41 protein-coding genes are annotated in these 47,591 nt (G+C 56.7%); 13 read left to right on the forward strand and 28 right to left on the reverse strand.

The annotated features are described in order from the left end of the window. Positions 1 to 30 precede the first annotated feature (30 nt). The 6 genes from livJ to ftsY form a co-directional block, all read right to left on the reverse strand. The gene (gene livJ / locus AB8818_RS21625; protein WP_072201786.1) at positions 31 to 1,131 is read right to left on the reverse strand and encodes a branched chain amino acid ABC transporter substrate-binding protein LivJ; all 1,101 of its coding nucleotides are present in this window, start codon (positions 1,129 to 1,131) and stop codon (positions 31 to 33) included. Between the two features lie 197 nt (positions 1,132 to 1,328). After that, positions 1,329 to 2,594 carry a 4-aminobutyrate--2-oxoglutarate transaminase gene (locus AB8818_RS21630; RefSeq protein WP_116343989.1) on the reverse strand — a complete coding sequence of 422 codons (1,266 nt, stop codon included), beginning with the start codon at positions 2,592 to 2,594 and terminating at the stop codon, positions 1,329 to 1,331. Between the two features lie 135 nt (positions 2,595 to 2,729). Continuing rightward, positions 2,730 to 3,587, reverse strand: coding sequence for an RNA polymerase sigma factor RpoH (rpoH, locus tag AB8818_RS21635; RefSeq protein WP_028015143.1), 858 nt, complete (start codon positions 3,585 to 3,587; stop codon positions 2,730 to 2,732). Positions 3,588 to 3,838: 251 nt separating this feature from the next. After that, positions 3,839 to 4,894, reverse strand: coding sequence for a permease-like cell division protein FtsX (ftsX, locus tag AB8818_RS21640; RefSeq protein ID WP_028015142.1), 1,056 nt, complete (start codon positions 4,892 to 4,894; stop codon positions 3,839 to 3,841). Continuing rightward, positions 4,881 to 5,552 (reverse strand): cell division ATP-binding protein FtsE, encoded by a 672-nt coding sequence (ftsE, locus tag AB8818_RS21645; protein ID WP_003861525.1) that lies wholly within the window; start codon positions 5,550 to 5,552, stop codon positions 4,881 to 4,883. Before ftsE ends, ftsX begins: the two co-directional genes overlap by 14 nt. A 2-nt stretch (positions 5,553 to 5,554) precedes the next feature. Further along, complete coding sequence (gene ftsY, locus AB8818_RS21650; RefSeq protein WP_163330892.1) at positions 5,555 to 7,015, reverse strand: signal recognition particle-docking protein FtsY; 1,461 nt, start codon at positions 7,013 to 7,015, stop codon at positions 5,555 to 5,557. A gap of 127 nt (positions 7,016 to 7,142) precedes the next feature. Here ftsY and rsmD point away from each other — a divergent pair, with 127 nt between their 5' ends. Together rsmD and AB8818_RS21660 are read left to right on the forward strand one after the other, a co-directional pair. Further along, entirely contained in the window at positions 7,143 to 7,745 is a 603-nt protein-coding gene (rsmD, locus tag AB8818_RS21655) for a 16S rRNA (guanine(966)-N(2))-methyltransferase (RefSeq protein WP_192984291.1), read from the forward strand. After that, complete coding sequence (locus AB8818_RS21660; protein WP_014882110.1) at positions 7,729 to 8,010, forward strand: DUF1145 family protein; 282 nt, start codon at positions 7,729 to 7,731, stop codon at positions 8,008 to 8,010. Before rsmD ends, AB8818_RS21660 begins: the two co-directional genes overlap by 17 nt. A gap of 95 nt (positions 8,011 to 8,105) precedes the next feature. On the opposite strand, the gene AB8818_RS21665 is transcribed toward AB8818_RS21660, so the two are convergent. Then, a complete protein-coding gene (locus tag AB8818_RS21665; RefSeq protein ID WP_192984288.1) occupies positions 8,106 to 8,465 on the reverse strand; it encodes a DUF2500 domain-containing protein in 360 nt (119 codons plus the stop codon). A gap of 129 nt (positions 8,466 to 8,594) precedes the next feature. On the opposite strand from AB8818_RS21665, the gene AB8818_RS21670 reads away from it, so the two are divergent. Continuing rightward, positions 8,595 to 9,221, forward strand: a complete 627-nt coding sequence (locus tag AB8818_RS21670) for a lysoplasmalogenase (protein WP_116343986.1) — start codon at positions 8,595 to 8,597, stop codon at positions 9,219 to 9,221. Between the two features lie 76 nt (positions 9,222 to 9,297). Then, complete coding sequence (gene zntA, locus AB8818_RS21675) at positions 9,298 to 11,469, forward strand: Zn(II)/Cd(II)/Pb(II) translocating P-type ATPase ZntA (protein ID WP_192984286.1); 2,172 nt, start codon at positions 9,298 to 9,300, stop codon at positions 11,467 to 11,469. A 58-nt stretch (positions 11,470 to 11,527) separates the two neighbouring features. Here zntA and AB8818_RS21680 read toward each other — a convergent pair whose 3' ends face one another. From AB8818_RS21680 to malK, 8 genes are all read right to left on the reverse strand, one after another. After that, positions 11,528 to 12,814: a TRAP transporter large permease gene (locus AB8818_RS21680; RefSeq protein WP_371200012.1), complete on the reverse strand. Its 1,287-nt coding sequence runs from the start codon at positions 12,812 to 12,814 to the stop codon at positions 11,528 to 11,530. 10 nt (positions 12,815 to 12,824) lie between these two features. Continuing rightward, entirely contained in the window at positions 12,825 to 13,334 is a 510-nt protein-coding gene (locus AB8818_RS21685) for a TRAP transporter small permease (RefSeq protein ID WP_061099578.1), read from the reverse strand. Between the two features lie 12 nt (positions 13,335 to 13,346). Next, on the reverse strand, positions 13,347 to 14,318 hold the full coding sequence (locus AB8818_RS21690; RefSeq protein WP_192984284.1) for a TRAP transporter substrate-binding protein: 972 nt from the start codon (positions 14,316 to 14,318) through the stop codon (positions 13,347 to 13,349). Between the two features lie 200 nt (positions 14,319 to 14,518). After that, on the reverse strand, positions 14,519 to 15,388 hold the full coding sequence (gene ubiA / locus AB8818_RS21695; protein WP_080329933.1) for a 4-hydroxybenzoate octaprenyltransferase: 870 nt from the start codon (positions 15,386 to 15,388) through the stop codon (positions 14,519 to 14,521). Between the two features lie 13 nt (positions 15,389 to 15,401). After that, a complete protein-coding gene (gene ubiC, locus AB8818_RS21700) occupies positions 15,402 to 15,899 on the reverse strand; it encodes a chorismate lyase (RefSeq protein ID WP_014882105.1) in 498 nt (165 codons plus the stop codon). 180 nt (positions 15,900 to 16,079) lie between these two features. After that, the gene (gene malM, locus AB8818_RS21705; RefSeq protein WP_192984282.1) at positions 16,080 to 17,033 is read right to left on the reverse strand and encodes a maltose operon protein MalM; all 954 of its coding nucleotides are present in this window, start codon (positions 17,031 to 17,033) and stop codon (positions 16,080 to 16,082) included. A 113-nt stretch (positions 17,034 to 17,146) separates the two neighbouring features. After that, positions 17,147 to 18,484, reverse strand: coding sequence for a maltoporin (locus AB8818_RS21710; RefSeq protein WP_116343980.1), 1,338 nt, complete (start codon positions 18,482 to 18,484; stop codon positions 17,147 to 17,149). 71 nt (positions 18,485 to 18,555) lie between these two features. Beyond that, entirely contained in the window at positions 18,556 to 19,665 is a 1,110-nt protein-coding gene (malK, locus tag AB8818_RS21715; protein WP_028015130.1) for a maltose/maltodextrin ABC transporter ATP-binding protein MalK, read from the reverse strand. 370 nt (positions 19,666 to 20,035) lie between these two features. Here malK and malE point away from each other — a divergent pair, with 370 nt between their 5' ends. The 3 genes from malE to malG all read left to right on the forward strand — a co-directional run bounded on the left by malE (position 20,036) and on the right by malG (position 23,801). Then, on the forward strand, positions 20,036 to 21,226 hold the full coding sequence (gene malE, locus AB8818_RS21720) for a maltose/maltodextrin ABC transporter substrate-binding protein MalE (RefSeq protein ID WP_061099581.1): 1,191 nt from the start codon (positions 20,036 to 20,038) through the stop codon (positions 21,224 to 21,226). 125 nt (positions 21,227 to 21,351) lie between these two features. Next, a complete protein-coding gene (gene malF, locus AB8818_RS21725) occupies positions 21,352 to 22,896 on the forward strand; it encodes a maltose ABC transporter permease MalF (RefSeq protein ID WP_163330887.1) in 1,545 nt (514 codons plus the stop codon). Positions 22,897 to 22,910: 14 nt separating this feature from the next. Then, positions 22,911 to 23,801 carry a maltose ABC transporter permease MalG gene (gene malG, locus AB8818_RS21730; protein ID WP_006810496.1) on the forward strand — a complete coding sequence of 297 codons (891 nt, stop codon included), beginning with the start codon at positions 22,911 to 22,913 and terminating at the stop codon, positions 23,799 to 23,801. Positions 23,802 to 23,897: 96 nt separating this feature from the next. Here malG and psiE read toward each other — a convergent pair whose 3' ends face one another. From psiE to pgi, 6 genes are all read right to left on the reverse strand, one after another. Next, entirely contained in the window at positions 23,898 to 24,308 is a 411-nt protein-coding gene (psiE, locus tag AB8818_RS21735; RefSeq protein ID WP_000202963.1) for a phosphate-starvation-inducible protein PsiE, read from the reverse strand. Between the two features lie 162 nt (positions 24,309 to 24,470). Continuing rightward, entirely contained in the window at positions 24,471 to 26,567 is a 2,097-nt protein-coding gene (locus AB8818_RS21740; RefSeq protein WP_028015126.1) for a YjbH domain-containing protein, read from the reverse strand. Continuing rightward, positions 26,564 to 27,304 carry a capsule biosynthesis GfcC D2 domain-containing protein gene (locus AB8818_RS21745; protein ID WP_192984280.1) on the reverse strand — a complete coding sequence of 247 codons (741 nt, stop codon included), beginning with the start codon at positions 27,302 to 27,304 and terminating at the stop codon, positions 26,564 to 26,566. The genes AB8818_RS21740 and AB8818_RS21745 overlap by 4 nt, the downstream gene beginning before the upstream one ends. Continuing rightward, positions 27,301 to 27,939, reverse strand: a complete 639-nt coding sequence (locus AB8818_RS21750; protein WP_116343976.1) for a YjbF family lipoprotein — start codon at positions 27,937 to 27,939, stop codon at positions 27,301 to 27,303. Before AB8818_RS21750 ends, AB8818_RS21745 begins: the two co-directional genes overlap by 4 nt. 63 nt (positions 27,940 to 28,002) lie before the next feature. Then, the gene (yjbE, locus tag AB8818_RS21755; RefSeq protein WP_013095034.1) at positions 28,003 to 28,245 is read right to left on the reverse strand and encodes an exopolysaccharide production protein YjbE; all 243 of its coding nucleotides are present in this window, start codon (positions 28,243 to 28,245) and stop codon (positions 28,003 to 28,005) included. 366 nt (positions 28,246 to 28,611) lie between these two features. Further along, positions 28,612 to 30,261: a glucose-6-phosphate isomerase gene (gene pgi, locus AB8818_RS21760; RefSeq protein ID WP_163330886.1), complete on the reverse strand. Its 1,650-nt coding sequence runs from the start codon at positions 30,259 to 30,261 to the stop codon at positions 28,612 to 28,614. 374 nt (positions 30,262 to 30,635) lie between these two features. On the opposite strand from pgi, the gene lysC reads away from it, so the two are divergent. The 3 genes from lysC to AB8818_RS21775 all read left to right on the forward strand — a co-directional run bounded on the left by lysC (position 30,636) and on the right by AB8818_RS21775 (position 33,346). Then, positions 30,636 to 31,985 carry a lysine-sensitive aspartokinase 3 gene (gene lysC / locus AB8818_RS21765; protein WP_041911575.1) on the forward strand — a complete coding sequence of 450 codons (1,350 nt, stop codon included), beginning with the start codon at positions 30,636 to 30,638 and terminating at the stop codon, positions 31,983 to 31,985. A 93-nt stretch (positions 31,986 to 32,078) separates the two neighbouring features. Further along, positions 32,079 to 33,023 (forward strand): ketopantoate/pantoate/pantothenate transporter PanS, encoded by a 945-nt coding sequence (panS, locus tag AB8818_RS21770; RefSeq protein ID WP_116343974.1) that lies wholly within the window; start codon positions 32,079 to 32,081, stop codon positions 33,021 to 33,023. A gap of 50 nt (positions 33,024 to 33,073) precedes the next feature. Then, positions 33,074 to 33,346 carry a DUF3811 domain-containing protein gene (locus tag AB8818_RS21775; protein ID WP_003860346.1) on the forward strand — a complete coding sequence of 91 codons (273 nt, stop codon included), beginning with the start codon at positions 33,074 to 33,076 and terminating at the stop codon, positions 33,344 to 33,346. Here the strand turns inward: AB8818_RS21775 and rluF are convergent, their stop codons facing one another. Further along, positions 33,347 to 34,219, reverse strand: a complete 873-nt coding sequence (gene rluF, locus AB8818_RS21780; RefSeq protein WP_047366837.1) for a 23S rRNA pseudouridine(2604) synthase RluF — start codon at positions 34,217 to 34,219, stop codon at positions 33,347 to 33,349. It abuts the gene before it with no gap. 198 nt (positions 34,220 to 34,417) lie between these two features. Here rluF and AB8818_RS21785 point away from each other — a divergent pair, with 198 nt between their 5' ends. Continuing rightward, the gene (locus AB8818_RS21785; protein WP_163330885.1) at positions 34,418 to 34,720 is read left to right on the forward strand and encodes a type II toxin-antitoxin system RelE/ParE family toxin; all 303 of its coding nucleotides are present in this window, start codon (positions 34,418 to 34,420) and stop codon (positions 34,718 to 34,720) included. Between the two features lie 6 nt (positions 34,721 to 34,726). Then, complete coding sequence (locus tag AB8818_RS21790; protein WP_163330884.1) at positions 34,727 to 35,014, forward strand: addiction module antidote protein; 288 nt, start codon at positions 34,727 to 34,729, stop codon at positions 35,012 to 35,014. Here the strand turns inward: AB8818_RS21790 and AB8818_RS21795 are convergent. Together AB8818_RS21795 and metH are read right to left on the reverse strand one after the other, a co-directional pair. Then, positions 35,011 to 36,642 (reverse strand): Na/Pi cotransporter family protein, encoded by a 1,632-nt coding sequence (locus AB8818_RS21795; protein ID WP_116343973.1) that lies wholly within the window; start codon positions 36,640 to 36,642, stop codon positions 35,011 to 35,013. The two genes, AB8818_RS21790 and AB8818_RS21795, sit on opposite strands and share 4 nt — an antisense overlap. 113 nt (positions 36,643 to 36,755) lie before the next feature. Beyond that, a complete protein-coding gene (gene metH, locus AB8818_RS21800; protein WP_192984278.1) occupies positions 36,756 to 40,439 on the reverse strand; it encodes a methionine synthase in 3,684 nt (1,227 codons plus the stop codon). Positions 40,440 to 40,632: 193 nt separating this feature from the next. On the opposite strand from metH, the gene iclR reads away from it, so the two are divergent. Next, entirely contained in the window at positions 40,633 to 41,460 is an 828-nt protein-coding gene (gene iclR, locus AB8818_RS21805) for a glyoxylate bypass operon transcriptional repressor IclR (protein WP_125915538.1), read from the forward strand. Positions 41,461 to 41,482: 22 nt separating this feature from the next. Here iclR and aceK read toward each other — a convergent pair whose 3' ends face one another. The 4 genes from aceK to metA all read right to left on the reverse strand — a co-directional run bounded on the left by aceK (position 41,483) and on the right by metA (position 47,420). After that, on the reverse strand, positions 41,483 to 43,234 hold the full coding sequence (gene aceK / locus AB8818_RS21810; RefSeq protein ID WP_192984276.1) for a bifunctional isocitrate dehydrogenase kinase/phosphatase: 1,752 nt from the start codon (positions 43,232 to 43,234) through the stop codon (positions 41,483 to 41,485). Positions 43,235 to 43,282: 48 nt separating this feature from the next. Further along, positions 43,283 to 44,587 carry an isocitrate lyase gene (aceA, locus tag AB8818_RS21815; RefSeq protein WP_192984274.1) on the reverse strand — a complete coding sequence of 435 codons (1,305 nt, stop codon included), beginning with the start codon at positions 44,585 to 44,587 and terminating at the stop codon, positions 43,283 to 43,285. A 31-nt stretch (positions 44,588 to 44,618) separates the two neighbouring features. Next, entirely contained in the window at positions 44,619 to 46,220 is a 1,602-nt protein-coding gene (gene aceB / locus AB8818_RS21820) for a malate synthase A (RefSeq protein ID WP_192984271.1), read from the reverse strand. Positions 46,221 to 46,490: 270 nt separating this feature from the next. Then, positions 46,491 to 47,420, reverse strand: a complete 930-nt coding sequence (gene metA / locus AB8818_RS21825) for a homoserine O-succinyltransferase (RefSeq protein WP_151413575.1) — start codon at positions 47,418 to 47,420, stop codon at positions 46,491 to 46,493. Between the last annotated feature and the right edge of the window lie 171 nt (positions 47,421 to 47,591).

The following is a 47,591-nucleotide window of genomic DNA, read 5'->3' on the forward strand; positions in this document are numbered from 1 at the left end:
CCGGGGTGAGGGCATCAACCCGCACCAGTCTTATTTGGCGTCTGTCGCCGTGCCGTTCGCATGCCAGTCAAACACGCCGAACTCGAAGCCCTTCAGATCGCCCTTCGCATCCCAGGACAGCGGCCCCATGACGGTTTCGACCGTGTTCGCTTTCAGCCAGGTAGCAATCTCAGCCGGATCGGCTGACTGGTTCAGACCCGCCTGCAGGGACTGCAGCGCAGCGTAGGTAGTCCAGACGAACGCGCCGCTTGGATCCTGTTTCTTCGCCTTGATGGCATCCACGATAGGTTTGTTCGCTGGCACCTGGTCGTAGTTCTTCGGCTTGGTTACCAGCAGGCCTTCGGCTGATTCACCCGCGATGTTAGACAAAGACACGTTCGCCACGCCTTCCGGCCCCATGAACTGGGTTTTCAGACCCGCCGCACGCGCCTGACGCAGGATCTGGCCCATTTCAGGGTGGTAGCCGCCGTAGTAAACGAAATCAATATTCTCTTTCTTCAGACGCGCCACCAACGTGGAGAAGTCTTTCTCACCGGCGGTGATCCCGTCAAAGAAGACCACGTTGGCATTGCCTTTTTTCAGACCGTCCTGCACCGCACGGGCCAGACCTTCACCATACTGCTGTTTGTCGTGAACAATCGCGATACGCTGCGGCTTCACTTTTTCCAGAATGTACTTAGCCGCCGTTGGGCCCTGATCGGAGTCCAGACCCGTGGTGCGCAGGGTCAGCTTATAGCCTCGCGCGGTCAGCTCTGGTGCAGTTGCAGCCGGAGTGATCATCAGAATACCTTCGTCTTCGTAGATGTCAGACGCTGGCTGAGTAGAGGAGGAGCAGAGGTGACCGATAACGTATTTGATCCCGTCGTTCACCACTTTGTTCGCCACCGCGACCGCTTGCTTCGGGTCACAGGCATCGTCGTATTTTACGATCTGCAGTTTTTCTCCCTTGATGCCGCCCTTAGCATTAATGTCTGCAACCGCCTGTTCAGCGCCCGTAAACTCCTGGTCGCCGTACTGTGCTACCGGACCGGACATTGCGCCCACAACAGCCACTTTTATATCTGCCTGTGCCATGGTGCTGAATGCCAACGCGATACATCCTGCCAGTAACGCTTTACCCTTCATGTTCATCCTGAGATTCCCCATTATTATGGTTATTACGATTGTTGTGATGTTGTTGTGCAGCGCTTTATTTCAGTTATTGGTGTGCTGTTCGCGCTTTTTCAGCATACTCTGCTAAAACATACCCCATTTTTATGATTTTGGAATAGCTAATTTGAAATGAATATATGATAAGCCCGACAGGATTTACCGCCGGGCTTGTGGCTTTAACGTGTCAGCGACGCGGAGATAATATCCAGCGCTTTACGGAACTGCGCTTCTGGGATGGTAAGCGGATAGAGGAAGCGGATAACGTTGCCGTACACGCCGCAGCTCAGCAGAAGCAGCCCTTCGTTCAACGCGCGTTCCTGCACCTGGCGGGTGAATTCCGGCGAAGGCTGCCCGGATTGCGGATCGTTAAACTCTACCGCCACCATCGAGCCCTGTGCGCGAATGTCAGCGATATATGGGCAGTGTTCCTTGGCTTTATTGAGCACTTCCACCAGGTGATGACCGAGATGCGCCGAGCGCGTGCAGAGATCTTCCTCATCAATCACGTCCAGCACCGCGTGCGCTGCGGCAATCGCCAGCGGATTACCCGCGTAGGTGCCGCCCAGCCCGCCCGGCGCAGGCGCGTCCATCACGTCGGCACGGCCCGATACCGCTGAAAGCGGCATCCCGCCCGCCAGGCTTTTTGCCATGGTGATCAGGTCCGGCTTCACGCAGTGGTGTTCCATCGAGAAAAGCTTGCCGGTGCGGGCGAAGCCGCTTTGTACCTCGTCAGCAATCAGCAAAATGCCGTGGGTATCGCACAGGGCGCGAAGGGCCTGCATAAAATCAGCGGGCGCGATGTTGAAACCGCCCTCCCCCTGAACCGGTTCGAGAATAATGGCCGCGACCTGGTCAGGAGCGATATCCGCTTTGAAGATGCGTTCCAGGCTTTTCAACGCTTCCGCCGTGCTGACGCCGTGCAGCTCGTTCGGATACTGCGCGTGATACACCGAGCCGGGGAACGGGCCGAAGCCGAGCTTGTACGGCGCGACTTTACCGGTCAGCGCCATGGTCATAAAAGTGCGGCCGTGGAACGCGCCGCCGAAGGTGATAAGGCCAGGGCGCCTGGTGTACGCGCGGGCAATTTTGACCGCGTTTTCGACTGCCTCAGCCCCCGTCGAGAAGAACGCGGTTTTGGCCGGACCGTCAATCGGCACGCGCTGGTTGATGCGCTCGGCAAGCGCCACGTAGCCTTCGTACGGCACAATCTGGTAGGCCGTGTGGGTAAACGCGTGGAGTTGTTTTTCTATAGCGGAGATGACTTTGGGATGGCGATGGCCGGTATTCAGCACCGCGATCCCGGCGGCGAAGTCGATGTACTCATTGCCTTCCACGTCCCACACCGTGGCGTTTTCGGCTTTGTCGGCATAGAAGTTACACATGACGCCGATGCCGCGCGGCGTCGCCTGTAAACGCCGGTCGTTCAGTTCGTTATTTTTCACCCTGTCCCCCTGAGAAGTCGCCTGCTTAGCGCATCAGTAAGTGTTTGCCAGGGGGAGGGAATTCGCCAGAGCGGGCGCTAAAAAAACAAAACCCCCAGACTCTCATCCAGGGGTTCTCGGTGTTATTCGCGGTAATTACGCTTCGATTGCGGCGCGAAGTTTTTTCATGGCGTTCTTTTCAAGCTGACGAACACGTTCCGCAGAAACGCCGTAGCGGTCGGCCAGCTCCTGCAGCGTGGACTTGTTGTCTTCGTCCAGCCAGCGGGCGCGGATGATATCCTGGCTACGTTCGTCGAGGCCTTCCATCGCATGGGTCAGCTTGTTCGCGGCCTGATCTTCCCAGTTATCCTCTTCGATGCCGTCGGCAAAGTTAGAGGTTTTATCCTGCAGATACAGAACCGGTGCCATCGGCTGGCTGTCAGATGCGTCGTCGTCGGAGGACATATCGAAAGTCATGTCCTGCGCGGCCATACGGGATTCCATCTCACGCACGTCTTTGCTGGATACGCCCAGCTCACGCGCCACCATTTCCACTTCATCCTGATTGAACCAGCCCAGACGCTGCTTGGTTTTACGCAGGTTGAAGAACAGTTTACGTTGCGCTTTTGTCGTGGCGACCTTCACGATACGCCAGTTGCGCAGCACGTATTCATGAATTTCTGCTTTGATCCAGTGTACGGCGAAGGAGACCAGTCGCACGCCCACTTCCGGGTTAAAGCGACGTACAGCCTTCATCAGGCCGATGTTACCTTCCTGAATCAAGTCCGCCTGCGGCAGGCCATAGCCCGCATAGTTACGAGCAATGTGAACAACAAAGCGCAGGTGAGACAGGATCAGCTTCTTCGCTGCTTCCAGATCGCCCTGGTAATGCAGCTTTTCAGCAAGCTCCTTTTCTTCCTCGGCCGTTAACATCGGCCAGGTGTTCGCAGCCCGGATATAAGATTCCAGGTTACCAACAGGGGCTAAAGCTAAAGTTTGCATTTCTTTGGTCATTCATTCCTCTCAATGTTTCTTCTGGTCCAGGCTGTCCCCGTCAGGCAACAACCATGCCAAAGCGTTTGAGCAACGAGATTAGCATTCACTCTTTTATCAGACAGTGATTTTATCCACAAGTTCCAGGTGCAACGGTGAATAAATTACGCACAAAATGTGACATGGAGATGATAACAGGGGAAGAGACAACAGGGACGCTTTCCCTGCAGAGCGAACATCTCGGTGCAGGGAAAGATTATATCACGCTTTTATTAGTCGGGAGTAAAGTGGCGTAAATGTTGAACCGTTGCCAGCCATGCGGCAATCCAGCCGATCATGGAGCACACCAGCAGCAACAGCAGGCACTCATCGAAGCCTAAGCCACTGATATCAAACTTAGTTCCAAAAACCTGCGCCACTTCAGTGACGGCAGACGAAAGCCGCATCACCAAAATTTCTGACAATATCAGTGAAAGAAATGCGCCGGAGAAACCGAGCAGTGCGCCGCCGTAAAGGAACGGACGCAGGATGAAACCGTCCGTTGCGCCAATCAGTTTCTGCACGTTGATGGTATCGCGGCGCGCAAAGATGCTCAGGCGCACGCTGTTACCGATGACGAGGAACACCGCCGCCACCATCAGCACGCCGATCATCGCCGACACGCGTCCCACCAGCCCGGTCAGCGCCGCAAGACGGGCAAACCAGCTGTCGTCCATGCGTACTTCATCAATCCCGTTGATGCGGGTGATGCGGTCGCGCAGGGTATTCAGCGAATCGGTGCCCTGGAAATCAAGCTTCGGGATCACCACCGCCACAGCAGGCAGCGGGTTCTCTTCGAGCATATCCAGCGCGCCGCCAAAGCCTGACCAGTTACGGAACTCGCCCAGCGCTTCTTCACGGGAAAGATAATTGACCTTTTCCACGCCCTGCTCGGCCTGGATTTGCCCGACCACCTGCGCCGCCGCGTTATCGTCGAGCGCTTTATCCAGATAAACGGTGATCTGCGGTGACGGATAATACTGCGACGCCGCCTGGTTGACGTTCTTATAGACCATGTAGCAGACGCTTGGCAGCGTCAGGGAGATGGCAATCACCATCACCGTCAGGAACGTCGCCAGCGGTTTGCTTTTCAGGTCCTGCAGCGCGCCGTGGAAGGCGTAACGCACCTGCTCGTTAAACACGTTGGTCTTGCGGGAGGCTGGCTTCGGCGCCGCTTTCTGGCGCTTAGGCGCATTACGATTGCCGTCACCGCCGCCCTGCGGCTTACGGAAACGGTCAAACCGGTTCCCGAACTGCCGAATCTGGTTCATTGCATCACGCTTGTTCACCGTGGCCTCCGTGCAAATGCCCGTCGCTGAGGGTCAGCATGCGGTACGAACGACGAGAAATGAGCCCCATATCGTGCGTCGCCATCAGTACCGTTACCCCTACGCGGTTGAATTCCTCAAACAGACGCAAAATCCCTTCGGACAGGGCATCGTCCAGGTTACCGGTCGGTTCATCCGCCAGCAGTACCGCAGGCTTGTTCACCACCGCGCGGGCGATGCCGACGCGCTGCTGTTCACCGCCGGAGAGCTGGATCGGGAAGTTCTTCGCTTTGTCCAGCAGCCCGACCTTATCCAGCGCCGCAGAGACGCGACGACGGATATCGTCATAGCTGGCGCCGGCAATAATCAGCGGGATCGCCACGTTATCGAAAACGGTGCGATCCATCAGCAGGTGGTGATCCTGGAAAATCATGCCGATCTGACGACGCAGAAACGGCACTTCGCGGTTTTTCAGACGGCTAATTTCGTGGCCGCTGAACCAGATTTTCCCGGCGCTTGGCCGTTCTATCCCACAGATAAGCTTGAGCAGGGTACTTTTCCCCGCGCCGGAATGGCCGGTCAGGAATGCCATCTCGCCCGGCTGCAGGTGGAACGTCACCCCCTGCAGCGCTTGTCTCCCACCGAGATAGGCCTTGCTGACGTGTTCAAAGCGAATCATTGTTAGTCCTCTCGGGCAAATAATGCCTCAATAAAGTCGTCCGCCTTAAACGGACGCAAATCCTCAATACGCTCGCCCACACCGATGTAGCGGATAGGAATGCCGAACTGGTCGGCCACGGAGAAGATCACCCCGCCTTTCGCGGTGCCGTCCAGCTTGGTCAGCGCGATCCCCGTCAGTCCTACCGCTTCATGGAACAGCTTCGCCTGGCTAATGGCGTTCTGCCCGGTGCTGGCGTCGATAGTCAGCATAATTTCATGCGGTGCATCTTCGTCCAGCTTCTTCATGACGCGGACGATTTTCTTCAACTCTTCCATCAGGTGCGATTTGTTCTGCAAACGCCCTGCGGTGTCGGCAATCAGCACGTCCACGTTGCGCGACTTCGCCGCCTGGATGGCGTCGAAAATCACGGACGCGGAATCCGCGCCGGTGTGCTGGGCAATCACCGGAATGTTGTTGCGCTGGCCCCACACCTGGAGCTGCTCAACCGCTGCCGCACGGAAGGTATCGCCCGCCGCCAGCATCACCGATTTGCCCTGCTGCTCAAACTGACGCGCCAGCTTGCCGATGGTGGTGGTTTTACCCACGCCGTTGACGCCAACCATCAGAATAACAAATGGCGTTTTGCCTTCAATATTAAGCGGTTCGTCAACTTTTGCGAGAATTTCACCCATCTCGTCTTTCAGCAGGCCGTACAGCGCCTCGGCGTCGCGCAGCTGTTTGCGGCTCGCCCCTTCGGTCAGGTTGGTGATGATCTTACGGGTAGTTTCCACGCCCACGTCCGCAATCAGCAGCTGCTCTTCCAGCTCTTCAAACAGATCGTCGTCGATCTTCTTGCCGCGGAACAGACTGATAAATCCGGAACCTAAGTTTTCTTTGGTTTTGAGCAGGCTTCGCTTCAGGCGCGCGAAGAAACCTTCTTTGGTCGGTTTTTCCTGCTCCTGCACGATCTCTTCTTCGGCCTGCTCTTCCACCGGCACAACGATGACTGACTCTTCCGCGGCTTCCGCCGCCAGCGCCTGGGCTTCCAGCTCTTCGTCGGTCAGCTCTGGCTCAAGTGCCGCCTCTTCTTCCACCGCCTCAACGATTTCAACGGTTTCCGCTTCGGCCTGCCACTCTTCGGCAGACACCTCTTCGGCGTTGACCTCTTCCGGTAGCGGCAGCTCTTCATGTTCTGTTGCGGCCTGAGGCGCATCGGCAACGGTCTCGATGACGACCGGCTCTGGCTTCTCGCTCTCCTGAACCTGTTCAGTAACCTCAACCACCTCTTCAGCAAAGGATTCAATCTCTTCTTTGCTGTGGGCAGGCTCTTCCGCTTCGACAATCGCAGCGGTTTCTACTGGCGTTTCAGGCTGTGACTGCTCTTCTGCAACCTGTTGTTCTTCGGTTTTCTGTTCTGTTTCTTGCTCTTTTTCACCGAAACCCAACCAGGAAAAGAAGCCACGTTTTTTTTGTTTTGCCATCTGCGACTACACTCCTCGCGGCGCTATATACAGGGAAGCTAAAAAAATGATGAAATAGTCTAACACTTTACTTAATTGACATCACCGCCCGCAATCGCAGGGCAATGGTTAACAGAGCTTTCCAGAGATGAAGAAACCCACCCGCGCCCCGGCCGGTCAAATTCGCATTATCGGCGGCCAGTGGCGAGGCCGGAAATTACCGGTGCCGGACAGCCCCGGTTTACGCCCCACCACCGACCGCGTTCGCGAGACGCTGTTTAACTGGCTTGCCCCGTCAATGGTAGACGCCCATTGCCTGGACTGCTTCGCCGGAAGCGGTGCCTTAGGGCTGGAGGCGCTGTCGCGCTATGCTGCCAGCGCCACGCTGCTGGAGATGGAGCGCGGCGTCGCGCAGATCTTGCAGCAAAATCTGGCGACGCTGAAGGCGACGAATGCGAAAGTGGTAAATACCAATACGCTAAGCTTCCTCGCGCAACAGGGCACGCCGCATAACGTCGTGTTTGTTGACCCGCCGTTCCGCAAGGGGCTGCTGGAAGAGACGTTATCCCTGCTGGAGCACAATGGCTGGCTGGCGGATGACGCGCTAATTTATGTAGAAAGCGAAGTGGAAAACGGCCTGCCACCCGTTCCCGTTCACTGGGATCTGCACCGCGAAAAGGTCGCAGGCCAGGTGGCTTATCGTCTTTATCACCGTCAGGCACAAGGAGGATCCGATGCCGGTACTGATTAACCTGGGACGCTTGCTGATGCTGGGCGTCTGGGCATTTTTGATTTTGAATCTGGTGCACCCGTTCCCGCGCCCGTTGAATATCTTCGTTAACGTGGCGCTGATTTTCACCTCGTTCATGCACGCCCTGCAGATGGTGATGCTGAAAAACGGTCTGCCAAAAGATGGCCCGCCGATGACCGGCTGGCAGCAGCTGCGGGTGTTTATTTTTGGCGTGTTTGAACTGCTGGTGTGGATGAAGAAGTTTAAGGCGCAGGTGAAGAAGTAAGGTGCGGCCTGATGCCCTCACCCTAACCCTCTCCCAGAGGGAGAGGGGACGATTACACCCTCTCCCTCTGGGAGAGGGCCGGGGTGAGGGGAAAATTACCGCTCCGGTTCAAACCCTTCAAAACGCGATCCTTTGTAGCTCAGCGTTCCTTTCTCTCCCACCGTCAGCCGATGGTACTGCTGCGCCTCCAGGCGGAAGGTCATCTCCAGGCCGCCCGTTTCTGGCTTAAAGCTCGCTTCATAGCGCATTGTTGTGCCCGCAGGCGTCACCTGCTGCTGGCGCGAGCGGCGTTCGTTGAGCGGCTTCTCACGTTTGTTGGTCACCACCACGCGCTTTTGCATCAGCAGTGCGGCATCGTTATCCGCCTTCTCGCGGCGCTGTTGCACGAAGCGGAACGAGGCGGCAATGACGATAATCGCCACCACGATAATGAAAAACAGCGGCATCTTGCTCATTAAAACATCCCATCAGATTATGCGGAATTCAGGATACCTCGCCTGCCCCGGCATTGCCAAACGCCCGCCCGCGTCACTACACTGGATCAGAAACTGATTATTCAGCCTCAACAGTTACAGGGAGTTAATATGCTTTGGTCATTTATCGCTGTCTGTTTTTCCGCATGGCTTTACGTCGATGCGTCCTATCGCGGTCCAGCCTGGCAGCGCTGGTTGTTTAAACCCGTTACGCTGCTGTTGCTTCTGCTTTTAGCCTGGCAAGCCCCGATGTTTAACGCCATCAGCTATCTGGTGCTCGCCGGGCTGTGTGCCTCCCTGATTGGCGATGCCTTAACCCTGCTGCCGCGCCAGCGCCTGCTGTACGCCGTGGGGGCGTTCTTCCTGTCGCATCTGCTGTATACCATCTATTTTGCCAGCCAGATGACGCTCTCCTTCTTCTGGCCTCTGCCGCTGGTGCTGCTGGTGATTGGCGCCCTGCTGATAGCAGTCATCTGGTCGCGTCTGGAAGAGATGCGTCTGCCGGTCTGTACGTTTATCGCTATGACGCTGGTGATGGTGTGGCTGGCCGGGGAGCTATGGTTCTTCCGTCCAACCGCCCCGGCGATGTCCGCCTTCTTCGGTGCGGCGCTGCTGTTACTCGGCAATATCGTCTGGCTGGGCAGCCACTATCGCCGCCGCTTCCGGGCGGATAACGCGATTGCCGCCGCCTGCTACTTTGCCGGGCATTTCCTGATTGTGCGTTCGCTGTATATTTAAATAAGCCTTGACTCTGGAGTCGACTCCAGAGTGTATGCTGCGGTTAATGAGAAAATTATCATTACCGGAGACTGCCATGTCGACTCCAGAAACATCTAAAAAAGTTCCACAATTTTCGGCGCTTAAGCTCAGTCCGGTTCCGCCGAAAGACGACTGCTGCTGCGAAGGCGCGTGCGAAACGCAAACTCAGGCGCCTCCTGAAAGCGGCAACCGCTACAGCTGGATGGTCAGCGGCATGGACTGCGCGGCCTGCGCCCGCAAAGTGGAAAATGCAGTGAAGCAGGTGGCGGGCGTGAACTACGTTCAGGTGCTGTTCGCTACCGAAAAGCTGCTGGTCAGCGCCGATAGCGACGTCATGAAGCAGGTTGAAGCTGCCGTCAGCAAGGCGGGCTATACCCTGCGCAGCGAAACGGCTTCCGCTGAAAAAACCTCCCCGTTTAAAGAAAACCTGCCCCTTATCACGCTCATCATCATGATGGCGGTCAGCTGGGGTCTGGAGCAGATTAACCACCCGTTCGGTAACATGGCGTTTATCGCCACTACCCTGGTCGGGCTCTTCCCGATAGCCCGTCAGGCTCTGCGCCTGATAAGAAGCGGCAGCTGGTTCGCCATCGAAACGCTGATGAGCGTGGCGGCCATCGGCGCGCTGTTTATCGGCGCGACGGCGGAAGCGGCGATGGTCCTGCTGCTGTTCTTAATCGGCGAACGGCTTGAGGGCTGGGCGGCGAGCCGGGCGCGCAAAGGGGTAAGCGCGCTGATGGCGCTGAAGCCCGAAACCGCCACGCGGGTTAATGAAGGCAAACGTGAAACTGTCGCCATCAGCACGCTGCGACCGGGCGATGTGATTGAAGTGGCCGCGGGCGGACGCCTGCCAGCCGACGGTACGCTGCTCACCGCCACCGCAAGCTTTGACGAAAGCGCCCTGACCGGAGAATCCATTCCGGTAGAGCGTGCCGCAGGCGAAAAAGTCCCTGCCGGTGCCACCAGCGTTGACCGCCTGGTACAGCTCAAAGTCCTGTCCGAACCGGGCGACAGCGCCATCGACCGCATCCTGAAGCTGATTGAAGAAGCCGAAGAACGCCGCGCGCCCGTCGAGCGTTTCATCGACCGCTTCAGCCGGATTTACACCCCCGCCATCATGCTGGTTGCCCTACTGGTTACCGTGATTCCACCGCTGTTTTTCGGCGCGCCGTGGGAGGGCTGGATTTATAAAGGGCTGACCCTGCTGCTGATCGGCTGCCCGTGCGCGCTGGTGATCTCCACGCCGGCGGCGATTACCTCAGGACTGGCGGCAGCGGCCCGTCGCGGGGCGCTGATTAAGGGCGGCGCGGCGCTGGAACAGCTCAGTCAGATCCGGCATATCGCCTTCGATAAAACGGGTACGCTGACCGTCGGCAAGCCGCAGGTGACGGGCGTCTACCCGCAGGCGATCGGTGAAGACGAACTGCTGGCGCTGGCCGCCGCCGTGGAACAGGGCTCCGCTCACCCGCTGGCGCAGGCGATTGTGCGTGAAGCGCAGGGACGCGGGCTGAATATCCCTTCGGCAACCGCCCAGCGGGCGCTGGTCGGGTCAGGAATTGAGGCCGTCGTCGACGGTAAAAAGGTACTGATTGTTGCGGCGGGCACATTATCTCATCCACAGGTTGAGGCATTAGAGCAGGCCGGTCAGACGGTCGTTGCCGTGATGCAGGACGGCGCGCCGCTGGGCATGCTGGCACTGCGCGATACCCTGCGCGATGATGCCAAAGACGCCGTGGCGGAGCTGCATCAACTAGGCGTACAGGGCGTGATCCTGACCGGTGATAACCCGCGCGCGGCGGCAGCGATTGCCGGCGAGCTGGGGCTAGAATTTAAGGCCGGGTTGCTGCCTGCGGATAAGGTCAGCGCGGTAACCGAGCTAAACAGCCGCGCGCCGCTGGCGATGGTGGGTGACGGAATTAACGATGCCCCGGCGATGAAGGCCGCAACCCTCGGTATTGCGATGGGCAGCGGTACCGATGTGGCACTGGAAACGGCCGATGCGGCGCTGACCCATAACCGCCTGACCGGGCTGGCGCAGATGATTAGCCTGGCGCGGGCGACGCGCGCCAATATCCGCCAGAACATCGGCATTGCGCTGGGTCTGAAGGGGATATTTCTCGTCACCACGCTGCTCGGTATGACCGGGCTGTGGCTGGCGGTACTGGCGGATACCGGGGCGACGGTGCTGGTCACGGCGAACGCGCTGCGGCTGTTGCGTCGGAAATAAAATGGTTATCGAACCGTAGGCCGGGTAAGGCGTAGCCGCCACCCGGCATAAAACGGCATCACTGCATCCCTAACACCCCCGGCAACCATAATGAAATCGCCGGGATGTACGTCACCATCCCCAGCACTATCAGCAGCATGCCGTAGAACGGCAGCATCGCCCGCACAACGTGCTCGATCTTCTGCTTGCTCACCGCGCTCGCCACGAACAGCACCGACCCGACCGGCGGGGTGATCAGCCCGATCCCCAAATTGACCATCATGATCATCCCGAAATGCACCGGGTCAATCCCCAGCGAGTTGGTCACCGGCAGCAGCACCGGGGTCAGGATCAGGATGATCGGCGCCATGTCCATCAGCGTGCCGATCAGCAGCAGCATGATGTTGAGGTACATCAGGATCACGTACTTGTTATCGGACAGCGACGTGAAGAACTCGGTGATGCGCATCGGCAGCTGCATGTAGGTCATCACCGCACCAAACGCCGCGGCAAAGCCAATCAAAATCATCACGATGGTGACCGTTTTGACTGTGCGGCACATCAGCTTCGGCAGTTCGTTCCACTGGTAGTCACGGTAGATGAACATGGTGACGAAGAACGCCCACAGGCAGGCCACGGCGGCGGATTCGGTGGCGGTAAAAATCCCTGACAAGATCCCGCCAAGGATAATGACCACTGTCATCAGCCCCCACAGTGCGTCGAGCATGATTTTCAGCGCCTGTTTGAGAGGGATTTTGTCCCCTTTCGGATAGCCGCGCTTGCGGGCGAAGCACAGGCAGAGCAACATCAGACTCACGCCAAGCAGCAGGCCCGGCAGGACGCCCGCAATGAACAGCGTAGCGATGGAGACCGTGCCACCCGCCGCCAGCGAGTAAATCACCGAGTTGTGGCTGGGCGGGATGAGAATCGCCTGCACCGACCCACTCGCCGTGACCGCCGCCGCGTATTCGCGCGGATAGCCCTTCTTCTCCATTTCCGGGATCATCACGCTGCCGATGGACGCCGTATCCGCCACCGACGAACCAGAAATCGCGCCGAAGAAGGTTGAGGCGACGATGTTCACCAGCGATAGCCCGCCGCGAATGAAGCCGACAAAAACGTAGGCAAAGTTGACCAGCCGTCGGGCAATGCCCCCTTCCGCCATGATCGCCCCGGCAAGGATAAAGAACGGGATCGCCAGCAGGGTAAATTTGTTCACCCCGCTGGTTATCTGGATCATCAGCGCCTCCAGAGGCAGGTCAATCCACAATGCCCCCGCTACGGCGCTTAAGCCCACGGCAAAGGCCACCGGCATTCCCAGCGCCAGCAAAATGGCGAGGGTGAATAACAAAACAAAAGCATCCATCGTTCACCCCTTAACTGTGATTGCCGATCAGCACGACCGGACGGTTTTCCTGTGAGCCAAACAGCAGGCGTTCAAGCACAAACAGGATCAAAATCGCCGACCCAATCGGCAGCGGAAGATAGCTTTCGCCGGAGGTCAGGATGGGGAACTCCGCCACCGGCTGCTCCCACAGTTCGACGCACAGCCAGTAGCTGTACCAGCACATCAGGCCGGAGATCAGCAGCATCAGCAGATCCACCACCCGCGCGCACAGCCGTTGCAGCGACGCGGGCAAACGGTCGGTCAGCATGTTGACCGCGATATGCGATCCGGCGCGGTAACTCACCGCCGCGCCGATGAATGTGAACGTCACCATGCAGATAATGGCGATCGGCTCCGGCCAGGATTCGCCGCGATTGAGCACGTAGCGTGAAAAGATGCCGATGGGGATGACAATCGTCATCACCAGCAGCGAAATACCCGCCACCGCCATGGCGAGCAGATACAGACGGTCCATCCACTTCAGGTAGAGTTCGGACATACGTACTCCGGCTTACTGGACGTCAGCGATGGCTTTCATCAGATCCTGATGCTTGTCGCCATACTGCGCGCGCACCGGCTCTGTGGCCTTGATGAATACCGTCTTATCGATATCGTGGAACTGTACGCCGCCCGCCTTCATTTTTGCCAGCGCCTGGTCGTTATACGCATTCCACAGCTTGCGCTGTTCAAACTGCGCTTCGCGGGCCAGCGTCAGGATTTTTTGCTGTTCGTCAGCGCTCAGCTTGTCCCATTTCACTTTTGAATAGAGCAGCATTTCCGGGGTGATAAAGTGGCCGCTAAGAGTGTAGTTTTTAGCAACCGGCATGTAGTTGTGAGCGATAAAGGTGGGCGGGTTGTTCTCCGCGCCGTCAATCACGCCGGTCTGCATACCGCTGTAAACTTCGCTGACGCCCATCGCCACCGAGTTCGCCCCCATATCCTTCAGCGTGGCAAGCGCTACCGGGCTACCCTGCACGCGGATTTTCTTCCCTTTCAGATCTTCCGGCTTCACGATCGGCTCTTTGGTGATGAGGTTACGGGTGCCGGAATCCATCCAGCCGAGGAAGACCAGCTTCGATTTCGGGTTCGCGGTCAGCTTGTCGCCGATCTGCTTGCCGATATCCCCGTCGATCACCTTGTGCATGTGGTCCTCATCGCGGAAGACGTACGGCAGCGTGAAGACTTCAATATCCGGCAGGATGGCGGCAACCGGCGCCATGGAGACGCGGATCATGTCAATCGCCCCCATCTGCGCCTGCTCTATCATCTGCTTTTCATCCCCCAGCACGCCGCCCGGGAAAACCTTAATCTCCAGCTTGCCGTCGGTTTGCTGTTTGAGTTTTTCACCCATGTGCTGAACCGCGACCACGTTCGGGTAGCCTTCAGGATGCACATCGGCAGCTTTGATGGTTTGGGCAGAAACGGTGCAGGCAAAAGCAGACAGGCACAGTGCGGCCAGTAACGGCTTGAGGGTCGTTTTCATTGAGTCAGCTCCAGGGTAGTGATGTCAGCGTTAAAACAGTGTTTTATTTTTTTACGCTTAGAAAATAGACTAGCCCGGGAGAAGCGTAGGTGAAGCGCCTCACAAAAGCGCGAATTTATGAAACGACGGTTTAAATTTGTGAGGGCGGTAATGCCGGATGATGATGCGGTCATACCCGGCAGGGCATGACCGTGCGTTGATCAGGAAAAATAGCTCATGACCAGCCCTAAAAACAGCACCAGACCGACATAGTTATTGTTCATAAACGCCTTAAAACAGGCTTCGCGTTCGCGTTTTGCAATCAGCTTCTGCTGGTAGGCAAACAGCAATCCCGCCACCAGTATAGACCAGTAAAATTCCCAGTTCAGCCCGTTCAGGCGCGCAATCGCGACCATCAGCGCCAGTACCGCAACCTGCAAAATGCCAATAATGAGTTTGTCCTGACGACCAAAGAGGATGGCGGTAGATTTAATGCCTATTTTCAGGTCATCGTCGCGGTCAACCATCGCATATTGCGTGTCATACGCTACGGCCCAGAGAATATTTGCCAGGAACATCAGCCAGCAGCTAAGCGGTAAGGACTCACTAACCGCTGCAAACGCCATCGGAATCGACCAGCCAAACGCCGCCCCCAGCACCACCTGAGGCAAGTGGGTATAGCGCTTCATAAAGGGATAGACCCAGGCCAGAGCCAGCGCTGCGACGGACAGCAGAATCGTCATGGTGTTCAGAGTTAACACCAGCAGGAAAGAGAGCAGCACCAGAACGATGAACAGCACGCGGGCTTCTTTTCCGGTCACCTGGCCGCTGGGTAGCGGGCGGTTGGCAGTACGCTTTACGTGGCCGTCAAATTTACGATCGGCATAGTCATTCACCACGCAGCCCGCCGCGCGCATCAGCCAGACGCCGGCAACGAATACGCCCAGGATCCACAGCGGCGGCACGCCCGGCGTGGCCACCCACAGCGCCCATAAGGTCGGCCACAGCAGCAGCAACGCGCCAATGGGTTTATCGGTACGCATTAAGCGGTGATACGCCAACAGCTTATTCTGCGTCAGGCTCCACTCCATTTTTTCCTTCCTCTTAGTACAACGGTGATGCCGGTAAAAAAAGCTCCGTCAGGATTAACGGCTTACCGCTCAGGCGAAGGCGGGAACGGCGCCCCCACAGTTCGGCATCACGACCAATCTCAATAAAATCACGGGTCAGCTCAGATGAGGTGAAGAGATAACGTCCCAGCGGCGTTTTCCCCAGCCGCTGCAGCGCCAGCTCAGGCCCGGAAAGCGTTGATTCGGGCACCACCGTGCGCCCGGCAAGCCAGGGTTCGCCATCGGCACAGAGCAAAATTTCGCGCAGCCAGTAGCGTTCCTCCTGCGGCAGCAGCGGCAGCTCGCTGGCGATCTCATCGCCAGAGACAAACCCTTCCTGAATCAGGGTCACCGTGACCGTTTTACCCTGTTGCTCAAAACGTTTCGTCATGGAATCTTCCAGCAGCAACCAGTCCAGTTGCTGCGGATCAAGCGCAGGTATTTGGTCGAAATAGCGCAGCGCACGCAGTTGCGTTAGCGCAGGGTGTGACATGCCAGACTCTCCGATACATAACGTAATGGCATTGTATCGCAGAAACACGGATTGAGGGGGGCCAAACGTTATTTAACGATCACGATCGCAACATGGGCGCAACAGCATGGCGGATACGAAAAAAAGTGCGCCCACTCAGGCGCACTAAACTACTAACAAATCAGCACTGTGGGGAAACGGTTACCCCTTGCCTTTTACACTGCTGATAAAGGTGGAACGGGCAGTGGTTGAACCTAAACGTTCGGCTTCATCAAGCAGCTTCAGCGCTTTATCGACATCGCCGCGCTTCACCGCCTGCTTAATGGCGTTGTTGAAGTACTCTTCGGTGTCGTTCAGTACCGGCTCCGCTTTCTTCGCCGGGGCTGGCGCTGCGGCGGCGACCGGTGCGGCTGCCGTGGCAGCAGGCGCGGTGTAAGCAGGTGCTGCGGTATTGCCCACGGTCACAGGGCCGTTACCGGAGGAGCCAAACAGCGGGCCGACCAGCACGCTGGAACCGCTGTTCGTTTTCACCTTCAGCTTTAACGTTCCGTCGGTGACATGACGTGCGATCGGGTCCGGAATGTCCGGAACCGCGTTACCGGTGCCTTTTGCGTAGGCTTTAGCCGGATCGAGCAGCGTGGTGGTCTTCTGGAGGTCTTGCTCGGTGGTAAAGACCAGCACGTAGAGTTTTTGCTGGCCCAGCGCAGGGGTCAGGCGCATGACGCCTTCCAGACGATCGGCGCTCATCACGCCAGGCTCCTGGTAGGTAAAGTATTCGCTTGGGAAAAAGGCTGATGGCGTCATGTTCTGATCGAGAATCAGCACGTTAGGCGCAAATACGCTCGTCTGCTTGTTAACTTCACTGGTCAGGGTAATGGCCAGCTCACCGATATTGGCGGGTACGCTATAAGCAGCGACCGGGCCGGTTATACCCGAAACATTAAGCGACTGGCCGCCCGTTGAGAGCTGGGTAGTCTGGGTTTTAGACTGATCGACAGGCGTCCAGACAAGCTGTTGCAGTGCCGCTGTCGGAATAGCTGGCGCAGATGTTGTGTTTTGCGGAACGAAGTTGACGTTAGCGAGCGTTACGGCAGGCGCGCTTGCCAGCAGCACTGCGGATAAACAAAGGGCAAGGAGAGTTTTGTTCATTTTCATTGTTATCACCTCAAAATGCACAGGTTCAGCGGTAGCCAGGCAATAGCGCGCCGTCCCAAGGATTGAGGGGCTTGCGCCCCTCAGTTTGGTCATTACGTCAGGTTAAGACGGGATTACCACCAGATTTCCATCTGGGCGCCGAAGGACCACTCGTCGTTGTCGCCGCGGCTGAAGCTTTTCGCAGTGGTATCGCTATAGGCCATGCCTGGGGTGTAACCTGCAACGGAGTTTTTACCGGTTGGCGCATAACCCCACTTCTCATCCCACTTCGCATAGGTTGCGAATACGCGGATTGCAGGACGTGACCAGATGCTGTCGCCTGCCTGCCACTGTTGTGCCAGAGTAATTTTATACTGATCGTTGGTTTCGCCGGTTTCCTGGGATTTGACGTTGTCGTAACCCACTTCCAGCAAGGTGCTCATGATTGGCGTCCATTTGTACATAGGACGAACGCCCACGGTCCACCATTTGGTACCGTTGTTGTTATCCCAGTTGATATCCTGGTACATACCGACATACATCAGGTCCCAGCTATCGCCCAGAGAAATAGCACCGTGGTCAAGTACGCGCCACAGGTGACCATTGTTGTTGATGCCGTAGTTGATATCGTCGGTGGTACCGATGTTCGAACCTTGCGACAGACCTTTGCCCTGAGAGGTCATAGAGTCAGTTGCATATTGCAGAACGAACTTGTTGTAGCCTTTCAGCATGCTCTGCGTGTGTTCAGCAGTGAACATCCAGCCGTCTTTGGATGCGCCATCGATCAGATGATAATCATCACGTGGGTTTGCGCGACCGTAGTCAACGCCAAGCTCCAGCGTACCGCCTGGGTTGATCTCCATCTGCGCTAAACGGACGTCAAAGACATCGTTCGCTGTGCGGGTGGTGTAATCATAAATACTGTTGCTGGCGAAGGAGGAAGAACCACCGGCTTCAGAAGAACGGGTTGCAGCCAGAGAGAGCTTACCGAAACCAACGTCAATGTTTTCCAGACCCGCACCAGGACCTGAAATATCCCAGTAGTAGAAGTCGATCATGTGGACGTCATGACGCTGATAGAATCGCTTACCGGCCCAGATGGTGGAACCTGGCAGCCATTCGATCAGGTTTTTACCCTGCACGTTAGCTTCACGGAACGCCGGGTCAGTGGCTTCCCAGTCGTTCTGCTGCGCCACGGAGTACGCTACGTTGGTGTCGAAGTAGAAGCTCTTGTCGCCTTCTTTCCACACTTCCTGGCCCAGCTTCAGTTCCGCATAGGTTTCACATTCGTTACCAAGACGGTATTTACTTTGGGCACCGGTTGCCTGGAAGCACTGTTGTTCGCCGCCACTACCCGTCCAGCCGATACCGGAACGAGCATAACCATGGAAATCCACGGCCAGCGCCTGAGCAGACATTACGCCCGCTGCGACGGCAACTGCCAGAGGAAGTTTGCGCAGAGTAATCATCATTCTATCTCCTGAGATCATTGCTTTTCTTTGAACACTTCACCTGTCGGTTTCGTGTCTTCTTTTGGGATTGCTTAAACGCCTGGCTCTTTATGCAGCCGACGACATGCAGTGCCATCCTCACGGAACAGATGGCAGCGCTCTGGCGGCAAGCCGATAGCGAATGTGGCACCCTCTTCTACCAACACCACGTCATTCTGGCGGTAGACCAGGTTCTGACGGATGGCGGGGATCTGGATATGAATCTGTGTTTCGTGACCAAGCTGTTCGACGACCTGAACTTCACCTTCCAGGGTCACATCCGCAATGTGGCTTGGCAGCAGATGCTCAGGACGGATACCGAGGGACATATTTGCCCCGACCTGTACGTTGGCGCTGTCGACCGGCAGCCAGACTTGCTGACGGTTTGGCAGCTCCACCTGTACCTGTTCAATCGCCGTCGCCGTCACTTTAACGGGCAGGAAGTTCATCTTTGGCGAGCCAATAAAGCCCGCAACAAAGCGGTCTGCCGGGTAGTGATAGAGCTCCAGCGGTTTGCCCACCTGCGCCACGCGACCGGCGTCCAGCACCACGATTTTGTCAGCCAGGGTCATCGCTTCGACCTGATCGTGGGTGACGTAAATCATCGTGCGGCCAAGGCGCTTGTGCAGACGGGAGATTTCGATACGCATCTGGACGCGCAGCGCGGCATCCAGGTTAGAGAGAGGTTCATCGAGCAGGAACACGCGCGGCTCGGCCACCAGCGTACGGCCAATCGCCACACGCTGACGCTGACCACCGGAAAGCGCTTTCGGTTTACGCTCCAGCAGGTGCGCCAGCTGTAACACTTCCGCCACCTGCGTAACGCGCTGGTTAATGACCTCTTTTTTTGCCCCGGCCAGCTTCAGGCCAAAAGACATGTTCTCGGCAACGGAAAGATGGGGATAAAGTGCATAAGACTGGAACACCATGCCTACGCCACGTTCGGCAGGCGGGATGTCGTTCATTCGGGTATCACCGATCAGCAAATCGCCGCTGGTGATGGTTTCAAGACCGGCAATCATGCGCAGCAGAGTAGATTTACCACAGCCTGATGGGCCCACAAACACCACAAACTCGCCTTCAGTGATGTCCAGATTGATGTCTTTCGACACCACTACGTCGCCCCAGGCTTTCGTTACATTACGCAGCTGTACGCTCGCCATGCCCTTCTCCCTTCGTTACAACCTGTCACCGACAGAAACATTCAAGATAAGTTCACTATGGGGTATCCATTACTTTCGTGAATCCTCCACCCCCCGGCTTTTTTATGGGGGAGGAGGCGGGAGGATGAGAGAGCAGGCTCTGCGACCGCAGCCGGGGGGCTGAGGCGAAATTCGTGAAGCCGCCTGCAAAATTCGGTGGGTTTTTATGTGCGCCAGCACTCATAACTTAAATTTATGCAACGGAGATCACACAAACAGGGGGTGGGGCGTAGGGGTTGGGAGGATGGAAAGAGGATGTCAAATAAGGAGACTGAGTCACGTTGAACCACCTTATGTATCCACGAGCACATCACCAAAAAGGATGGCAGATATGAATATCAAGACTGGCGCACGCGTTTTCGCATTGTCCGCCCTTGCAGCAATGATGATTTCCGCCCCAGCGCTCGCCAAAATTGAAGAAGGCAAGCTGGTTATCTGGATTAACGGCGACAAGGGCTATAACGGCCTGGCCGAAGTGGGCAAAAAATTCGAAAAAGACACCGGTATTAAAGTTACCGTAGAACACCCGGACAAGCTGGAAGAGAAGTTTCCGCAGGTTGCAGCAACCGGTGACGGCCCGGACATCATCTTCTGGGCGCACGACCGTTTTGGCGGTTACGCGCAGTCTGGCCTGCTGGCTGAAGTCACCCCGGACAAAGCTTTCCAGGACAAACTGTTCCCGTTCACCTGGGACGCCGTTCGCTACAACGGCAAGCTGATCGCTTACCCAATCGCAGTTGAAGCCCTGTCTCTGATTTACAACAAAGACCTGGTGCCAAATCCGCCGAAAACCTGGGAAGAGATCCCGAAACTGGATAAAGAGCTGAAGGCGAAGGGTAAATCCGCCCTGATGTTCAACCTGCAAGAACCGTATTTCACCTGGCCGCTGATTGCTGCCGACGGCGGTTACGCGTTCAAGTTTGAAAACGGCAAATATGACGTGAAAGACGTGGGCGTGGATAACGCGGGCGCGAAAAAAGGCCTGACCTTCCTGGTTGACCTGATTAAGAACAAACACATGAACGCGGATACCGACTACTCCATCGCGGAAGCGGCGTTCAACAAAGGCGAAACCGCGATGACCATCAACGGTCCGTGGGCCTGGACCAACATCGACAAGAGCAAAATCAACTACGGCGTGACGCTGCTGCCAACCTTCAACGGCAAGCCGTCTAAACCGTTCGTGGGCGTGCTGAGCGCGGGCATCAACGCCGCCAGCCCGAACAAAGAGCTGGCGAAAGAGTTCCTGGAAAACTACCTGCTGACCGATCAGGGCCTGGGTGAAGTGAACAAGGACAAACCGCTGGGTGCCGTTGCGCTGAAATCCTTCCAGGATCAGCTGGCGAAAGATCCACGCATCGCGGCCACCATGGATAATGCCCAGAAAGGCGAAATCATGCCGAACATCCCGCAGATGGCTGCGTTCTGGTACGCCACCCGTACTGCGGTCATCAACGCTGCAAGCGGTCGTCAGACTGTCGATGCCGCACTGAAAGATGCTCAGGGTCGTATTACTAAGTAATGCCGTAGTCCCCTCTCCCTCTGGGAGAGGGTTAGGGTGAGGGTTGTCGCTATCCGCACGCCCTCACCCCGGCCCTCTACCCCAGGAGAGGGAGAAAAGATCAAACGTTGTAGAGGAAGAACCCCATGGATGTCATTAAAAAGAAGCACTGGTGGCAAAGCGACGCGCTGAAGTGGTCAGCGATCGGTCTGCTGTGTCTGCTGGTGGGTTACCTTGTTGTTTTAATGTACGTACAAGGGGAATATCTGTTTGCCATCATGACGCTGATCCTGAGCTCTGCTGGCCTGTATATTTTCGCCAACCGTAAAGCCTATGCCTGGCGTTATGTTTACCCGGGCGTGGCCGGGATGGGGCTGTTTGTCCTGTTCCCACTGATCTGCACCATCGCCATTGCGTTCACCAACTACAGCAGCACCAACCAGCTTGCGCAGGAACGCGCCCAGCAGGTGCTTCTTGATCGCTCTTATCAGGCGGGTAAAACCTTTAACTTCGGCCTTTATCCTGCGGGTGACGAGTGGAAGTTAGCGCTTACCGACGGTGAGAGCGGCAAAAACTATATTTCCGACGCGTTCAAATTTGGCGGCGAGCAGAAGCTGGCCTTAAAAGAGGCTGCGGCCCTGCCGGAAGGTGAACGTGCCAACCTGCGTATCATCACCCAGAACCGTCAGGCGCTGACCCAGCTCACCGCCGTGCTGCCAGACGAAAGCAAAGTCACCATGAGCTCGCTGCGCCAGTTCTCCGGCACGCAGCCGCTTTATACCCTGGCGGATGACGGTACGCTGACCAACAACCAGAGCGGCGTGAAGTACCGTCCGAATAACGACATTGGTTTCTATCAATCCATTACCGCCGACGGAAAATGGGGTGATGACAAGCTCAGCCCGGGCTACACCGTCACCATCGGCTGGGACAACTTTACCCGCGTGTTTACCGACGAAGGCATCCAGAAACCGTTCTTTGCCATCTTCGTCTGGACGGTGGTGTTCTCGGTGCTGACGGTGATCCTGACCGTGGCCGTGGGCATGGTGCTGGCCTGTCTCGTGCAGTGGGAGTCGCTGAAAGGCAAAGCGATTTACCGCGTGCTGCTGATTCTGCCCTACGCCGTACCGTCGTTTATCTCGATTCTGATTTTCAAAGGACTGTTTAACCAGAGCTTCGGTGAAATCAACATGATGCTGAGCGCGCTGTTCGGTATCAAACCGGCCTGGTTCAGCGACCCGACCACCGCCCGTTCGATGATTATCATCGTGAACACCTGGCTGGGTTATCCGTACATGATGATCCTGTGCATGGGCCTGCTGAAGGCTATCCCGGACGATCTGTATGAAGCCTCGGCGATGGATGGCGCAGGTCCGTTCCAGAATTTCTTTAAAATTACGCTGCCGCTGCTCATTAAGCCGCTGACGCCGCTGATGATTGCCAGCTTCGCCTTTAACTTTAACAACTTCGTGCTGATTCAGCTGTTGACCAACGGTGGTCCGGACCGCCTTGGCACCACGACGCCGGCAGGTTATACCGACCTGCTCGTGAGCTACACCTACCGTATCGCCTTCGAGGGCGGCGGCGGTCAGGACTTCGGCCTGGCGGCGGCGATTGCCACCCTGATCTTCCTGTTGGTTGGCGCCCTGGCGATTGTGAACCTGAAAGCCACACGTATGAAATTTGACTAAGGAGGGCACTGAACATGGCAATGGTACAACCCAAATCTCAGAAACTGCGCCTCCTGGCGACGCACCTGGGCCTGCTGATTTTCATCGCGGCGATCATGTTCCCGCTGCTGATGGTCATCGCCATCTCCCTGCGTTCGGGCAACTTCGCCACCGGGAGCCTGATCCCGGATGAAATCTCCTGGGAGCACTGGAAGCTCGCGCTGGGCTTCAGCGTGGAGCACGCGGATGGCCGCGTCACGCCGCCGCCGTTCCCGGTGCTGCTGTGGCTGTGGAACTCGGTGAAAGTGGCGACCATCACCGCGATCGGCATCGTGACGCTCTCCACCACCTGTGCTTATGCCTTTGCCCGCATGCGTTTCCCGGGCAAAGCGACGCTGCTGAAAGGCATGCTGATTTTCCAGATGTTCCCGGCCGTGCTGTCTCTGGTCGCGTTGTATGCCCTGTTTGACCGTCTCGGCCAGTACGTGCCGTTTATCGGCCTGAATACCCACGGCGGCGTGATCTTCGCCTATCTCGGCGGTATTGCCCTGCACGTGTGGACCATCAAAGGCTATTTCGAAACCATCGACGGCTCGCTGGAAGAAGCGGCGTCACTGGACGGTGCTACCCCGTGGCAAGCGTTCCGTCTGGTGCTGCTGCCGCTGTCCGTGCCGATTCTGGCGGTGGTGTTTATCCTGTCGTTTATCGCGGCGATAACCGAAGTACCGGTTGCCTCACTGTTACTGCGCGATGTGAACAGCTACACCCTGGCCGTAGGCATGCAGCAATACCTCAACCCGCAAAACTACCTGTGGGGCGATTTTGCCGCGGCGGCCGTACTCTCCGCCATCCCGATTACCGTGGTGTTCCTGCTGGCCCAGCGCTGGCTGGTCAACGGCCTGACGGCGGGCGGCGTGAAAGGTTAAGTTTCATCTGTTATGCCACTGCAACCCTCAACTTTAGACGTATTGTATTGACCCAACTTGTGACTGTTATTCGGCGGCCTTCGGGCCGCCATTTTTTTATTCCCGTTTCAGCCGCTTCGAATTGCACAGCCAGAGGGTGATCACCAGCAGCAGGATCGCCGCCGAGTAGATCAGCACGTCGAGCGGAGACTTATGATCGACGATGATCAGCCGCACAATCGCAGTGATGCCAATGTAGACAAAATAGCGCAGCGGGAAGTGAAAGCCGGACTGAAAGTACTTCACAATCAGGGCGATAAATTCAAAGTAGAGAAAGTAGACCACCAGGCCTTCCACCAGCGCATATTTGCTGGTTTGCTCAGGGGCGAACAGCACATCCGCCAGATGCACCGTCTCTTTACCGAGAAAGACGACCAGGATCAGGCCAAGGCTCAACAGACCGAGGTTCAGCACGGTCTGGAGGATGGTTGAGATAAACTCAACGCGCGGGCGAGTCAGGGATGTCATACAGCACCTCATTCTCCAGGGCGAGATTCCTGTATAACGCAAAAATGTGACGGAGATCTATATTTTTTGTTTATGTTTGGCGCATTCGCCCGGTGGCGCTGCGCTTACCGGGCCTACAAAAACCGTAGGCCGGGCAAACGCAGTGCCGCCCGGCGTGAAGCATCAGCGGAAGTTAATGTTCTTATCGCTGGTCATGTCATACAGCTGGAACTTACGCCCAAGCTGCTGGCCCCCGTCACGCGTCAGCGGCGTCCAGCCCACCGCCGCGCGGCTGCGGGTCGGACCTGACGAGAACAGATCCAGCGGAATCGACACGTAGACCCCTTTGGTGAAGTCCCCTTCCCCGTATTCGTCCGGCGAGACGTTGGTGATGGTGGCGTAGCCGCCCACCACGACGCCGCTGTCGAAGTGTTTGGAGATATCCAGCGTGCCGCCCTTATCGCCCGCCAGATACTGGCCGACGCTGGCTTTCACCAGTACGTCCTGCGCGAACGACGGCGTCCAGTAGGCGGTCAGGTGGCCGGTTTTGACGCTGTAGTCGGTGAACTTCATCATGTCCTGCGCGCTGCGCCAGTCACGCTGCTTAACGTAGTTGGCATCAATCCCGAACGCCCAGTTGCTGTCGACGGGACGATACAGCACCTCCGCTCCCGCGCCACCGAACATAGTCTCCAGGTAGCCCCCGTAAACCTGGCCGTAGAAGCCGTTGCCGAAATACTGGAAGTAGTTGGCCTGCAGGTTATTCACATAGACATCGTTCTGCACGTATTCACGCACGCGGGTACGCACGCGCGGCAGCTTCGAGTCGTTCGGCGGGTTGGTGTAGTTAAACTTGTCGTAGTTGTTCGCGATGTTGCCGAACAGGCTACCGGTGGTCAACAGGTGATCGGTGACCCACAGATCCGCCGTCGCCATCGCACCCAGTTGATACATGTAGAAGTTTTCCGGCCCGCCGACGGACTGGTTCAGCACAGGGTCGATATGGAAATCAAAGCGTGATTTGTCGATATACCAGCCCTGCTCGGTGGTTTCCGGCACGATCGGCTCTACGCGTTTTTGCACCAGCTCGGTTTCATGCCCGAGCGGTTCGCCTTCCAGGTGGCGCTTGAGGCTGGCGACATCGGTTTCGGTTGTAACCTGAGGCAGATTCAGGCGGTTCTCCGTCACGCGGATCGTGCGGATCCCGTCCGGGAGATCGTTCATCACGATCCGGTTGGCGCGTTCGATCCCTTCCCGCGAGTCGCGGTATTTCACCTGCTCGCCGGTGACGTACAGCGTATCGCCTTTCACCTGAATTTTCGGATCGGCCAGACCGGCGTTGTATTTCAACAGCGTCAGCTGGTTTGCCACCACGGAGTGCTGCAAAATCGCATCCTGCGGCTCCGGCCGGTAGGCAGGCCGCGCGTTATCGTTGTAGTGCGGCCGCATGTCGTTAAAGTTAGTGCGCAGCGTGAAGCCAAACATCACCGTGTTGCCGCGCTCGTAGCTGAGGTTAACGTCGGCCCAGTCGGTGACGCGATAAATGGCGCCGACGTTAAACTTGCTCTTCTGCTCAATCTTCCCGGCGAAGTCCTGCGAGTAGTCGTTCCCTTCGTACTCCAGCTTCAGGCGCAGCGGCTGCCACGGTGTCTGGTATTCCACGCCGCCGAACAGCGAGGCCGGACCATGGAACATCTGATCGCCGTTGATGGAGCCCGCTTTCTTGTAGCTGTTATCGCGATAGCAGTATTTATCGCTGTAGGTACAGAACGGGTTTTTGACGTTGCCGCTGGTGCCGAGATAACCCCAGCCAAGTCCCAGAGAGAAGTCAAACGGCCCCCAGGCTTTGCTGGCCACGATGTATTCCGCATCAAACAGGCCGGTCCCGCCGATATCTTTTGCACCCACGGATACCTGCGGCATCCAGTAGCTCTCTTCCCACAGGCGCAGCTTGACGTCAAAGGCTTTATCTTTGTAGGTCTGATCGCCGGAGAAGGCGTCGACGCTGCTGTACTGTTTCGTACGCACGTCGGTGTAGCGCAGCGTGGTTTCGAGCCACGGGAAAAGCTGTACGGAGGCGGAATAGTAGCGATACTGGTCGTTATCGCGGTAGTTCAGGCTAATTTCCCCTTCACGCGCCATGCGCGCGGTAGGCGTTTGCAGTAAACCGACGCCGCCGAAGTCTGACTGAGACGGGCCAACAGGTGCCGGATACGTTTCTGCATGGCAGGCGGCGCTTACGCAGAGCGCCAGCATGCTGTAGAGATAGGTTCTTTTCATTCTTCCGGTATCCGCTGTGTCAGGGAGTGAAGGATATCGGCGTTAAGCCCGTCATATGCCTTCGTCCAGAAATGGTCGGCAAAACCGACAAAAATGATGCTGCCCGGCATGGGTTCGATATGGCGTTTATTCCAGTACGCCACCGGCGCTTTTTGCGTATGCCCGTCGGGATAAATAATCCATGCGTAGCTGTTATCCGCGCCGCTCAGCAGGCTTTGTTCGTCAAGATAGCTCGCCACGTCGCGGCCGGGCGTAAAGGGCTTTTTACCCGGGCTGCTGATAAGCCCCATCACGGTCACCGTCGTCGGCTTCACCGGCAGCCAGAGGGTGTACTCCCCTTGAAGCGTGGGGTTGCCCTTTTCCGTGACGCGCACTTCATCTGGATCAAGATTGACTTTCTGGCGGCCTGTCACCTTCAGCGCCTGAAGCTGCTGGCGAACGCTGTTAATGGCTGCGGCATCGTCGCCGTCTTCCTGCTCTGCCAGACCCGTCAGTCGGGCCAGCAAGGCAAGGTGTTCCTGCTCCGCCTTAATCGTCGCCTGACGCTCGCCAATCACCGCTCCCGGCCACCAGCTGTTAGCAAGCCTCGGCTGCCCGACGAGATCGAGCAGATGCTCGGCGTTGGTTAAGGTTTTGGGTTTTTCACTGTCCGGCGTGTAGACCTTTACCGTTCCTGCTGACCATGCCAGCGGCGCGGCAAGACTGGCGAGAAGCGCAGCGTGGATGAGCGTTTTCATGATTTCGCCGCCTTGATCAGGGTGGTTTTCACCGGGAAGAAACCGGCGCCGAGATACTGTAAGGACTGACGGATCTGCCCTTCCTCGTCAATCCAGAAGCGGTTATGCCAGGTGGCCTGGTCGGTTGTCACCTTCTCATCCAGCACGCGAACCTGCGTTTCGTCGCTGCCCACCTTCACGCTATCCGTACCGTCCCAGCGGAAGGTGGAGCGGGCCGTGGCGTAGCGCACCTGCTTGTGCTCGGTCCAGCCCATGGTGCGCGTCCAGCCTGCGCCGTCGACGATCTGATTTGGCTTGATGAGCGGGTCTTCGGCGAGATTATTCACCTCGAGCAGGTTATCGCCGCCGAGCAGCGTTTTCACAATACGACCATGCTGCGTCACGATGGTGGCCTGATCCTGCGTCACCCATTTCTGCTGCCCGTTTTCATCGAAAGCGAGCACCACAAACAGTTGCGGGCCATCATTAAGCTGCATGTACTGGCTGGCGTACGGCATGTTCTGAAGTTCGTCATCGGTCAGATGCACGCCCGGTGTGCCGAACAGGCTGTCCCACAGTGAATGCCCCAGCCCTTTGGTGGTGGCTGAGCACGCCTGCAACAGCAGGCAAATCAGAATGATTGCAGGTCGCTTCACGACTCTTCTCCGAAGGGGCGAAATAACCACACCGAAGTGTGGTTATGATTAAAACACCCGGTATTACTGGGTGCTGGTTGTCGTAGTGGTCGTGGTTCCGGTATTGGAGCCATCACCGCCACCGGTTGCCGCCAGCGCGACACCCACGGCTGAACTTACGGTGCTGGTGCTGGCTGCGGTAGAACTTCCCGCAGACGCAGACGTCGCTGCCGACCCTGCTGCTTCCCCGACCTGGACCGGAGCTGCATAGACAGAGGTCGCCGCAAGTGCAGATATGGCAAAAATGCCATACAGTACTTTCTTCATAACAATTTCCCTTCAATGAATGAATGGAGATTTGCCCGAAAAGAAATTCAGGCGGAATCGAGTATACACAACTACAGCAGTGGGTTTACCGTGGGGGGAAATAGCGGAGTGGTTTTCGGACTAATGGATAAAACAGAAAAGAAAAACAAAATATTAAAATAAATTAACAATTAAAATCAATAATTTATAATATAACTTTATTATCTTACTTCTGCGTATTTTCTTAAAATAAAGCGCAGCAATTAGCAGGTTAAGCGCCTTTTTCAGATTAAACTCAGAGTGAGAATTTGAGTTAACTAACAGACATCAGGAATTATCCGATAAAAAAATGCCGGCATATCGCCGGCATTTTTCATGACATATTAATTACGCACGCCATGCTTTATAACGGTTAATCAAACCATTGGTGGAGCTGTCGTGGCTGTCGATCGCTTTATCGTCACCCAGCTCTGGCAGAATACGGTTTGCCAGCTGTTTGCCCAGCTCAACGCCCCACTGGTCAAAGGTGAAGATGTTCAGAATAGCGCCCTGAGTGAAGATCTTGTGCTCGTACAGCGCAATCAGCGCGCCCAGGCTGAATGGGGTGATTTCACGCAGCAGGATGGAGTTGGTTGGACGGTTGCCTTCGAACACTTTGAAAGGCACAACGTGCTCCAGCGTGGCCGGATCTTTACCCTGGTCACGGTATTCCTGCTCTACCACCTCGCGGGATTTACCGAACGCCAACGCTTCTGTCTGTGCGAAGAAGTTAGACAGCAGCTTCGGATGGTGGTCGGACAGCGGGTTGTGTGTAATCGCCGGCGCGATGAAATCGCACGGTACCATTTTGGTGCCCTGGTGAATCAGCTGGTAGAACGCGTGCTGACCGTTGGTGCCCGGCTCGCCCCAGATGATTGGTCCAGTCTGGTAATCCACCGCGTTGCCGTTACGGTCAACGTACTTACCGTTGGATTCCATGTTCCCCTGCTGGAAGTAGGCCGCAAAGCGGTGCATGTACTGGTCGTACGGCAGAATTGCTTCGGTTTCAGCGCCGAAGAAGTTGTTGTACCAGATCCCAATCAGCGCCAGCAGCACCGGCAGGTTTTTCTCAGGTGCAGTGGTGGAGAAGTGTTTGTCCATTGCGTGCGCGCCGGAGAGCAGCTCAACGAAGTTGTCGAAGCCCACGGACAGGATGATGGACAGGCCGATTGCAGACCACAGAGAGTAGCGGCCACCAACCCAGTCCCAGAACTCGAACATATTCGCGGTGTCGATACCGAACTCGCTGACGGCTTTACCGTTGGTGGACAGCGCCGCGAAGTGTTTCGCCACGTGCTTGTTGTCGCCCGCGGTTTTCAGGAACCAATCGCGCGCGCTGTGGGCGTTGGTCATGGTTTCCTGAGTGGTGAAGGTTTTGGACGCCACCAGGAACAGGGTGGTTTCCGGATTTACGTTCTTCAGCACTTCGGCGATGTGGGTACCATCGACGTTAGAGACAAAGTGCATGTTGAGGTGGTTTTTGTACGGACGCAGCGCTTCGGTCACCATGAACGGACCGAGGTCAGAGCCGCCGATACCGATGTTAACAACATCCGTAATTGCTTTGCCGGTGTAACCTTTCCACTGACCTGAGATGATCGCTTCGGAGAAGGTTTTCATCTTTTCCAGCACCGCGTTTACTTCCGGCATCACATCTTTGCCGTCAACGATGATTGGCGTATTGCTACGGTTACGCAGGGCCACGTGCAGCACGGCACGGTCTTCGGTGCGGTTGATCTTTTCGCCGGAGAACATGGATTTGATGGCGTCGGCAAGCTCAGTCTCTTTTGCCAGATCCTGCAGTTTTGCCAGCGTCTCTTCGGTAATGCGGTTCTTGGAGAAATCCACCAGCATCAGGTCATCGAAGGTCGCGGAGAACTTAGTGAAACGATCGGCATCTTTCGCGAACAGATCCGCGATGGTGACGTCCTTCATTTCATCAAAATGTTTCTGTAGTGCCTGCCAGGCAGCGGTCTGCGTTGGGTTGATGTTTTTCATTAGCAATACTCTTCTGATTTGAGAATTGTGACTGCGGTCGATTGTAGCGCCTGCAAATAAAAATTGTGATGGTTTTTATGCCATTGCCCTGGCCTGTATCAAACACAGGTGAAAAGACCCGAAAAGTATAGCTGCTGAAGAGCCCTCCCGGGGCGGCGAAATGTTGGTCAAAACAGGGTAAAATGGAGCATAAAATATGGCCCTGTTATAAGTCCTGTTTCTCAGGGGTACCCCCCCATAAAAAATCCGCATAATCCCAGCATTGACAGGACCTCCCCCACATTTTATTTATAGGGCCGTATTTTGCGCCTGCACCTGTTTTCGTTTCACTCTTGTGCCAAGGTCGCTTATTCATTCCCTGACACGAGGTTGTTATGACGAGTTTTGTGGTCGCCAAGTTTGGCGGCACCAGTGTGGCCGATTACGATGCCATGAACCGCAGCGCCGATGTGGTGCTGGCCGATCCGAATACCCGCCTGGTGGTGCTCTCTGCATCTGCCGGCGTGACGAACCTGCTGGTTTCTCTGTCTGAAGGACTGGAAGCGACAGAACGTTTCGTAAAGCTGGATGCACTGCGCAAAATTCAGTTCGACATCCTTGAACGTCTGCAGAATCCAAACGTGATCCGCGAAGAAGTGGAACGCCTGCTGGAAAATATCACCACCCTGGCAGAAGCGGCGTCTCTGGCCACCTCTACCGCCCTGACCGATGAACTGGTCAGCCACGGTGAATTGATGTCTACCCTGCTGTTCGTTGAAATCATGCGTGAGCGTAACGTTCAGGCGCAGTGGTTTGACGTGCGTAAAGTGATGCGTACCAGCGATCGCTTTGGCCGTGCCGAACCGGACGTTGAGATGTTGGCCGAGCTCACCAACCAGCAGCTGGCTCCGCGCCTGGCAGAAGGCATGGTGATCACCCAGGGCTTTATCGGCAGCGAAGCGAAAGGACGCACGACAACGCTTGGCCGTGGCGGCAGCGACTACACCGCCGCGCTGCTGGGCGAGGCCCTGCATGCAACGCGCGTGGATATCTGGACTGACGTGCCGGGTATTTACACCACCGATCCGCGCGTCGTTTCCGCGGCGAAACGTATTGATGTGATCGCCTTTGAAGAAGCGGCGGAAATGGCCACCTTCGGCGCGAAAGTGCTGCATCCGGCAACGCTGCTGCCCGCCGTGCGCAGCGATATTCCGGTCTTCGTTGGCTCCAGTAAAGATCCAAAAGCGGGCGGGACGCTGGTCTGCAAGAAAACCGAGAACCCGCCGCTATTCCGCGCCCTGGCCCTGCGCCGTCGCCAGACGCTGGTGACGCTCCACAGCCACAATATGCTCCACTCCCGCGGTTTCCTGGCGGAAGTGTTTGGCATTCTGGCGCGCCATAACATCTCTGTAGATTTGATTACCACCTCCGAAGTGAGCATTGCGCTGACGCTGGACACCACTGGCTCCACCTCGACCGGCGACACCCTGCTGACGCAGTCGCTGCTGATTGAGCTGTCTGAACTGTGCCGCGTGGAGGTGGAAGAAGACCTGGCGCTGGTGGCCATCATCGGTAACAAGCTGTCGCGCGCCTGCGGCGTGGGCAAAGAGGTGTTCGGCGTGCTCGACCCGTTCAACATCCGTATGATCTGCTACGGTGCCTCCAGCTACAACCTCTGCTTCCTGGTCCCTGCCGATCAGGCCGAGCAGGTGGTGCAGAAACTTCATCAGAATTTGTTTGAATAAAATTCGTTAGCACGATAAACAATACCTATAAGCCGGGCACAGACCCGGCTTTTTTATAACTAAACAACACGACAATACTGCAAGGAATTCACTATGTTATCCGCTATCACTCGGCTGTTCCCGCTATGGGCGCTGCTGCTCTCGGTACTCGCTTATTACACGCCCACCACGTTCACCGGCATTGGCCCGTGGGTCACCACGCTGCTGATGTTGATTATGTTCGGCATGGGCGTGCACCTGAAAATCGACGATTTTAAACGCGTGCTGTCGCGCCCTGCTCCGGTGGCCGCAGGGATCTTCCTGCACTACCTGGTGATGCCGCTCGCGGCCTGGCTGCTGGCGATGGCCTTTAAGATGCCGCCCGATCTCTCCGCCGGGATGGTGCTGGTGGGCAGCGTCGCCAGCGGTACGGCATCTAACGTGATGATCTATCTTGCGAAAGGTGATGTGGCGCTCTCCGTTACCATCTCTTCCGTTTCCACGCTGGTGGGCGTGATTGCCACGCCGCTGTTAACCCGCCTGTACGTGGATGCGCATATTCAGGTGGACGTGATGGGCATGCTGCTCAGCATTCTGCAGATAGTAGTAATCCCGATTGCGCTGGGGCTGGTCATTCACCATCTTTTCCCGCGCGTAGTGAAGGCCGTTGAGCCGTACCTGCCCGCGTTTTCGATGGTCTGCATTCTGGCGATCATTAGCGCCGTGGTGGCGGGTTCCGCATCGCACATTGCTTCCGTAGGCTTTGTGGTGATCGTCGCCGTGGTGCTGCATAACACGATTGGCCTGCTGGGCGGCTACTGGGGCGGGAAGCTGTTTGGCTTTGACGAATCCACCTGCCGCACGCTGGCAATCGAGGTGGGCATGCAGAACTCCGGCCTGGCGGCGGCGCTGGGTAAAATTTACTTCTCGCCGCTGGCGGCCCTCCCGGGCGCGCTGTTCTCCGTCTGGCATAATCTCTCCGGCTCGCTGCTGGCGGGATACTGGTCCGGCAAACCGATTGATGAACAAACGAAAAAAGATGCGGTGAAGCAGGGTTAATTTACGCTGCTTGCTTTACACTGAAGCCTCTCTATCAGGAGGCTTCAGCAATGGCTACACCACGTTTGACCCAGAAAGACATGACGGAAGCGGAGCAGCGCGAACTGAAAACGCTTCTCGACCGCGCCCGCATCGCGCATGGCCGCACGCTGACGAACGCCGAAACCAATCAGGTGAAAAAAGAGTACATCGATAAGCTGATGGCGCAGCGTGAGGCTGCGGCCAAAAAAGCCCGCAAGCTGAAAAAAGAGCAGGCTTATAAGCCGGATGCAGAGGCGACCTTTTCCTGGTCCGCCAATACATCAACCCGTGGCAGGCGCTAATCAGCGCCCTTTCTTTTTACGCCCCGGCTGGGTAAAGCGTTTTCCGTTGCCCGGCTTGCCTCGCCCTTTCTCTTCCGCCTGCGGCGCCTTCACCACCGGGCGCTTAATCGCCTGCGTTTTCGGTTTTGCTTTAGCTTTCGGCTTCGCCTCGGACGAGGAGTTCTCGATAAGCTTGAACAACTCAATCAGCTCGTCATCTGTTAAGTCACGCCACTCGCCCAGCGGAATACCGGACAGGCTGACGTTCATGATGCGCGTGCGTTCCAGCTTCGTCACTTCATAGCCGAAGTACTCGCACATGCGGCGGATCTGACGGTTCAGGCCCTGCACCAGGGTAATGCGGAACGCGAACGGTGCTTCTTTCTTAACCTTACACTTCTTCGTGACGGTACCGAGGATCGGCACACCGGCGCCCATGCCGCGAATAAATTCGTCCGTGACCGGCTTATTTACCGTCACGATGTACTCTTTCTCGTGGTCGTTACCGGCACGCAGGATTTTGTTGACCAGATCGCCGTGGTTGGTGAGGAAAATCAGCCCCTGAGAGTCTTTATCCAGACGGCCAATCGGGAAGATGCGGCTGCTGTGGTTCACGAAATCAACGATGTTGTCCCGCTCGCCGTCTTCCGTGGTGCTGACAATCCCAACCGGTTTGTTCAACGCGATAAACACCAGGTCTTCTGCATCACGCGGTTCGATGAGCTGACCATTAACTTTAACCACATCGCCAGGGACCACCTGGTCGCCGATGGTGGCGCGTTTGCCGTTAAGAAACACGTTACCTTGTTCAATGTAACGGTCAGCCTCGCGACGTGAGCAGATCCCGCTCTCGCTAATGTATTTGTTTAATCGGGTTGATTGAGTTGGCAGCATAGTTTCTCCTGTGAAGGGCGAAATATACCTTAGGTTTGGGCCGAAAAAAAAGATTAGCTGAAGGTAACTGAAGCGGGTTTTTTAGTTTGCGAGACGCTTTCAGGATTTAGCGTCAGGCCATTTATCCTTGTGCTAACTCCTTTTAGTTTTACTCTCCAGAAACAATTAATTTGTAGTTTATAAATTACAGGGAGTAATATGAAGGAGATTGTTCAGACAGAATCCTTCCAACGCTGGGAGCAAAACTTAAAAGATCGGCGAGCGAAGACCATTATCGCTTCCCGCCTCTTTCGGTTGGCAAATGGTTTAGCGGGCGACATTAAACCCGTTGGGGAAGGTATAAGTGAGCTGAGGATCCACTATGGTCCAGGCTACAGAATTTATTTTAAAGACCAGGGCAATTGCATCATCGTGCTGTTATGTGGTGGTGACAAAAGCAGCCAGGCCAGAGACATACATGTGGCAAAAATGTTGAGCAATGTATCCCAATGGCAGGAGTGAATGAGCATGCATAAATTAACATCCTACGATCCAGCAAACGCGCTGGTGGATGACGAGGAAATCGCCGTATTTATGGCTGATGCATTAGAAACTGGCGACTCAGCGTATATTGCTAAAGCGCTGGGCGTCATCGCGCGCGCGAAAGGAATGTCGACCATTTCACAGCAAACGGGTCTATCACGAGAACAACTGTATCGATCGTTCAGTGAGAAAGGAAACCCAACGCTTAAAACCACTCTGGCGGTCATGAAAGCATTGGGTCTTGGGCTAACAATCAAACATGCCGGAGATTAATACTCATCCCGCTCGTCGTCTTCATCCGGCTGCTCCATCACGCTGTACGCCACCGCGCAGAACAACGAGTTGAGACGCTTCATATCCCCGAGCAGCCCCAGATGCAGCGAACTGGTTTCGATACTCTGCACGTTCTGCTGGTGCAGACGCTCAACGTGGGCGTGCGAATAGCGGCGGTTGAGGATGCGGAAACGATGCTTGTTGCGGCGCAGGCGGCGAGCGCTCGGTACGTCGCTGGAGAAGAAGACCGACATCGCCAGCTTGAGGTTGCTCACCAGTTGTTCGTGGAGCGCTTCCAGCTCCTTCAGCCCTTCAACGGAGAACGCCCGACGCGCGGCCAGCGATTTATCGGCGATTTCGCTGCCCATACGTTCGACGATATCCGAGGCCTGCTCGAGGTTGAGCGACATCTCGATGATTTCCGCCCACCGGCGGGATTCCTCCTCCGCCAGCTCGTCCTGCGGGATACGCGCCAGATAGAGCTTGATGGCGGTATACAGCACGTTGATGTCGTCCGCCAGCCTGCGCAGCTCTTTTTCCTCGCGCGGCTCGCCGTGCATCACCTTCTGCAGCCCTTCAAGCATGGTTTCCATTGCATCGCCCATGCGCAGCGTTTCGCGGGCGGCGTTAGCGATAGCCAGCGCGGGGGTATCCAGCACGGAAGTATCCAGATGCTTCGGCTTAAGGCGCGCGTCCAGCTCCGGTTCGTCGCTGATAAGCCGCTCGCAGAAGCGGGCCATCGGCGCGGCAAACGGCACCATCGCCAGACAGCGCACCAGGTTATAGAACACGTGGAAGTAGATCACCAGCTCCGCTTTCGGCAGGGGGAGGTTGTCCATCAGGTTCGCCAGCGGGTGTACAAACGGCAGAATAATCAGGCTGCCCACCAGCTTAAACAGCAGGCTCCCGAGCGCCACGCGACGTGCAGCGGCATTGGCGGCGCTGTTGTTGAGCATTGCCAGCAGGCCAGAGCCGAGGTTAGCGCCTATCACCAGACACAGCGCTACCGGGAAGGAGATCGCGCCTGCTGCGGTGAGCGTGGCCGTCAGCAGCACGGCTGCCAGGCTGGAGTAGCTGATGATGGCAAACACTGCCCCGATCAGCGCATCCAGCATGATGTCACCTGTCAGCGAGGCGAAGATCACCTGCACGCCGTTCGCCTGGGTGATAGGCGTCACCGCCTGCACGATCAGCTCCAGCGCCAGCAGGATGAGGCCGAGGCCAATGCCGACGCGTCCGAGCTGCCCGGCACGCGTCTGCTTGCGGCCAAGGAAGAAAATGACGCCAATAAAAATCAGCAGCGGCGAGAGCCACGAGAGGTCAAAGGTCAGGATACGCGCCATCAGCGCGGTGCCGACGTCAGCGCCCAGCACGATCACCAGCGCCGGGGCGAGCGCGACCAGATCCTGCGCCACGAACGAGGTGACGAGCATAGTGGTGGCATTGCTGCTTTGCACCAGCGCCGTCACGCCGATACCCGCGCAGAAGGCGAGCGGCTTCTTCTCAACGCTGCCGCTGAGAACGGTACGTAAGCGCGCGCCAAACACGCGCATCACGCCGGTGCGGACAATATGGGTGCCCCATACGAGCAGTGCGACTGCCGAAAGCAAATGTAACAACGTCAGCACGGAAGTGGGTTCTCCTTATCGTTATAGATTTTATGATTAAGTATAAGGGTTTAAACGTAAGAAAGAGACAGGGCACCGTTGAGGTGCCCTGTTTGTTGTAAGGAAAAGTGACGTTAGTCCGCGTCGTAGCCCAGATTCGGCGCCAGCCAGCGCTCGACGTCTGACACGCTCATGCCTTTGCGCAGGGCGTAATCTTCGATCTGATCCCGCTGCAGTTGCGCCACGGCGAAGTACTTGCTGTCCGGATGGCTAAAGTACCAGCCGGACACGGACGCGCCCGGCCACATGGCGAACGATTCGGTAAGCTTCATGCCGGTATGGGCTTCTACGTCCAGCAGTTTCCAGATGGTGCCTTTTTCGGTGTGCTCCGGGCAGGCCGGATAGCCCGGCGCAGGGCGAATGCCCTGGTAGTTTTCACGGATCAGCTCCTCGTTGCTGAGGTTCTCATTCGCCGCATAGCCCCAGTGCACCTTGCGCACGCGCTCGTGGAGGTACTCGGCGAACGCTTCCGCCAGGCGATCGGCAATCGCTTTCACCATGATTTTATTGTAATCATCGTGCTGCGCTTCAAACGCGTTCGCCAGGGCGTCTTCTTCCAGCCCGCCGGTTACCGCAAACGCACCGATATAGTCGGCTTTCCCGCTCAGCTTCGGCGCGACGAAATCCGCCAGGCAATAGTTGGCAAAGCCCACTTTTTCGGTTTGCTGCCGCAGATGGCGGCTGACCGCCAGCACGTGGGTGCGGGTTTCATCGCGGTAGATTTCCACGTCATCGCCCACGCGGTTCGCCGGGAACAGGCCCACCACGCCGCGCGGGTTGAGGGTTTTCTCTGCGCTCAGCGTGTCGAGCATGTCGTTGGCATCTTTAAACAGGCGCTTCGCCTCCTCGCCTACCACCTCATCTTCCAGGATGCGCGGATATTTGCCCGCCAACGACCAGGTCATAAAGAACGGCGTCCAGTCGATGTAGTTACGCAGCGTTTCGATGCTGGCCGTCACGTCCTGCACACCCAGACGGTGCGCGACCGGTGGCGTATAGCTGGACCAGTCAAAGGCCAGATCGTTATCGCGCGCCGCCTGAAGTGAAACAGGCGGGGTGCGCGGTTTCTTACGTCCGTGCTGGATGCGGACGGTTTCGTACTCTTTGCGGGTGCGCGCCACAAAGTCGTCGCGCTGGGCGTCGGAGAGCAGCGCGGAGACCACGCCCACCGTGCGCGAGGCGTTCTGCACGTAGACCGTCGGGCCGCTGTAGTTCTGCTCGATTTTCACCGCCGTGTGCGCTTTCGAGGTGGTCGCCCCGCCAATCAATAACGGAATGGTGAAGCCCTGACGCTCCATCTCCTTAGCCACGTTGACCATCTCGTCCAGCGACGGGGTGATCAGCCCGGAGAGACCAATCAGGTCGGCGTTCACTTCGCGCGCGGTCTTGAGAATTTTATCCGCCGGGACCATCACGCCAAGGTCGATAATTTCGTAGTTATTACACTGCAGCACCACGCCGACGATATTTTTGCCGATGTCGTGCACGTCGCCCTTCACGGTGGCGATAACCATTTTACCGTTGCTGGAGCCTTTCTCTTTGCTGGCTTCGATAAACGGTTCCAGATAGGCGACGGCCTGCTTCATGACGCGGGCGGATTTCACCACCTGCGGCAGGAACATTTTGCCCTCGCCGAACAGATCGCCGACCACGTTCATGCCGTCCATCAGCGGGCCTTCAATCACTTCAATCGGACGGGCTGCCTGCTGACGCGCTTCCTCGGTATCCTGCTCAATGAACTCGGTAATCCCTTTCACCAGCGAGTATTCCAGACGCTTTTTCACGTCCCAGGAGCGCCATTCGGCCTGCTGAACGTTGGCTGCGTCATCCGACTTGCTGCCACGGTATTTTTCGGCCAAATCCAGCAACCGCTCGGTCGCGTCGTCGCGGCGGTTAAGGATCACGTCCTCGACGGCGTCGCGCAGCTCGGCAGGGAGGTCGTCATAAATCGCCAGCTGTCCGGCGTTGACGATCCCCATGTCCATCCCGTTGCGGATGGCGTAATAGAGGAACACGGCGTGGATCGCTTCTCGCACCGGATCGTTGCCGCGGAAGGAGAACGACACGTTCGACACGCCGCCGGAGATCAGCGCATGCGGCAGCTCGCGTTTAATATCTTCACACGCCCCGATAAAGTCCTGGGCGTAGTTATTGTGCTCTTCAATCCCGGTCGCGACGGCGAAGATGTTCGGGTCAAAGATGATGTCTTCCGGCGGGAAGCCCACCTCTTCGGTCAAAATCTTGTACGCGCGGCGGCAAATCTCGATTTTGCGCTCGCGGGTATCCGCCTGGCCCACTTCGTCGAAGGCCATCACTACCACGGCGGCACCGTAGCGGCGGACCATCTTCGCGTGGTGGATAAAGATATCAACGCCTTCTTTCATCGAGATAGAGTTGACGATGCCTTTACCCTGAATGCACTTCAGCCCTTTTTCGATGACTTCCCACTTGGAGGAGTCGATCATGATCGGCACGCGGGCGATGTCCGGCTCACCGGCGATCAGGTTGAGGAAACGCACCATCGCCGCTTCGGCGTCGAGCATCCCCTCGTCCATGTTGATATCGATAATCTGTGCGCCGCTTTCCACCTGCTGGCGGGCAACGTCCAGCGCCTCGCTGTACTTCTCTTCTTTGATCAGACGCTTGAACTTTGCAGACCCGGTGACGTTTGTACGTTCACCCACGTTCACAAACAGGCTGTCGTCGCCAATGGTCAACGGCTCAAGGCCGGACAGGCGACAGGCAACCGGAAGCTCGGGCAGCTTGCGCGGCGGAAGACCCGCTACCGCATGGCTCATGGCGGCGATGTGCTCCGGCGTGGTGCCGCAGCAGCCGCCGACGATATTCAGGAAGCCAGACTCGGCCCACTCGCGGATTTGCGCCGCCATAGTGTCGGCATCCAGATCGTATTCACCGAACGCGTTCGGCAGACCAGCGTTCGGGTGCGCGGTGACGTAGCATTCCGCGATGCGCGAAAGCTCCTGCACGTACTGGCGCAGTTCGTCCGGCCCCAGCGCGCAGTTCAGGCCGAAGGAGAGCGCTTCAGCGTGACGCAGGGAGTTATAAAACGCTTCGGTTGTCTGGCCGGACAGGGTACGACCGGAGGCGTCGGTGATGGTGCCGGAAATCATGATCGGCAAGTCAACGCCCAGCGCCTCAAACTCCTCTTTCACCGCGTAAATGGCGGCTTTGGCGTTGAGGGTGTCGAATACGGTTTCAATCAGGATCAGGTCGGAACCGCCTTCCACCAGCGCTTTGGTCGATTCACGGTAGGCGACAACCAGCTGGTCAAAGGTGATGTTGCGAAACGCCGGGTCGTTCACGTCCGGTGAAATCGACGCGGTGCGGTTCGTCGGGCCCAGCACCCCGGCAACGTAGCGCGGCTTATCCGGCGTGCGGGCCGTCCACTCGTCGGCGCAGGCGCGCGCCAGCTTCGCGGCTTCAAAGTTGATCTCCGCCGACAGGGATTCCATCTGGTAATCCGCCATGGCGATGGTTGTCGAGTTGAAGGTGTTGGTTTCAACGATATCCGCACCCGCTTCGAAGTAGGCGTTGTGGATATCCTTAATCACGGACGGCTTGCTGAGCACCAGCAGGTCGTTGTTCCCTTTGAGGTCGCAGGGCCAGTCGGCAAAGCGCTCGCCGCGGAAATCGTCTTCGCTCAGACGATAGCCCTGGATCATGGTGCCCATGCCGCCGTCCAGCACCAGAATTCGTTCATTTAACTGCGCACGCAGTTGCTCTACTTTGCTGCTCACACTTGCTCCCGACAACGCTCAACTAGGCCAAAAGGCTGCGTTCCATACTGGCACAATCTCGCAGGGTGGAAAAGTCACACTGCGGTAACATGAGACATGTTCACCATCACTCCTCCGATCAGTCAGGAAAGCGGTTGCAAATCCACCAAATAAAACGAAAATGATTTCCACGATACAGAAAAAGGAGATCGTCATGGTCGCGACCGTTCCCGCTAAACGCGGCAGAAAACCTGCCGCCACCACTGCCGCACAACCTGGCGGACAGGTTCAGTCGCTCACGCGCGGTTTGAAGCTGCTGGAATGGATTGCCGAGTCGCACGGCAGCGTAGCCCTGACGGAGCTGGCCCAGCAGGCTGGCCTGCCGAACTCCACCACGCACCGCCTGCTGACCACCATGCAGCAGCTGGGCTTTGTCCGCCAGGTAGGCGAGCTGGGGCACTGGGCGGTGGGCGCACACGCGTTTATCGTGGGCAGCAGCTTCCTGCAGAGCCGTAACCTGCTGGCGATTGTGCATCCGATTCTGCGCAAGCTGATGGAGGAGTCCGGCGAGACGGTGAACCTGGCGGTGCTGGACCAGAGCGACCATCAGGCGATTATCATCGACCAGGTGCAGTGTACGCAACTGATGCGTATGTCCGCACCGATTGGCGGCAAACTGCCGATGCACGCCTCCGGTGCAGGGAAAGCGTTTCTCTCGCAGCTGAGCGAAGAGCAGGTGACGGGGCTGCTGCACCGCAAAGGTCTGCACGCCTACACCCACGCCACGCTGGTGTCGCCGGTGCATCTGAAAGAAGATCTGGCGTTAACCCGCAAGCGCGGCTATTCGTTTGATGATGAAGAACATGCCCTGGGCCTGCGCTGCCTGGCGTCCTGCATTTTTGACGAGCATCGCGAGCCGTTCGCCGCGATCTCCATCTCTGGCCCCATCTCACGTATGACCGACGACCGCGTGACCGAGTTGGGTGCGCTGGTGATTAAGGCGGCAAAAGAGGTGACGCTGGCGTACGGTGGGATTCGTTGAGATTGAGTGCGGCCTGATGCCCTCACCCCGGCCCTCTCCCACAGGGAGAGGGAGAAAACCGGATGCAAAACCGCTGCTTGCGGCGGTAGGCATACACATCTTCCACGTGCCCATTTTTGATCCGCGTTTGCAGCCCGCGCCAGTAGCTGGCGCGGAACAGATCCTCATGCATCTCTTCAAATAGCGGGCCGATGCGCGGGTCGGCACACAGCCAGTGGCGAAACTCTTCAGGAAACACATCTCCCGGCGAAACGCTGTACCACGGCTCGCTGGAGAGCTCATCCTCCGGGTAACGTGGTGCTGGGATATCGCGGAAGTTCACTTCGGTCATGTAGCAAATTTCGTCGTAATCGTAGAACACTACCCGCCCGTGCCGGGTGACGCCGAAGTTTTTAAACAGCATGTCTCCCGGGAAAATATTGGCGGCGGCCAGCTGGCGAATCGCGTTGCCGTATTCTTCGATGGCATCCCGCAGCGCCTGACCCTCGGACTGCTCAAGCCAGATATTTAGCGGCACCATGCGGCGCTCAATATAGAGATGGCTTATCACAATTTTGTCACCCAGATCGGTAATTTTCGCGGGCGCTTCCTGCATCAAAAGCGTCATGAGCGCCGGGTCGATCTGCTGTTTATCCAGCACAAAGTTTTCGAACTCCTGGGTATCCGCCATGCGCCCGACGCGATCGTGCTCTTTGACCAGCTGATAGCAGGCGCGGACGTGCGCGGCGGTCATCTCTTTCTGCGGCGCGAATCTGTCTTTAATCACCTTAAAGACCCGATCGAAACCCGGCAGCGTAAACACCAGCATCACCATACCGCGAATGCCTGGCGCTTCGATAAACTGCTCGTCGGCCGTGGTGACGTAGCGCAGGTATTCCCGGTAGCTTTCCGTTTTGGCGTGCTTCTGGCAGCCAATCGCCATATACAGCTCGGCGGTGGTTTTACCGGGCAGGATCTCGCGCAGCCACTCCACAAGGGCGGCAGGCAGCGGGGCGTATACCATGAAATAGGAGCGGGCGAAGCCAAACACGATGCTGGCCTCGGCGCTGGTAGTCAGGCAGGTATCGACAAACAGTTCCCCGTTGTCGGTACGGTGGATCGGTAACAGAAAAGGCACGATGGCCGTCGGCGTAACCAATTTGCCCACCAGCCAGGCGGCTTTATTACGGTAGAAAAGCTCGTTGGCAACCTGCAAATGGCTACGGCTAAGCACCGCCTCGCCGAAGGTTTCATTGAGATGCGCATGGATATAGCCGATATCCCGGGCTTTATTCTCCCAGGGCAGGCGCAGCGGCAAATCGGTTAATACGCGGTGCAGGAGCTTTTCCCATCCGCGATCGGGAAAGAAGTCTTTCGCCAGCGGACGCGGAATGGAACGAAAGCGTCGCTCCGGCTGGGAGCTAAAAATAAATAACCGCTCAGGAGATAACGAGCGGTGGTCAAATAACCGGCAATAGACGGAGTTGAAAAAGCTCTCCGCAATCTCGAAGCGAGGGTAGTCGGGTAACAGATGGGTGTAATGCTCTTTCACGCGCAGTAAAAATTCCGCGTCCGGGCTTTTACCGTCGGTAATACAGCGCAGCTGCTCCACCACCAGACCCACGTGGTGGTCGTAGAGATGGATACGCTGCTTCATGGCCTGCTGAACCGCATGCCAGTCTGCATGTTCGAAGCGCTGCTGCGCGCCGGATGTCACTTCAAGAAAACGACCATACTGGGCATCGAAGCCCTGCAAAATAGTTTGGGCAATCAGTAATTCCAGGCCACGCGACATATATTCCCCTTACCCAACCCTCTCCCCGGAGGGGAGAGGGGGAAAAGATTAGAACTGTGCTTCTTCCGTTGAACCCGTTAAGGCGGTGACGGAGGAGGTGCCGCCCTGAATAATCGTGGTCACATTATCAAAGTAGCCGGTGCCCACCTCCTGCTGGTGAGACACGAAGGTGTAGCCGTCTTTACCCGCGGCAAACTCCGGCTGCTGCACCTTCTCAACGTAGTGCTTCATGCCCTCACCCTGCGCGTAGGCATGCGCCAGGTCGAACATGTTGAACCACATGCTGTGGATGCCTGCCAGGGTAATGAACTGGTATTTGTAGCCCATGTCGGACAGCTGCTGCTGGAAGCTGGCGATCGTTTTGTCATCCAGCTTTTTCTGCCAGTTGAAGGACGGCGAGCAGTTGTAGGCCAGCAGTTTTCCCGGGAACTTCGCGTGAATGGCGTCGGCAAAGCGTTTTGCCAGCGCCAGATCCGGCGTAGAGGTTTCACACCAGACCAGGTCCGCATAGGGGGCGTACGCCAGGCCGCGGCTGATCGCCTGTTCAATGCCGGCATGGGTGCGGTAGAAGCCTTCGCTGGTGCGCTCGCCGGTAATGAATTCGCTGTCGTACGGGTCGCAGTCAGAGGTGATCAGGTCCGCCGCGTCCGCATCGGTACGGGCAATCACCAGCGTCGGCACGCCGAGCACGTCAGCAGCCAGACGCGCGGCAACCAGCTTCTGAATCGCTTCCTGAGTCGGAACGAGCACCTTACCGCCCATGTGTCCGCATTTTTTCACTGACGCCAGTTGGTCTTCGAAGTGAACGGCCGCTGCACCGGCCTCAATCATCGATTTCATCAGCTCGAAGGCGTTCAGCACACCGCCGAAGCCCGCTTCCGCATCCGCGACGATCGGCAGGAAGTAGTCAGTAAAGCGCGGATCGCCAGGTTCGATACCGGCGGCCCACTGGATCTGATCCGCACGACGGAAGGTATTGTTGATCCGATCCACCACCGACGGCACGGAGTTTGCCGGATAGAGCGACTGATCCGGGTACATGCTGGAGGCCAGGTTGGCGTCCGCCGCGACCTGCCAGCCGGAGAGGTAGATAGCTTCAATACCGGCCTTCGCCTGCTGCAGCGCCTGACCGCCGGTCAGCGCGCCGAGGCTATTGATGTAGCCTTTTTTAGAGCCGCCGTGCAGCAGCTTCCACATTTTCGCCGCACCGTTCTGTGCCAGCGTGCATTCCGGGTTGACCGAGCCGCGTAATTTCACCACTTCCTCCGCGCTGTAAGGACGGCGGATGCCTTCCCAGCGAGGTTGTGTCCACTCTTTCTTTAACTCTTCGATTTGTTGGGTACGGGTTTTCATGTGCAGATGCTCCATATTGTTATGTGGTGAGTTACGCCAGGAAGCGGTAGCCCGGCAGGGTCAGGAAGTCGATTAAGTCATCTGATGTGGTGATTTGCTCCATCAGGCGCGCGGCGTCATCAAAACGTCCGCTGCTGAAGCGGTGCTCACCCAGCTCGTCCTGGATCACCCGCATCTCTTCGGCCAGCATCTGGCGGAACAGCGCTTTTGTCACCGGCTTGCCGTTGCTGAGCGTTTTTTGATGGTGGATCCACTGCCAGATGGAGGTACGAGAGATTTCCGCCGTGGCGGCATCTTCCATCAGGCCGTAGATAGGCACGCAGCCGTTGCCGGAGATCCACGCCTCGATGTACTGGACCGCGACGCGGATATTGGCACGCATGCCCTCTTCCGTCCGCTCGCCCGCACACGGAGCCAGCAGCTGTTCTTCAGCCGTTGGGGCATCTTCTTCGCGCGTGACAAACAGCTGGTTTTTGTTATCGCCGAGCACGCGGTTGAAGACCTCCATCGCCGTATCGGCCAGACCCGGATGTGCAATCCACGTGCCGTCGTGACCGTTACGGGCTTCAAGTTCTTTATCGGCTTTCACCTTGTTGAGCACCTGATTATTGCGCTCCGTGTCTTTGCTCGGGATAAAAGCCGCCATGCCGCCCATCGCAAAGGCGCCGCGCTTATGGCAGGTTTTGATCAGCAGACGCGAGTAGGCGCTCAGGAACGGTTTATCCATGGTCACAACCTGACGATCCGGCAGCACGCGATCGGGATAATTTTTGAGAGTTTTGATGTAGCTGAAGATATAGTCCCAGCGTCCACAGTTCAGGCCGACAATGTGATCGCGCAGGGCGTGCAGAATTTCATTCATCTGGAACACGGCAGGCAGCGTTTCAATCAGCAGCGTGGCCTTGATGGTGCCGCGCGGCAGGTTGAAACGATCTTCCGCGTAGCTGAATACTTCACTCCACCAGGCCGCTTCCTGCCAGGCCTGCGTTTTTGGCAGGTAGAAATAGGGACCGCTACCTTTTGCCAGCAGGTTCTTGTAGTTGTGGAAGAAATAGAGTGCGAAATCAAACAGGCTGCCCGGAATGGCTTCCCCACGCCATGTGACATGTTTTTCAGGCAGGTGCAGACCGCGTACGCGACAGATCAGCACCGCCGGATTCGGTTTGAGCTGGTAGATTTTCCCGGCTTCGTTGGTATAGCTGATGGTGCCGTTCACGGCGTCGCGCAGGTTGATCTGCCCGTCGATAACTTTGTTCCAGTCTGGTGCCAGCGAGTCTTCAAAATCGGCCATAAAGACTTTAACGTTGGCGTTCATGGCGTTGATCACCATTTTGCGCTCTACCGGACCGGTGATCTCAACGCGTCGATCCTGTAAATCTTCAGGGATGCCGCGGATTTTCCACTCACCGCGGCGAATGGAAGCGGTTTCCGAAATGAAGCCAGGCAACTTGCCATCGTCAATTTCCTGCTGCTGATGAATGCGGGCCGCCAGCAGCTTATTACGCTGTGGCGTAAAGCGGGTCACCAGTTCAGTCAGAAATTCTACCGCTTCCGCCGTCAACACTTGCTGTTCTTGCTCGCCATACGGCTGGGTAAAGGCCAGTTCGTCGACCGTCGTTGCCTGTTGAGTCATTAATCTGCTCCTCATCAAAGATCCAAAATCACGCCCCCGATGCGAACGAAAGATCGTTGGGTAGTTTTCGCTCAGCAGAATTAAGACTATCTATATTTTTTCTAAAATCAAAAACAATTTCCATTTTAATTGTTTATCGCAATTAATTTATTGATTTCATTGGAATTAAATTTTAATCGAATGATGAGTGATATTTCGGAAATAAAAAAGGCACCCGAAGGTGCCTGATTTGAATAGCTGAAACGCTTTAGGATCGTTTAGTGCAGAAGATTACTCCAGCGTCGGATTCATGTGACGCAGATCGTATGGCGTTATCTGATAGACGTAATAGTTGAGCCAGTTGGTAAAAAGCAAATTCCCGTGACTGCGCCAGGTCGCTCTCGGTTTGTTTTGCGGGTCGTCTTTCGGGAAATAGTTGTACGGTACATCCGGATTAAGACCCGCTTCGACATCACGGAAATACTCTGACGCAAGGGTATGCGGATCGTACTCAGGATGCCCGGTCACGAATGCAATCCGTTTATCCTTGCTGGCAAACAGATAAGCATCTCCATCTTCCGTTTCGGCCAGGATCTCCAGATCGGTGTAGTCACGAATCAGCTGGGCCGGGAAATCGGCGTAGCGAGAATGCGGGGCCAGGAAGGAGTCGTCAAACCCGCGCGTCAACAGCGCGTGTGGATGAAGAATGTGGTGTTCGTATACGCCGGAGAGCTTTTCAGTGCGGGTCTGTTTGGGAATACCGTAGAGAATGTTGAGTGCAGCCTGTACGGCCCAACAGACAAACAGCGTAGACGTGACGTGATCTTTTGCCCACTCCAGCACCTGTTTGATCTGCGGCCAGTAGGCGACATCGTTAAATTCCACCAGGCCAAGCGGCGCGCCGGTTACAATCAGTCCGTCGAAGTTTTCCCCCTGAATATCTTCGAAGTTACAGTAGAAGTTATTCAGATGCTCAGAGGGCGTGTTACGTGACTCACGGGCATCAATACGCAGCAGCTGAATATCGACCTGCAGCGGGGAGTTCGACAGAAGACGCAGGAACTGGTTTTCTGTTTCGATCTTTTTTGGCATCAGATTGAGAATAAGCACCTTCAGCGGGCGAATTTCCTGACCTGTCGCACGCGAAGCCGTCATCACGAAGACGTTTTCTTCACGCAAGAAATTGACGGCTGGTAGCTCGTCCTGCACCCGAATCGGCATAACTTAATATCCTCACAGCATACGTATAAACGTTTAGACATCCAGATAGCTAACAATACCCAGAAACTATCGGAATGTCGAGTCTGCAAGTTGAAGGTGAGAAAGTTTCAGGGAGAGAGAGGAAAAACAAAAGCAAAAAACCCCGCACCTTACGGTACGGGGTTCTTCTTG

Origin of the sequence: Enterobacter sp. KB-280D8, from assembly GCF_041399405.1 — a bacterium.
In the GTDB taxonomy this organism is placed as follows: Bacteria; Pseudomonadota; Gammaproteobacteria; order Enterobacterales; family Enterobacteriaceae; genus Enterobacter; species Enterobacter cloacae_N.

Bases quoted from the DNA above. Each gene is read 5' to 3' on its own strand.
- livJ (WP_072201786.1), bottom strand. From the start codon at position 1,131: ATGAACATGAAGGGTAAAGCGTTACTGGCAGGATGTATCGCGTTGGCA.
- rpoH (WP_028015143.1), bottom strand. From the start codon at position 3,587: ATGACCAAAGAAATGCAAACTTTAGCTTTAGCCCCTGTTGGTAACCTG.
- ftsE (WP_003861525.1), bottom strand. From the start codon at position 5,552: ATGATTCGCTTTGAACACGTCAGCAAGGCCTATCTCGGTGGGAGACAA.
- ftsY (WP_163330892.1), bottom strand. From the start codon at position 7,015: ATGGCAAAACAAAAAAAACGTGGCTTCTTTTCCTGGTTGGGTTTCGGT.
- rsmD (WP_192984291.1), top strand. From the start codon at position 7,143: ATGAAGAAACCCACCCGCGCCCCGGCCGGTCAAATTCGCATTATCGGC.
- AB8818_RS21660 (WP_014882110.1), top strand. From the start codon at position 7,729: ATGCCGGTACTGATTAACCTGGGACGCTTGCTGATGCTGGGCGTCTGG.
- AB8818_RS21665 (WP_192984288.1), bottom strand. From the start codon at position 8,465: ATGAGCAAGATGCCGCTGTTTTTCATTATCGTGGTGGCGATTATCGTC.
- AB8818_RS21670 (WP_116343986.1), top strand. From the start codon at position 8,595: ATGCTTTGGTCATTTATCGCTGTCTGTTTTTCCGCATGGCTTTACGTC.
- zntA (WP_192984286.1), top strand. From the start codon at position 9,298: ATGTCGACTCCAGAAACATCTAAAAAAGTTCCACAATTTTCGGCGCTT.
- AB8818_RS21680 (WP_371200012.1), bottom strand. From the start codon at position 12,814: ATGGATGCTTTTGTTTTGTTATTCACCCTCGCCATTTTGCTGGCGCTG.
- AB8818_RS21685 (WP_061099578.1), bottom strand. From the start codon at position 13,334: ATGTCCGAACTCTACCTGAAGTGGATGGACCGTCTGTATCTGCTCGCC.
- AB8818_RS21690 (WP_192984284.1), bottom strand. From the start codon at position 14,318: ATGAAAACGACCCTCAAGCCGTTACTGGCCGCACTGTGCCTGTCTGCT.
- ubiA (WP_080329933.1), bottom strand. From the start codon at position 15,388: ATGGAGTGGAGCCTGACGCAGAATAAGCTGTTGGCGTATCACCGCTTA.
- ubiC (WP_014882105.1), bottom strand. From the start codon at position 15,899: ATGTCACACCCTGCGCTAACGCAACTGCGTGCGCTGCGCTATTTCGAC.
- malM (WP_192984282.1), bottom strand. From the start codon at position 17,033: ATGAAAATGAACAAAACTCTCCTTGCCCTTTGTTTATCCGCAGTGCTG.
- AB8818_RS21710 (WP_116343980.1), bottom strand. From the start codon at position 18,484: ATGATGATTACTCTGCGCAAACTTCCTCTGGCAGTTGCCGTCGCAGCG.
- malK (WP_028015130.1), bottom strand. From the start codon at position 19,665: ATGGCGAGCGTACAGCTGCGTAATGTAACGAAAGCCTGGGGCGACGTA.
- malE (WP_061099581.1), top strand. From the start codon at position 20,036: ATGAATATCAAGACTGGCGCACGCGTTTTCGCATTGTCCGCCCTTGCA.
- malF (WP_163330887.1), top strand. From the start codon at position 21,352: ATGGATGTCATTAAAAAGAAGCACTGGTGGCAAAGCGACGCGCTGAAG.
- malG (WP_006810496.1), top strand. From the start codon at position 22,911: ATGGCAATGGTACAACCCAAATCTCAGAAACTGCGCCTCCTGGCGACG.
- psiE (WP_000202963.1), bottom strand. From the start codon at position 24,308: ATGACATCCCTGACTCGCCCGCGCGTTGAGTTTATCTCAACCATCCTC.
- AB8818_RS21740 (WP_028015126.1), bottom strand. From the start codon at position 26,567: ATGAAAAGAACCTATCTCTACAGCATGCTGGCGCTCTGCGTAAGCGCC.
- AB8818_RS21745 (WP_192984280.1), bottom strand. From the start codon at position 27,304: ATGAAAACGCTCATCCACGCTGCGCTTCTCGCCAGTCTTGCCGCGCCG.
- yjbE (WP_013095034.1), bottom strand. From the start codon at position 28,245: ATGAAGAAAGTACTGTATGGCATTTTTGCCATATCTGCACTTGCGGCG.
- pgi (WP_163330886.1), bottom strand. From the start codon at position 30,261: ATGAAAAACATCAACCCAACGCAGACCGCTGCCTGGCAGGCACTACAG.
- lysC (WP_041911575.1), top strand. From the start codon at position 30,636: ATGACGAGTTTTGTGGTCGCCAAGTTTGGCGGCACCAGTGTGGCCGAT.
- panS (WP_116343974.1), top strand. From the start codon at position 32,079: ATGTTATCCGCTATCACTCGGCTGTTCCCGCTATGGGCGCTGCTGCTC.
- AB8818_RS21775 (WP_003860346.1), top strand. From the start codon at position 33,074: ATGGCTACACCACGTTTGACCCAGAAAGACATGACGGAAGCGGAGCAG.
- rluF (WP_047366837.1), bottom strand. From the start codon at position 34,219: ATGCTGCCAACTCAATCAACCCGATTAAACAAATACATTAGCGAGAGC.
- AB8818_RS21785 (WP_163330885.1), top strand. From the start codon at position 34,418: ATGAAGGAGATTGTTCAGACAGAATCCTTCCAACGCTGGGAGCAAAAC.
- AB8818_RS21790 (WP_163330884.1), top strand. From the start codon at position 34,727: ATGCATAAATTAACATCCTACGATCCAGCAAACGCGCTGGTGGATGAC.
- iclR (WP_125915538.1), top strand. From the start codon at position 40,633: ATGGTCGCGACCGTTCCCGCTAAACGCGGCAGAAAACCTGCCGCCACC.
- aceK (WP_192984276.1), bottom strand. From the start codon at position 43,234: ATGTCGCGTGGCCTGGAATTACTGATTGCCCAAACTATTTTGCAGGGC.
- aceA (WP_192984274.1), bottom strand. From the start codon at position 44,587: ATGAAAACCCGTACCCAACAAATCGAAGAGTTAAAGAAAGAGTGGACA.
- aceB (WP_192984271.1), bottom strand. From the start codon at position 46,220: ATGACTCAACAGGCAACGACGGTCGACGAACTGGCCTTTACCCAGCCG.
- metA (WP_151413575.1), bottom strand. From the start codon at position 47,420: ATGCCGATTCGGGTGCAGGACGAGCTACCAGCCGTCAATTTCTTGCGT.